Origin of the sequence: Streptomyces sp. NBC_00236 (assembly GCF_036195045.1) — a bacterium.
Classification (GTDB): domain Bacteria; phylum Actinomycetota; class Actinomycetes; order Streptomycetales; family Streptomycetaceae; genus Streptomyces.
This window is the reverse complement of record NZ_CP108100.1, coordinates 913,849-970,432: the sequence shown is the minus strand read 5'-3', so window position 1 is coordinate 970,432 and position 56,584 is coordinate 913,849. Positions and strand designations below refer to the sequence as shown.

53 protein-coding genes (2 of these 53 running past the window's edge) are annotated in these 56,584 nt (G+C 71.8%); 35 read left to right on the top strand and 18 right to left on the bottom strand.

The genetic code is table 11. The features are described from left to right. Window positions 1-2,204, top strand: partial view of an aminomethyl-transferring glycine dehydrogenase gene (gene gcvP, locus OG446_RS04255; RefSeq protein WP_328892771.1) — the 3' portion only. It extends 682 nt beyond the left edge of the window; the window shows 2,204 of its 2,886 coding nt (coding positions 683-2,886); its start codon lies off the left edge, out of view; its stop codon occupies window positions 2,202-2,204. Window positions 2,205-2,288: 84 nt separating this feature from the next. On the opposite strand, the gene OG446_RS04250 is transcribed toward gcvP, so the two are convergent. Both OG446_RS04250 and OG446_RS04245 read right to left on the bottom strand, forming a co-directional pair. Continuing rightward, window positions 2,289-2,495: a DUF5999 family protein gene (locus OG446_RS04250; protein ID WP_148015119.1), complete on the bottom strand. Its 207-nt coding sequence runs from the start codon at window positions 2,493-2,495 to the stop codon at window positions 2,289-2,291. 323 nt (window positions 2,496-2,818) lie between these two features. Further along, complete coding sequence (locus tag OG446_RS04245) at window positions 2,819-3,412, bottom strand: hypothetical protein (RefSeq protein ID WP_328892770.1); 594 nt, start codon at window positions 3,410-3,412, stop codon at window positions 2,819-2,821. Window positions 3,413-3,893: 481 nt separating this feature from the next. On the opposite strand from OG446_RS04245, the gene OG446_RS04240 reads away from it, so the two are divergent. Then, window positions 3,894-5,399: a glutamate-cysteine ligase family protein gene (locus tag OG446_RS04240; RefSeq protein WP_328892769.1), complete on the top strand. Its 1,506-nt coding sequence runs from the start codon at window positions 3,894-3,896 to the stop codon at window positions 5,397-5,399. 108 nt (window positions 5,400-5,507) lie between these two features. Here the strand turns inward: OG446_RS04240 and OG446_RS04235 are convergent, their stop codons facing one another. Next, a complete protein-coding gene (locus tag OG446_RS04235) occupies window positions 5,508-7,295 on the bottom strand; it encodes a substrate-binding and VWA domain-containing protein (protein ID WP_328892768.1) in 1,788 nt (595 codons plus the stop codon). A 184-nt stretch (window positions 7,296-7,479) separates the two neighbouring features. Between OG446_RS04235 and OG446_RS04230 the strand changes: the two genes are divergently transcribed. Then, a complete protein-coding gene (locus OG446_RS04230; RefSeq protein WP_328892767.1) occupies window positions 7,480-8,259 on the top strand; it encodes a CPBP family intramembrane glutamic endopeptidase in 780 nt (259 codons plus the stop codon). 68 nt (window positions 8,260-8,327) lie between these two features. On the opposite strand, the gene OG446_RS04225 is transcribed toward OG446_RS04230, so the two are convergent. After that, on the bottom strand, window positions 8,328-9,149 hold the full coding sequence (locus OG446_RS04225) for a PhzF family phenazine biosynthesis protein (protein WP_328892766.1): 822 nt from the start codon (window positions 9,147-9,149) through the stop codon (window positions 8,328-8,330). Window positions 9,150-9,333: 184 nt separating this feature from the next. Further along, window positions 9,334-10,395, bottom strand: coding sequence for a phosphotransferase (locus tag OG446_RS04220; protein WP_328892765.1), 1,062 nt, complete (start codon window positions 10,393-10,395; stop codon window positions 9,334-9,336). A 184-nt stretch (window positions 10,396-10,579) separates the two neighbouring features. Between OG446_RS04220 and OG446_RS04215 the strand changes: the two genes are divergently transcribed. Beyond that, window positions 10,580-11,218, top strand: coding sequence for a PadR family transcriptional regulator (locus OG446_RS04215; protein ID WP_328892764.1), 639 nt, complete (start codon window positions 10,580-10,582; stop codon window positions 11,216-11,218). Window positions 11,219-11,323: 105 nt separating this feature from the next. On the opposite strand, the gene OG446_RS04210 is transcribed toward OG446_RS04215, so the two are convergent. Further along, a complete protein-coding gene (locus tag OG446_RS04210) occupies window positions 11,324-11,755 on the bottom strand; it encodes a type II toxin-antitoxin system Rv0910 family toxin (RefSeq protein WP_328892763.1) in 432 nt (143 codons plus the stop codon). 61 nt (window positions 11,756-11,816) lie between these two features. Further along, window positions 11,817-12,029, bottom strand: coding sequence for a hypothetical protein (locus tag OG446_RS04205; RefSeq protein ID WP_328892762.1), 213 nt, complete (start codon window positions 12,027-12,029; stop codon window positions 11,817-11,819). Between the two features lie 243 nt (window positions 12,030-12,272). Between OG446_RS04205 and OG446_RS04200 the strand changes: the two genes are divergently transcribed. The 3 genes from OG446_RS04200 to OG446_RS04190 all read left to right on the top strand — a co-directional run bounded on the left by OG446_RS04200 (window position 12,273) and on the right by OG446_RS04190 (window position 15,025). Beyond that, complete coding sequence (locus OG446_RS04200; RefSeq protein ID WP_328892761.1) at window positions 12,273-12,806, top strand: Clp protease N-terminal domain-containing protein; 534 nt, start codon at window positions 12,273-12,275, stop codon at window positions 12,804-12,806. A 99-nt stretch (window positions 12,807-12,905) separates the two neighbouring features. Further along, on the top strand, window positions 12,906-13,910 hold the full coding sequence (locus tag OG446_RS04195; RefSeq protein WP_328892760.1) for an EamA family transporter: 1,005 nt from the start codon (window positions 12,906-12,908) through the stop codon (window positions 13,908-13,910). Between the two features lie 158 nt (window positions 13,911-14,068). Then, window positions 14,069-15,025: a DMT family transporter gene (locus OG446_RS04190; protein ID WP_328892759.1), complete on the top strand. Its 957-nt coding sequence runs from the start codon at window positions 14,069-14,071 to the stop codon at window positions 15,023-15,025. Between the two features lie 59 nt (window positions 15,026-15,084). Here the strand turns inward: OG446_RS04190 and OG446_RS04185 are convergent, their stop codons facing one another. After that, window positions 15,085-15,780, bottom strand: coding sequence for a pyridoxamine 5'-phosphate oxidase family protein (locus OG446_RS04185; protein WP_328892758.1), 696 nt, complete (start codon window positions 15,778-15,780; stop codon window positions 15,085-15,087). A 35-nt stretch (window positions 15,781-15,815) separates the two neighbouring features. Here OG446_RS04185 and OG446_RS04180 point away from each other — a divergent pair, with 35 nt between their 5' ends. Beyond that, window positions 15,816-17,147, top strand: a complete 1,332-nt coding sequence (locus OG446_RS04180; protein ID WP_328892757.1) for an aminotransferase class I/II-fold pyridoxal phosphate-dependent enzyme — start codon at window positions 15,816-15,818, stop codon at window positions 17,145-17,147. A gap of 126 nt (window positions 17,148-17,273) precedes the next feature. On the opposite strand, the gene OG446_RS04175 is transcribed toward OG446_RS04180, so the two are convergent. Beyond that, window positions 17,274-18,311: a DMT family transporter gene (locus OG446_RS04175; RefSeq protein WP_328892756.1), complete on the bottom strand. Its 1,038-nt coding sequence runs from the start codon at window positions 18,309-18,311 to the stop codon at window positions 17,274-17,276. Window positions 18,312-18,385: 74 nt separating this feature from the next. Between OG446_RS04175 and OG446_RS04170 the strand changes: the two genes are divergently transcribed. Next, entirely contained in the window at window positions 18,386-19,306 is a 921-nt protein-coding gene (locus OG446_RS04170) for a LysR family transcriptional regulator (RefSeq protein ID WP_328892755.1), read from the top strand. A gap of 66 nt (window positions 19,307-19,372) precedes the next feature. Here the strand turns inward: OG446_RS04170 and OG446_RS04165 are convergent, their stop codons facing one another. Continuing rightward, a complete protein-coding gene (locus OG446_RS04165) occupies window positions 19,373-19,840 on the bottom strand; it encodes a pyridoxamine 5'-phosphate oxidase family protein (RefSeq protein WP_328892754.1) in 468 nt (155 codons plus the stop codon). Between the two features lie 112 nt (window positions 19,841-19,952). Between OG446_RS04165 and OG446_RS04160 the strand changes: the two genes are divergently transcribed. Beyond that, complete coding sequence (locus OG446_RS04160) at window positions 19,953-20,603, top strand: cysteine hydrolase (protein ID WP_328892753.1); 651 nt, start codon at window positions 19,953-19,955, stop codon at window positions 20,601-20,603. Between the two features lie 21 nt (window positions 20,604-20,624). On the opposite strand, the gene OG446_RS04155 is transcribed toward OG446_RS04160, so the two are convergent. The 4 genes from OG446_RS04155 to OG446_RS04140 all read right to left on the bottom strand — a co-directional run bounded on the left by OG446_RS04155 (window position 20,625) and on the right by OG446_RS04140 (window position 25,808). Beyond that, window positions 20,625-21,080 (bottom strand): Rieske (2Fe-2S) protein, encoded by a 456-nt coding sequence (locus OG446_RS04155; protein WP_328892752.1) that lies wholly within the window; start codon window positions 21,078-21,080, stop codon window positions 20,625-20,627. Window positions 21,081-21,154: 74 nt separating this feature from the next. Continuing rightward, the gene (locus tag OG446_RS04150) at window positions 21,155-23,320 is read right to left on the bottom strand and encodes a S9 family peptidase (RefSeq protein WP_328892751.1); all 2,166 of its coding nucleotides are present in this window, start codon (window positions 23,318-23,320) and stop codon (window positions 21,155-21,157) included. 171 nt (window positions 23,321-23,491) lie between these two features. Further along, on the bottom strand, window positions 23,492-25,099 hold the full coding sequence (locus OG446_RS04145; protein ID WP_328892750.1) for an MDR family MFS transporter: 1,608 nt from the start codon (window positions 25,097-25,099) through the stop codon (window positions 23,492-23,494). A 100-nt stretch (window positions 25,100-25,199) separates the two neighbouring features. After that, on the bottom strand, window positions 25,200-25,808 hold the full coding sequence (locus OG446_RS04140; protein ID WP_328892749.1) for an acyl-CoA-like ligand-binding transcription factor: 609 nt from the start codon (window positions 25,806-25,808) through the stop codon (window positions 25,200-25,202). A gap of 250 nt (window positions 25,809-26,058) precedes the next feature. Between OG446_RS04140 and OG446_RS04135 the strand changes: the two genes are divergently transcribed. Continuing rightward, window positions 26,059-26,889 carry an IclR family transcriptional regulator gene (locus tag OG446_RS04135; protein WP_443050263.1) on the top strand — a complete coding sequence of 277 codons (831 nt, stop codon included), beginning with the start codon at window positions 26,059-26,061 and terminating at the stop codon, window positions 26,887-26,889. A 501-nt stretch (window positions 26,890-27,390) separates the two neighbouring features. Here the strand turns inward: OG446_RS04135 and OG446_RS04130 are convergent. Further along, on the bottom strand, window positions 27,391-27,954 hold the full coding sequence (locus OG446_RS04130; RefSeq protein ID WP_328892747.1) for a flavin reductase family protein: 564 nt from the start codon (window positions 27,952-27,954) through the stop codon (window positions 27,391-27,393). 308 nt (window positions 27,955-28,262) lie between these two features. On the opposite strand from OG446_RS04130, the gene OG446_RS04125 reads away from it, so the two are divergent. The 8 genes from OG446_RS04125 to OG446_RS04090 are packed head-to-tail and all read left to right on the top strand — an operon-like array spanning window position 28,263 to window position 37,528. Then, window positions 28,263-29,132 carry an alpha/beta fold hydrolase gene (locus OG446_RS04125; protein ID WP_328892746.1) on the top strand — a complete coding sequence of 290 codons (870 nt, stop codon included), beginning with the start codon at window positions 28,263-28,265 and terminating at the stop codon, window positions 29,130-29,132. After that, the gene (locus OG446_RS04120; RefSeq protein WP_328892745.1) at window positions 29,129-30,826 is read left to right on the top strand and encodes an FAD-binding protein; all 1,698 of its coding nucleotides are present in this window, start codon (window positions 29,129-29,131) and stop codon (window positions 30,824-30,826) included. The genes OG446_RS04125 and OG446_RS04120 overlap by 4 nt, the downstream gene beginning before the upstream one ends. Then, window positions 30,823-31,860 (top strand): ferredoxin--NADP reductase, encoded by a 1,038-nt coding sequence (locus OG446_RS04115; protein WP_328892744.1) that lies wholly within the window; start codon window positions 30,823-30,825, stop codon window positions 31,858-31,860. The genes OG446_RS04120 and OG446_RS04115 overlap by 4 nt, the downstream gene beginning before the upstream one ends. Window positions 31,861-31,917: 57 nt before the next feature. Further along, window positions 31,918-32,826, top strand: a complete 909-nt coding sequence (locus OG446_RS04110) for an acetaldehyde dehydrogenase (acetylating) (protein ID WP_328892743.1) — start codon at window positions 31,918-31,920, stop codon at window positions 32,824-32,826. A gap of 28 nt (window positions 32,827-32,854) precedes the next feature. Continuing rightward, on the top strand, window positions 32,855-33,910 hold the full coding sequence (gene dmpG, locus OG446_RS04105) for a 4-hydroxy-2-oxovalerate aldolase (protein ID WP_328892742.1): 1,056 nt from the start codon (window positions 32,855-32,857) through the stop codon (window positions 33,908-33,910). An 8-nt stretch (window positions 33,911-33,918) separates the two neighbouring features. Beyond that, window positions 33,919-35,103, top strand: a complete 1,185-nt coding sequence (locus tag OG446_RS04100) for an acyl-CoA dehydrogenase family protein (RefSeq protein WP_328892741.1) — start codon at window positions 33,919-33,921, stop codon at window positions 35,101-35,103. A gap of 29 nt (window positions 35,104-35,132) precedes the next feature. Beyond that, window positions 35,133-36,050, top strand: a complete 918-nt coding sequence (locus OG446_RS04095; RefSeq protein WP_328892740.1) for a VOC family protein — start codon at window positions 35,133-35,135, stop codon at window positions 36,048-36,050. Then, entirely contained in the window at window positions 36,047-37,528 is a 1,482-nt protein-coding gene (locus OG446_RS04090) for an FAD-dependent oxidoreductase (protein ID WP_328892739.1), read from the top strand. Before OG446_RS04095 ends, OG446_RS04090 begins: the two co-directional genes overlap by 4 nt. Window positions 37,529-37,588: 60 nt before the next feature. Here the strand turns inward: OG446_RS04090 and OG446_RS04085 are convergent, their stop codons facing one another. Both OG446_RS04085 and OG446_RS04080 read right to left on the bottom strand, forming a co-directional pair. Beyond that, window positions 37,589-37,861 (bottom strand): ferredoxin, encoded by a 273-nt coding sequence (locus OG446_RS04085; protein WP_328892738.1) that lies wholly within the window; start codon window positions 37,859-37,861, stop codon window positions 37,589-37,591. Then, on the bottom strand, window positions 37,861-39,027 hold the full coding sequence (locus OG446_RS04080) for a Rieske 2Fe-2S domain-containing protein (protein ID WP_328892737.1): 1,167 nt from the start codon (window positions 39,025-39,027) through the stop codon (window positions 37,861-37,863). Before OG446_RS04080 ends, OG446_RS04085 begins: the two co-directional genes overlap by 1 nt. Before the next feature lie 218 nt (window positions 39,028-39,245). Here OG446_RS04080 and OG446_RS04075 point away from each other — a divergent pair, with 218 nt between their 5' ends. From OG446_RS04075 to OG446_RS04005, 15 genes are all read left to right on the top strand, one after another. Then, on the top strand, window positions 39,246-39,992 hold the full coding sequence (locus OG446_RS04075; RefSeq protein WP_328892736.1) for an SDR family NAD(P)-dependent oxidoreductase: 747 nt from the start codon (window positions 39,246-39,248) through the stop codon (window positions 39,990-39,992). Between the two features lie 121 nt (window positions 39,993-40,113). Further along, window positions 40,114-41,274 (top strand): steroid 3-ketoacyl-CoA thiolase, encoded by a 1,161-nt coding sequence (locus OG446_RS04070; RefSeq protein ID WP_328892735.1) that lies wholly within the window; start codon window positions 40,114-40,116, stop codon window positions 41,272-41,274. Window positions 41,275-41,284: 10 nt separating this feature from the next. Further along, on the top strand, window positions 41,285-43,471 hold the full coding sequence (locus OG446_RS04065; protein ID WP_328892734.1) for an acyl-CoA dehydrogenase: 2,187 nt from the start codon (window positions 41,285-41,287) through the stop codon (window positions 43,469-43,471). 2 nt (window positions 43,472-43,473) lie between these two features. Continuing rightward, window positions 43,474-44,364 carry a MaoC/PaaZ C-terminal domain-containing protein gene (locus OG446_RS04060; RefSeq protein WP_328892733.1) on the top strand — a complete coding sequence of 297 codons (891 nt, stop codon included), beginning with the start codon at window positions 43,474-43,476 and terminating at the stop codon, window positions 44,362-44,364. Beyond that, window positions 44,361-45,008 (top strand): PaaI family thioesterase, encoded by a 648-nt coding sequence (locus OG446_RS04055; RefSeq protein WP_328892732.1) that lies wholly within the window; start codon window positions 44,361-44,363, stop codon window positions 45,006-45,008. The genes OG446_RS04060 and OG446_RS04055 overlap by 4 nt, the downstream gene beginning before the upstream one ends. A gap of 13 nt (window positions 45,009-45,021) precedes the next feature. Further along, window positions 45,022-45,783, top strand: a complete 762-nt coding sequence (locus OG446_RS04050) for an SDR family NAD(P)-dependent oxidoreductase (protein WP_328892731.1) — start codon at window positions 45,022-45,024, stop codon at window positions 45,781-45,783. A gap of 246 nt (window positions 45,784-46,029) precedes the next feature. Next, the gene (locus tag OG446_RS04045; RefSeq protein ID WP_328892730.1) at window positions 46,030-47,685 is read left to right on the top strand and encodes an AMP-binding protein; all 1,656 of its coding nucleotides are present in this window, start codon (window positions 46,030-46,032) and stop codon (window positions 47,683-47,685) included. Between the two features lie 43 nt (window positions 47,686-47,728). Continuing rightward, entirely contained in the window at window positions 47,729-48,895 is a 1,167-nt protein-coding gene (locus OG446_RS04040; protein WP_328892729.1) for an acyl-CoA dehydrogenase family protein, read from the top strand. Beyond that, window positions 48,892-49,908, top strand: a complete 1,017-nt coding sequence (locus OG446_RS04035) for a bifunctional MaoC family dehydratase N-terminal/OB-fold nucleic acid binding domain-containing protein (RefSeq protein WP_328892728.1) — start codon at window positions 48,892-48,894, stop codon at window positions 49,906-49,908. The genes OG446_RS04040 and OG446_RS04035 overlap by 4 nt, the downstream gene beginning before the upstream one ends. After that, the gene (locus OG446_RS04030; protein WP_328892727.1) at window positions 49,908-51,026 is read left to right on the top strand and encodes an acyl-CoA dehydrogenase family protein; all 1,119 of its coding nucleotides are present in this window, start codon (window positions 49,908-49,910) and stop codon (window positions 51,024-51,026) included. The genes OG446_RS04035 and OG446_RS04030 overlap by 1 nt, the downstream gene beginning before the upstream one ends. Beyond that, a complete protein-coding gene (locus OG446_RS04025; protein ID WP_328892726.1) occupies window positions 51,023-51,469 on the top strand; it encodes a MaoC family dehydratase in 447 nt (148 codons plus the stop codon). The genes OG446_RS04030 and OG446_RS04025 overlap by 4 nt, the downstream gene beginning before the upstream one ends. After that, window positions 51,466-52,647: a lipid-transfer protein gene (locus OG446_RS04020; RefSeq protein ID WP_328892725.1), complete on the top strand. Its 1,182-nt coding sequence runs from the start codon at window positions 51,466-51,468 to the stop codon at window positions 52,645-52,647. Before OG446_RS04025 ends, OG446_RS04020 begins: the two co-directional genes overlap by 4 nt. Next, window positions 52,644-53,501 carry a MaoC/PaaZ C-terminal domain-containing protein gene (locus OG446_RS04015; RefSeq protein WP_328892724.1) on the top strand — a complete coding sequence of 286 codons (858 nt, stop codon included), beginning with the start codon at window positions 52,644-52,646 and terminating at the stop codon, window positions 53,499-53,501. Before OG446_RS04020 ends, OG446_RS04015 begins: the two co-directional genes overlap by 4 nt. Further along, window positions 53,494-54,309, top strand: a complete 816-nt coding sequence (locus OG446_RS04010) for a 2-keto-4-pentenoate hydratase (RefSeq protein WP_328892723.1) — start codon at window positions 53,494-53,496, stop codon at window positions 54,307-54,309. Before OG446_RS04015 ends, OG446_RS04010 begins: the two co-directional genes overlap by 8 nt. Window positions 54,310-54,407: 98 nt before the next feature. Then, entirely contained in the window at window positions 54,408-55,349 is a 942-nt protein-coding gene (locus tag OG446_RS04005) for a 3-oxoacyl-ACP reductase (RefSeq protein ID WP_328892722.1), read from the top strand. Window positions 55,350-55,389: 40 nt separating this feature from the next. Here OG446_RS04005 and OG446_RS04000 read toward each other — a convergent pair whose 3' ends face one another. Next, window positions 55,390-56,001, bottom strand: a complete 612-nt coding sequence (locus OG446_RS04000; RefSeq protein WP_328892721.1) for a TetR family transcriptional regulator — start codon at window positions 55,999-56,001, stop codon at window positions 55,390-55,392. 220 nt (window positions 56,002-56,221) lie between these two features. Between OG446_RS04000 and OG446_RS03995 the strand changes: the two genes are divergently transcribed. Then, window positions 56,222-56,584 carry the beginning of an FAD-dependent oxidoreductase gene (locus OG446_RS03995; RefSeq protein ID WP_328892720.1) on the top strand. 1,194 nt of this gene lie beyond the right edge of the window, so 363 of the gene's 1,557 nt are visible here — the first part of the coding sequence; the start codon lies at window positions 56,222-56,224; its stop codon lies beyond the right edge, outside the window.

Here is a 56,584-nt window from a genome sequence, read left to right as displayed (position 1 = left end):
CCTCCGGAGCCGTACGGGACATCAAGCCCGTCATCGAGCAGGCCCACGAGCTCGGCGCCATCGTCACGGTGGCCGCCGACCTGCTCGCCCTCACCCTGCTCACGTCCCCCGGAGACCTGGGCGCGGACATCGCCGTCGGCACCACACAGCGCTTCGGCGTGCCGATGGGCTTCGGCGGACCGCACGCCGGCTTCATGGCGGTGCGCGAGAAGTTCGCGCGCAGCCTCCCGGGCCGTCTCGTCGGTGTCTCCGTGGACGCGGACGGCAACAAGGCGTACCGGCTGGCCCTGCAGACCCGCGAGCAGCACATCCGCCGCGAGAAGGCCACCAGCAACATCTGCACCGCACAGGTGCTGCTCGCCGTGATGGCCGGCATGTACGCCGTCTACCACGGCCCCGACGGGCTCCGGACGATCGCCCGGCGCACCCACCGCTACGCCGCCATCCTGGCCGAGGGCCTGCGGGCCGCCGGTGTCGACGTGGTGACCGGTGCCCACTTCGACACGCTCACCGTCCGGGTTCCGGGCAAGGCCTCCGCGGTCGTCGCCGACGCCCGTGACCGTGGGGTCAACCTGCGGCTCGTCGACGGCGACCTCGTCTCGCTCGCCTGCGACGAGACCACGACCCGCGCCCAGATCGCGGCCGTCTGGGCGGCCTTCGGCGCCGAGGGCGACATCGAGGCGCTGGACGCCACGACCGCCGACGCACTGCCCGAGGGGCTGCTGCGCACCGACGCGTACCTGACCCACCCGGTCTTCCACCAGCACCGTTCCGAGACCGCGATGCTGCGCTACCTGCGCAAGCTCGCCGACCGTGACTACGCGCTGGACCGCGGCATGATCCCGCTCGGTTCCTGCACCATGAAGCTGAACGCGACCGCCGAGATGGAGTCGATCACCTGGCCCGAGTTCGGCGCACTGCACCCCTTCGCGCCGGCCGAGCAGGCCGAGGGCTTCCTGACACTCATCCGTGAGCTGGAGGAGCGTCTGGCCGAGGTCACCGGCTACGACGCGGTGTCCATCCAGCCGAACGCCGGCTCGCAGGGCGAGTTCGCGGGGCTGCTGGCCGTGCGCGCGTACCACCGCGCCAATGGCGACGAGGGCCGCACTGTCTGTCTGATCCCGTCCTCCGCGCACGGGACCAACGCCGCGAGCGCCGTGATGGCCGGGATGAAGGTCGTCGTGGTGAAGACCGCCGACGACGGCGAGGTCGACATCGAGGACCTCCGCGCCAAGATCGCGCAGCACCGCGACGAGCTCGCCGTGCTCATGATCACCTACCCGTCCACGCACGGTGTCTTCGAGGAGCACGTCGCCGACATCTGCGGCGAGGTGCACGACGCCGGCGGGCAGGTGTACGTCGACGGAGCCAACCTCAACGCGCTGGTGGGCCTCGCCAAGCCGGGACACTTCGGCGGCGACGTCTCGCACCTGAACCTGCACAAGACCTTCTGCATCCCGCACGGCGGCGGCGGTCCCGGTGTCGGTCCCGTGGGTGTGCGCGCGCACCTGGCGCCGTACCTCCCGAACCACCCGCTGCAGCCCGCCGCCGGTCCGGAGACCGGTGTCGGACCGATCTCGGCCGCTCCGTGGGGCTCGGCCGGCATCCTCCCGATCTCGTGGGCCTACGTACGCCTGATGGGTGGCGAGGGGCTGAAGCGTGCGACGCAGGTCGCCGTCCTCGCGGCCAACTACATCGCCAAGCGGCTGGAGCCGCACTACCCGATCCTGTACAACGGCCCGGCGGGACTGGTCGCGCACGAGTGCATCGTGGATCTGCGGCCCATCTCGAAGGCGACCGGCGTCAGCATCGACGACGTCGCCAAGCGCCTCATCGACTACGGCTTCCACTCGCCGACCATGTCGTTCCCCGTCGCGGGCACGCTCATGATCGAGCCGACCGAGAGCGAGGACCTTGCTGAGCTGGACCGGTTCTGCGACACGATGATCGCCATTCGCGGCGAGATCGAGAAGGTCGCCTCGGGCGAGTGGAGTGCGGACGACAACCCGCTGGGCAACGCCCCGCACACCGCGGCCGCGCTGGGCGGGGAGTGGGAGCACGCCTACAGCCGCGAGGTGGCCGTCTTCCCGGCCGGGGTCTCGGCTGCCGACAAGTACTGGCCTCCGGTGCGCCGGATCGACGGCGCGTTCGGTGACCGCAACCTCGTCTGCTCCTGCCCGCCGCTGGAGGAGTACGACAACTGACGCCGAATCACAGGGCGTGACGCGGAGACGCGTGGGGGCCGGTGCGGAGAACTCTCCGGGCCGGCCCCTTTTCCGTACGGCCGTTCAGGCCGCCTTCACCACCCGGCCCGTTCCCAGCGGCCGGTGCGGGGCGATGATCTGCCCGTCCGGGAGCAGCTCACCGGTGTCCTCGAAGAGCAGGACGCCGTTGCACAGCAGGCTCCAGCCCTGTTCCGGGTGGTGCGCCACAAGGCGGGCGGCTTCCCGGTCGGCGGAGTCGGCTGTCGGGCAGGCTGGCTGGTGCTGACACATGGCTGGGTTCTTTCGCTGCGTTGAGTTGAGTGTCCTGCGGCTTGAAGAGGTGTTCATGGCCGCCCCCCGTATCGATCGGTCCGGTCCCAGTGTTGCCCCACGGACGTCGATCCGCAGGGATTTCGCAGCAGCGCTTCTTCTCCTCTCATGACGCATCACCCGCCCGGACGGTTCAACGCAACTGCACTGTCACTTCGGGTGGTTCGGGGTGGCCGGATGGGGCTAGTCCGGATGGGCAGGAGGGGCCCCCACTTGATGGCACTGTGCCCCGCCACCGGATCCGGTGGCGGGGCACAGTGCCATCAAGTGGGGGGAGCCGGGGCTCAGGCGGGGGAGCCGAGCAGGGGGCCGGGGCCGGGTGCGATACGGGTGGTGATCACGGGGAGCAGATCAGCGACCCGGTGCGGACGGTGTGCCGCGATGCCCGGTGGGGCGGGAGCCAGCGGTACCAGCAGATCGGCCGGGGCGGGGGACCCGCCGGACGCGTCGGCCCCGGTGTCCCCGTGCAGCCACAGCGCCAGCATGTAGAGCTCGGGGATGGACAGCAGCCTCGGCTGGTACGGCGTCGCCGCCGCTTCCGCGTGGCGCAGGGCGAGTTCGGTCGAGGCGATGTACGGGCCTTCGAAGAAGTGCGAGAAGGCCCAGCCGTCGGGGGTGAGCATCGTGTCCGCCGCCGCGACGGCCCGCTCCGTACTGCGGATCAGGAAGCGCCATCCGGTGAGCCTGGTCGTGGGCGCCGGCCCGTCCCGGCCGATGCGGTCCAGCACATGGACGGGGAGCGGGTGTTCGGGGCTCAGCGGTCCCTGGACGGCTCGCAGAGCGGGGGTGCGGGCCTCGCGGACCGCGGTCGGTGAACCGAGCGCCGCGAGAACGCTGCGCAGAGCGGGCGCGGGAGCCGGGGGTACATGCAGCGGCATAGTGGGTCGCCTCTCACTTCGGAGACACGGTGGAGCGTGGGCGGGTGCAGACGGCGCTGTCGGCGTGCGGGGCCAGAGGAGGCCGGTGACTGGGCCGGTGCGTCAACTCTCTGCCTCGTCCGCGGAGTTTATACGACACGTGTTCACGCGGTGTTTCCACTAGCCGCCACGGCTATTGCCGGCAAGGCGGTATCCGGACTTAATTATGCGGAGATTATGCTGATTCGGTGTGAGCGGCGCAGCCACCGCCTCGGGTTTTTCCCGCGCAGCGGTAGGCTGAAACGTGTCGCTGCTTTCCCTGCGTGCCGTCCAGGGAATCTGTGCACTGCTTCATGCCGAGTGAATGTGCCCCGGGCCTCAGCCGTCAGATTAGCGGGTGCGCGGCGCCCGTGGGGCGTTATGGATCTCGTTGCCTGGGCATTATCGACCGTGACGCGAGCGGCCTGGGCCGCGGGCTGCCCACTCGAGGAGGGATACTTCGATGGGGGAGAAGGTCGTTGCGGGCGCCTTTGACCTGTCCGACCGGCAGAAGTACCGGAGGAAACTCCATCAGTGCCTGGAGGGGCTGGGGAGGCTCCTGGCGGAGCGGAGGTTCGACCGGCCGCGCAACCTCATGGGCATGGAGATCGAACTGAATCTGGCGGGCGCCGACGGTATGCCGAAGATGTTGAATGGACAGGTTCTGGATCGCATCGCCAGCCGTGATTTCCAGACGGAACTGGGGATGTTCAATCTCGAAGTGAACATAGTTCCACATAATCTTTCAGGCCGTGTTCTCGATCAACTGGCCGAGGAGCTGAGAACGGGTCTCGGATATGCCGACCGGAAGGCTGCCGAGGTCGATGCCGGGATCATGATGATCGGAATACTTCCCACCCTCGGACGCGAGGACATGGTCCGGTCCAACCTCTCCGATGTCGACCGCTACGCGCTGCTGAACGATCAAATGGTGGCGGCGCGCGGCGAGGATTTCTCCCTGGATATCGAGGGCGTGGAGCGACTGGTCTGCACCTCGGGGTCGATCACACCGGAGGCCGCCTGCACCTCGGTACAGCTCCATCTGCAGGTGACCCCGGAACGCTTCGCCGACGTGTGGAACGCGGCCCAGGCCGTCGCCGCGGTCCAGGTGGCCCTGGGAGCCAACTCCCCCTTCCTGTTCGGCCGGGAGCTGTGGCGGGAGTCGCGGCCACCGCTCTTCCAGCAGGCGACGGACACCAGGCCGCCGGAACTGCAGAACCAAGGGGTGCGGCCGAGGACCTGGTTCGGTGAGCGGTGGGTCGACTCGGCCTACGAGCTCTTCGAGGAGAACCTCCGCTACTTTCCCCCGCTGCTGCCGATCTGTGACGAGGAGGATCCCCTGCGGGTCATCGACGAGGGAGGAGTGCCCGGGCTCCAGGAACTCGTCCTGCACAACGGCACGGTCTACCGGTGGAACCGTCCGGTCTACGGGCTGGCGGACGGCGTACCGCACCTGAGGGTGGAGAACCGGGTGCTTCCCGCGGGACCGACCGTCGCCGACGTGATCGCCAACACGGCGCTCTACTACGGGCTCGTACGGGCACTCGCGGAGGAATCCCGGCCGGTGTGGACCAGGATGCCCTTCACCGCCGCGGCCGAGAACTTCGAGACCGCCTGCCGCCAGGGCATCGATGCCGAGCTGCTCTGGCCCCGGCCCGGCCGCTCCGGCGGACTGACCCGGGTGCCGGCCGTCAAACTCGTGCGGGACGAGCTGCTGCCCCTGGCCGCCGCTGGCCTCGATGCCTGGAACATCGAGCCCGCGGACCGGGACCACTACCTGGGGATCATCGAGGAGCGCTGCAGGCGGCGGACGAACGGTGCGTCCTGGCAGGCCGACACCTATCACCGGGCGAGGGAGGTGGGGCTGGGGCGGGCCGAGGCGCTCGCCGCCATGACCCGGAGGTACGCCGAACTGATGCAGGCCGGCGAGCCCGTCCACACCTGGCCGGTGGACCTTCCCGCCCGGTGAGACGGGGCCGGCCGCGGCCGCCGGTCCGCCCGGGCCCGTGGAGGAACACGGGCCCGCGGCCCCGTCCGCCGCCCCGGCGCGTGACCTGGGCGGCGTGCGGTGCGAGCGCTACTCCCCGGCGCCGCCACCGCTCTGCCCCGCGGTCATGACGGCCTGCAGGATCACCGCCTGGATCTCCGCCGGGTCGCTGACCTGATAGCCGCCGCCACCGGTCACCTTCGCTATCTCATTGACCTCTTCGCGGTCCGCGTCGGGGCCGACCGCGATGGCGAGCAGCGGAACCGGGCGCTCCGGGTCGGTGATCTTCTTGAGTTCGGCGATCAGGGCGGACCGCGAGATGGAGCGGTCGTCCTGGTTCGAGCCGTCGGTGAGGATCACGACGGCGTTGAACTTGCCCTTCACGTACGTACGCTGCGCCTCCTTGTAAGCGGCCAGCGCGGTGTCGTAGAGGCCCGTGGCCCCGTCGGGCACGGGCTTCAGCGAGGAGAACGCCGCGGCGAGCTTGTCGCGGTGCGTGCCCCCGCCCTTGGCCGCGTCGCCGAGTCTGCTGGTCTCCACCAGACGGCGGTAGTCCTTGTCGCCGTCGAGCGTGGTGGCGAACTCCCAGAGACCGATCTCGTCGTTCGGCGTGAACTGGTTGAGAGCCTGGATCAGGGACGCCTTGGTGACGTCCATCCGCGACTGGTTGCGGCCCGGCACGATCGTGGCCATCGACCCCGAGGCGTCGACGACCGTGGTGAGCCGTGCGCTCTGGACGGTGATCGTCCACATGCCGAGCGTCTCCTGCAGCGTCTCGTCCGAGGGCGCGGCCCCCGGCGCTGTGGCGTACGGCTGGGGTGACCTGCCGCCGGCCGAGGCGACCAGGGTCTCGTCCGCCGTGCCGTCCACGGTCCGGAAGCCGTGCTCCTGCAGTGTGCGCTGGGAGGCGTCCTCGGACAGCAGCGTCATGAAGCGCAGGGCTGCCCGGCTCTCGTCCGTCGTCTGTTCCTCCTCGTTGACCAGGGTGAACGGGTAGTTGAGGAGCGGAGCGCCGTCCTTCGGGTAGAAGAGGTCGAGCTTGCTGCCGCCCGTCGACTCGGCGTTGTGGGCGAACGCGGCCTGCTCGGAGAGGAGCACCGCCTGGTTCCGGGCCGGATTTCCCTGTTCCGCGCCGGAACTGTCCTGGGGCAGGGTCTCCACGACCTGGGTATCGCCGTCCGACATCCGCTGGGCGAGCAGCTTGGCGGTGGCCGCGGCCCTCGTGTCGCTGTCCCCGCCCAGTTTGTCGGAGGAGATCCCGATGCTCGTGAGGGCCAGCAGGCCCGTGGCGCTGCGTGCGGGGTCGGCCGAGCCCAGACGTACCTTGTCGGACTCCATGGCCGCGGCCGTCAGTTCGGCCCAGGAGTACTTCTTCTCGGGCCAGCCGAGGCTCTTGGCCGCGGAGGGCACCATGGCGAGCGTGACGGGTGACGAGGCGACGGAGTCGCCCGGGGTGATCGGGATGGCGTCTCCGAGGCCCTTCGCCCGGTTCAGCCAGAGGTCGGAGTCGGGGAGCCACATCTGGTAGTCCGGCGCACTGGTGCCCCGGGCGAGGGCGTCCGCGACCTTGTACGAGTCGCGGGCCACCACGTCCACGTCCACGCAGTGGCCGTCGGATCTCAGATTGTCCTTGCGCGCCTTGTCGGCGACGGCACGCACGGCGGGGGCGATGTCCGGCGAGGTCATCATGGACAGGTGCACGGCGGTGTCCTCGCAGGACTTCGAGAACGACAGCAGGCCGCCCTGTGCCGCAACCGCCGTTCCCGCTGCCACGGCGAGAACGAGCATGGTGGCGATGGCTACGGTACGGCGGCGGCGCGGTGGACGGTCCCCGCTTCCATCCGTGGCGTAGTCGTCCGGCAAGCTGTGACGTCCCATGTCGGTGGTGCCCCTCCTTGAGGATGAACAAGGAAAAGGGGGACCACACCATCGGCAATGGTGCTCGTCCCCCGGCCTGTCGCGCATGATCTTCGTACCTGCATTCGAGACCCTAGCGGGGCCGGGGGCAGCATGGGACGTGAATGCACAACTGAGGGCAGGTGTACAGGTGGAGGCGGGGCGAGTGGCTGAATCTTTTCCCCAGGAGGCCGTGTCACGACGGATCTTGCGGTCCGAAACGGTGTTGGTTCTGGCCCTCTCACTGGGAGCCAGCGGAGTGTCTGCCCTGATCAGTTTTGTCGGATCCCTGACGAAACCAGGGGGTTTGAAGGATCAGGCGGCCACGCTCAACAGCTCCTACGCGCCGGGGCGCCCATGGCTGGATCTGGCCTGGCAGCTGTTCGGCATCACGACGGCACTGGTGCCGGTCGCCCTGGTGGCGCATCTGCTGATCAGGGAGGGGACGGGGCTGCGCGCCATCGGCTTCGACCGCACCAGGCCGTGGTCGGACATCGGGCGCGGGACGCTGGTGGCGGCGGGGATCGGCAGTGCGGGACTGGCCTTCTATCTGGTCGCCCGCACCGCCGGTTTCAACCTCACGGTCGTCCCCGAGTCGCTGCCCGACGTGTGGTGGAAGTTCCCCGTGCTCATCCTGTCGGCGATCCAGAACGCCGTGGTGGAGGAAGTGATCGTCGTCGGCTATCTGCTGCGCAGGCTGGGGCAGTTGGGGTGGACTCCCATGGCCGCGCTGGTGGCGAGTTCGGTCCTGCGCGGCTCGTACCACCTGTACCAGGGCATCGGCGGCTTCATCGGCAACATGGTGATGGGCGTCGTCTTCGTGCTGCTGTACCGCCGCTGGCAGCGCGTGGGGCCGCTGGTCGCCGCCCATGCCCTGCTCGACATCGGTGCGTTCGTCGGGTACGCGCTGCTCGCCGGGAAGGTGGGCTGGCTGCCGACCCCGTGAGGCCGGGGCAGGCGTGCGGGGGTGAGGGGTGCGCGGGACGGTCCGCGCACCCCTCGTGCCGTCCGTCGTTACAGGGTGACGAGCAGCTCGCCGTCCACGACCGTCACGGCACGGCCCGCCAGCAGGGTGCGGTCGCCGCGCAGGGACGTGCGGACCAGACCGGAACGGGCGGACGCCTGGAGGCCGGTCAGCTCGTCGCGGCCGAACCGGGCCGACCAGAACGGCGCCAGGGCGGTGTGGGCGCTGCCCGTCACCGGGTCCTCGTCGATGCCCACGGCGGGGAAGAAGCCGCGGGACACGAAGTCGTAGCCGCAGTCCGGTGAGGCGGCGGCAGCCGTCGCGATGACACCGCGCCGCGCATGGGCGGCCAGCGCGGCGAAGTCCGGCGAGAGGCCCCGTACGGCCGTTTCGTCGGCCAGTTCCACGAGGAGATCGCCGATGTGCGGGCCCGTGTCGTGCACGGATACGGGCTCCGCACCGAGGGCGGCGGCCAGTCCGGCCGGCGGGGCTTCGGGGGTCAGGGGGGCGGTCGGGAAATCGAGTGCGATCGAGCCGTCCGGGTCCACGGTCGAGGTGAGCACCCCGCACCGGGCGGCGAAGCGCACCGTGCCGCTCGCGGTCGAGGTGGTGTGCAGGGCGTGGGCCGTGGCGAGGGTGGCGTGGCCGCACATGTCGACCTCGGTGGACGGGGTGAACCAGCGCAGCGCCCAGTCGGCGTCGCCGCCCGGCGGAAGCGGATGGGCGAACGCGGTCTCGGACAGGTTCAGCTCCGAGGCGATCTGCTGGAGGCGGCTGTCATCGGGGAAGCCCTCCGGGCCCAGGAGCAGGACACCTGCGGGGTTGCCGGAGAAGGGGCGGTCGGTGAACGCGTCGACGATACGAATCCTCATGGTCCGACGGTAGGGGCGGGGCGTAGCCGTCGGCCAAGGCCAATTCCGGGTCGGCGGCCCGGAATGACGTGTCCCGGAGGCGGACGCTCTCTGTCGGGCCCTTGCGCCGGGACATGAGCCGACGGCCGCGGCGCGGGGGCCCGTCGTCACACTGCCGTCGCGCGGCAGACGGCAGTGTGACGCCCTAGTACCAAGGGCGGGCGTCATGTGCGGGCAGCGGGCGCAGCGTCGGCCAGCGTTCGAGCAGGCGGCCGGCCAGGGCGGAGCCGAGGCGGCCGAGGGCGTGCAGGTGATCGTGGTCGCGGGTCATGCCGGCGACCACGCCGAGGCGGTGGACGAGCCGCTCACGGGCGGAGATGTAGCCCCACTCGAAGTCCTCGGCGGCCACCCGGGCGAACTGGTCGGCCGTTCCGCGGTGGGCCCGCTCGACGAGCGCGTCGCCCTGGATCAGCCAGCCCGCACACGCGTCGGCGAGGTCGCCCGGCACATCCTTCCCGGTGAGGCCGCGCCAGGTGGTCCGGTAGACGCCCTCGACCTCCGCGAGCGGGGCCGCGGTGACCGACATGGCGCACCAACAGGTGGGGAAGCCGATGCGGAAGTAGGCGAGTTCGGTCAGGCCGTTGCCGAGCGAGGCGCGTTCGAAGTCGACGAATCGGACTCCGTCGGCGGTGCGCAGATCGTTGCCGGGGCAGGGGTCGCCGTGCAGCAGGGCATGGTGCGGGGTGGGGTCCAACCGCTCCAGGAGACCGGCGAGTTCATCGGGAACCCTGGACGGTACGGGCACGTCGAGCGCTCTGGCCAGGGTGAGGAAGGACTCCGCGTCGGTGGCCGTGGGCCCTGACGAGGCCGGTAGCGCGCCCGCGTCGGCGGGTCCGGTCACGGCGTGCAGCCGGGCGAGCGACTCGGCGTACCCCGGCATCCAGTCGTCCGTCCTGCCGAGGTCCTCCAGGTGCTCGAGGACCAGCACCCGCGAGGGCGGGTCGGTGGCGAGCACCGCGGGGGCCACGGCGGGCCGCCCGGCGGTCCGTCCCGCCAGGCGCAGCCCGGCGGCCTCCCGCGCGAAGCGCGTGTCCGCGTCGGCGCTCGCGTCCCCGGCGTCGGTGATCTGTTTGACGATCACCGGTCGCCCGTCGGTCAGCCGCACCCGCCAGACGCGTGAGCGCGGACTGCTGTCCAGGAGATCGGCCTGCTGAGGAGTGCCCACGCTCGCGAGCAGCGCCTCGTTGAACGGAACACGGTTCGGCATGCCGACGAGCGTAGCCGTAGCCGGCATGTGCGGGCGTCCTGGCTGCCGACCGCCGGGCACGGACCCGGGCGCCCGGAGCGAGTTCCGCACAGGGGGTTTGTCGGACGACCGGTTCCGATATATCGTTGACGCATCGCGACAGTACAGCGATAGATGGAAGATCAATGAGAGAAGGAGAACGGTCATGCGTTCACATGGACATGAGCACGGGCACGGTCGTGGGCACGGTCAGGGGCGCGGCCCCTTCGGCCCCGGTGAGTACGAGCGGGGCGACTTCGAGGGGCGTCGCGCCGCCTTCGGGCAGTTCGGCCCGCCGTTCGGGGGCGGCCCCTTCGGTGGCGGTCCGTTCGGCGGAGGGCGAGGCCGCGGTGGCGGCCGGGGGAGGGCGCGCCGTGGTGACGTGCGTGCGTCGATCCTCGCGCTGCTGAAGGACCGGCCGATGCACGGCTACGAGATGATCCAGGAGATCGGCGAGCGCAGCGGCGGGGCCTGGCGGCCCAGCCCGGGGTCGGTGTACCCGACCCTCCAGCTGCTGGAGGACGAGGGGCTGATCGTCAGCGCGAGCGAGGGTGGCAAGAAGCTGTTCACCCTCACCGACGCCGGTCGTACCGAGGCGGAGTCGGGGGCCGACGCGCCCTGGGAGGAAGCCGGCCGGGGTGTCGACTGGGACAGCCTCAACGAGGTCCGGCAGGCCGGTTTCGGCATGATGGAGGCGTTCGGCCAGGTCTGGAAGACCGGCTCGGCCGACCAGCGCGAGAAGGCGTTGGCGGTGATCAACGACGCCCGCAAGAAGCTCTACCTCATCCTCGCCGACGAGCACTGAGCCGCACGGTGAGTGAGGTGGCAAGAGGTGTGCCGAAGGACCCCGTGGTGCTGCCACGGGGTCCTTCGCTGTGTACGGGTGGGGCGGTGGCCGTGCCGGGCGGGGTCAGGCGACGATCAGCCCGTCCAGTTTGCGCAGTGACTCGATGAGGGCCGCGGTGGCCGAGTCCTTCAGCTTGCCGGCCATCAGCGAGACCGCCGCCCCGGTGAACTCGCCGTCGATCCGGATCGTGGTGGCGTCCCCGTCCGGAGTGAGCACATAACTCATCTTGAGGTTGACGCCCATCGGCCCCTTCCCCGTGGTGGTCAGCAGCCGGCCGTCCTCCAGCTCCGACACCGTCCAGGTCACCTCGGCGGGGAAGCCCATCAGCTTCATGTTCTCCTCGTACGTGCCCGCCAGTTCGAGGCCGGCCGGGCCGCCCTTGGGGAAGCTGGTGTGGGTGGCGTTCCACTCCCCGTACGTGCTGAAGTCGGTCAGCTGGGCCCAGACCTTGCCGGCCGGTGCTGCGATACGCGCTTCTGCACTGACTTCGGCCATGCGACCACCCCTTCTCGACGGGTTACGGTGTCGCGGAACGTAGCCGCAGCGGTGAGAACATTCAATACTGATGAAGCGTCAGATCTGCTGGATCGGTTCCGGTCCGCCAGATCAGGGCCGCGTCGAACCGGTCGCAGGCGCGTGGATGCGGTCCGTCGTCGTGGCAGTGGAACGCCGCCCAGAACAGATCCGCGCGCAGCGCGTCGGACGGCGCGTGCACCCGGTAGACGTACTCGCGCCCGTCGAGTGCCGGCAGCGAGACGAGCCAGCTCACCTCCGGCGCCCCCTCCCGTGGCCGTCATGGTGTTCGACCTGAGAGACGTGTACGGGGAGGCTTGCGGTTGCCCCGGGAGCGTGAGGCAAGGCGGCGCGCGCCGTTTGCGGGAATCCGGCCCCGGAAAGGCGCGATCTCATCCGCAAGGAGGAGGTCTCGCTCCTCTGTGCCCAACTCGGGTGGGATGCGGCAATGGGACTCTCCGGGGACGCCGCGGCCGATACGGGCTGATGGGGTGGAAGTGTGCAGAACCCGACCCCGCGGATCCCTCAGCAGCCCGCACCGAACCACCGTGCTGAGTACGACGCCGGACTCACCGACGAGCTGGCCGCCGTGGTGACGAGCGCGCGCAGGCGTGCCCTGCGTGACGGAGACCGGCAGATCGACACGGCTCATCTGCTGCATTCCCTCATCGAGTCGGACCAGACGGTCCGTTCAGCCTTCGACGGCGGCCCGCAGCTGGCCAGGGTGCTCGGCTACCTCGTGCAGCGCAGCATCGGATACGGGCTCCGCTGGCAGGGCGCGGTGGAGGACTCGGGTGCGGCCCACGTGGTGACGGACGCGGGCGCCGAAGGGTGGTCGCCCTCGGCGGCGTCGGCCATGGCGGACGCCGCCCGCAGGGCGCAGGCGCTCGGGCGCGGGCGGGCCGGCGGACTCGACCTGCTCGCCGCACTGGCCGCCGACCGGGAGAGCCGGGCGGTCAAGGTGCTGGAGCGGGCGGGGGTCGACCCGGCGCTGCTGGCGGACCGCATCGTGGAGGCGTCCGGCCAGGCGTGACCGGCCCCGCCATGTCAGGGTCGCCATTGACATCGGAGTGTTACCCAAGTCAGGCGTCACGGGGGTGACGCTCCTGACGCCGGCTGTCATGATGTGCCGATGCACGCGTCTCAGGGAAGAAGCGCCGGCCTGGGACTCGCCCTCGCCTCGGCCTTCGCGTTCGGTGGTTCAGGAGTGGCGGCCAAGCCGCTCATCGAGGCGGGCCTGGACCCGCTCCACGTGGTGTGGCTCAGGGTGGCGGGCGCCGCGCTCGTCATGCTGCCCGTGGCCTGGCGCCACCGGGATCTGGTCCGCAGCCGCCCCGTGCTGCTGCTGGGATTCGGCCTCCTCGCCGTCGCGGGCGTCCAGGCCTGCTATTTCGCCGCCATCTCCCGTATCCCGGTCGGTGTCGCACTGCTCGTCGAGTACCTGGCGCCGGCGCTGGTCCTCGGCTGGGTGCGCTTCGTCCAGCGCCGCCCGGTGACCCGGGCGGCCGCCGTCGGCGTCGTCCTCGCGGTCGGCGGTCTGGCCTGTGTGGTCGAGGTGTGGGCCGGGCTGAGCTTCGATGCCTTCGGACTGCTGCTCGCGCTGGGCGCGGCCTGCTGCCAGGTCGGCTACTTCGTCCTCTCCGACCAGGGGAGCGCGGACGCGGCGGACGGTGCCGAGCCGCCGCATCCGGTCGGAGTCATCGCCTATGGACTGCTGATCGGAGCCGCCGTCCTGACCGTGGTGGCGCGCCCATGGGGCATGGACTGGTCCGTGCTCGGCGGCGACACCGCGATGAACGGCACGGACGTCCCCGCCTGGCTGCTCCTCGTGTGGATCGTGCTGCTCGCCACCGTCATCGCGTACGTCACCGGCGTGATCTCGGTGCGGCTGCTGTCACCGGCGGTGGCGGGTGTCGTCGCCTGTCTGGAAGCCGTCATCGCCACCGTGCTGGCGTGGGTGCTGCTCGGGGAGCACCTGGCCGCGCCGCAGCTCATCGGCGGTGCGCTCGTACTGACCGGCGCCCTCATCGCGCAGTCGTCCACGCCCAAGGCGCCCTCCGGGCCCGTCGCCTCGGGGCCGGGCGGGGAGCGGTCGGCGGCCGAGGGGGAGTTGCCCGCCGGACGGGCCGCCTTCTAAGGTGTCGATCATGCGTTTGACCGTACTTCCGCCGCCTGCCGCCTAGCGCGGGCAGCCACTCCTGACGAAGACCGGGCTCGGGCAGTCCCCGAGCGGTTCGTCGCTGCCCGCGTGCGGAGCCGAGCGACCAACTCCCCGTCCTTCCTTGGAGAAGTCACGTGTCGAACCCTGCTTCCGGCCTGCCCGTCGGGCGGAGCCTGTGCTATCTGATCATCGCCGGAGTGGCCTGGGGCACGGCCGGTGCCGCCGCCTCGTTGCTCTTCGGGGCCAGTGACCTCGGCCCCCTCGCCCTGTCGTTCTGGCGCTGTGCGGGCGGGCTACTGTTCCTGCTCGCCGCGCTCGCGCTGCGGCCCGGCCGGGTCGCGGCCGTTGCCGAGTCCGGGCGCCGGCGACTGCTGCGCATCGTCGGTACCGGTATCGGCCTCACCGTGTTCCAGACCGCGTACTTCGCCGCCGTCCAGGTCACCGGCCTCGCGGTCGGCACCGTCGTCACGCTCGGAGCGGGCCCCGTCCTCATCGCGGTCGGTGCCCGGCTGACCATGGGGGAGCGGCTCGGCCTCGGCGGACTCGCCGCGGTCGCCGGAGCGCTGAGCGGTCTCGCCGTACTGGTACTCGGCGGAGATGCGGGCACGGTGCGGCCTGCCGGGATCGCGCTGGCCCTGCTCTCCGCAGCGGGCTACGCCGCGATCACCCTGCTCACCCGTCGGCTCGGGCGGGACGGTGGCGGCGGCGACGCGCTCGCCACCAGTGCCTGGGCGTTCGGGATCGCCGCCGTCGCGCTGCTGCCGATGGCGGCCGGCGAGGGCCTCGTCCCGCACACGGAGCACATGGCGCAGGTGGTGACCCTGCTCGTGTACATCGCGGCGATCCCGACCGCCCTCGCCTACGCGCTGTACTTCGCGGGCGCCGCGGTGGTGCGGGCCGCAACCGTGTCGGTGATCATGCTGCTCGAACCGGTCAGCGCGGCGGCCATCGCCGTCGTCGTGCTCCACGAGCGGCTCACGCAGGCCACGGTCGCCGGAACGCTGCTGCTGCTCACGGCGGTGGTCGGGCTGGCCGTCGCCGAGACGCGTGGCGCGGCGAATGCCCGCCGGGAGGCGGCCGTCCCCGTGTGAACCACCGGGGTGGCGGGGCCATGTGATGCCGTACGGCCCCGCCACCCGAAGGGGCTCCGTCAGAGTGCGTTCAGATACTCCGGGACGACGATCGAGGGGTCGAGATCGTCCGCGGGAACCGGTGTGGCGTAGCCGGGCGCGAGCGGGACGACGCCGGCCCAGTGGGGGAGCGCGAGATCGCGTGCGTCGTCGTTCGGGCCACCGGTCCGGATCTTGGCGGAGACCTCCCGCAGGTCCAGCCGGATCACGGCGGTCGCCGCCAGCTCCTTCGAGTCCGCGGGCCGGGAGTCCTTGGACCGCCCGGGCACGACCTGCTCGACGATCGCGTCGAGGGCGACGCGCCGCTCCTCGGGATCGGTCACCGTGTGCGCCGTGCCGTGGACGACCACGGAACGGTAGTTGAGCGAGTGGTGGAAGGCGGATCGGGCCAGCACCAGCCCGTCGACATGCGTCACCGTCAGACACACGGCCAGTCCCTCGTCGCTCCCGTCCGCCGCCCGCAGCGGACGGGAGCCGGTCGAGCCGTGTACGTAGAGGCGCTCGCCGACCCGGCCGAAGAGTGTGGGAAGGACGACGGGCGCGCCGTCCCGTACGAAGCCGAGGTGACAGACGTACGCCTCGTCGAGTATCGAGTGGACCTGTTCCCGGTCGTAGGAGGCCCGCTCCCGGGAACGGGTCGGGACCGTGCGTCCGGTCGCGTCGTAAGCGGTCGCGGGGTCCGGGGCCGTGGTCTGCTGGGGTGCGGTCTCCGGCATTGCGTACTCCATTGCACTAGTGCATACTGAATTTTGTGCTAGGAGAGTATCGGATCAGTGGGCGGCGTGCATCGGAAATTGCCGCCAGTGTGGAGCGGGCAGTCGGTTCGGGTGAGCTGAAGCCTGGGCAGGTGCTGCCTCCCATGCGGGAGTTGGCCGGTCAGCTGAGGGTGAACCCCAACACGGTGGCGGCCGCCTACCGCACCCTGCGGGAGCGCGGCGTGATCGAGACGGCCGGGCGCAGGGGCAGCAGGGTCCGGCCGCGGCCGGCGAGCACCGCACGCGGGTCGGTGCGGGTGGAGGCGCCGCCGGGTGTGCGGGACCTGGGGGAGGGCAACCCCGATCCGGCGCTGCTGCCCGCGCTGGGGGAGGCCTTCGCCTCGGTCGCCGAGGCGTACGCACGGGCGCCGGGGATGTATGCGCAGGAGTCCGTGGAGCCGGAGTTCGCCGCGCTCGCGCGCGCCGGGTTCGACGCGGACGGTGTTCCCGCCGGGCCGGTGATCGCCACCTCCGGCTCGCTGGACGCGATCGAAAGGGTGCTGGTCGCGCACCTCAGGCCCGGTGACGCGGTCGCGGTCGAGGACCCCGGCTGGGGTGGCCTGCTGGATCTCGTTCCGGCGCTGGGCATGCGCCCGGTCCCCGTGGCGGTCGACGACGACGGCCCGCTGCCGGACGCCCTGGACGCGGCGCTCGGGGCGGGTGCGCGTGCGGTCGTCATCACCGACCGGGCGCAGAATCCGACCGGAGCGGCGATCGGTGCCGGGCGCGCGGCCGAACTGCGGGCGGTCCTCGCCGGGTACCGCGGGGTGCTGCTCATCGAGGACGACCACGGGCACGCCATCGTCGACCTGCCGCTGCACCCCCTGGCCGGTGTCACGGACCGCTGGGCGTTCGTGCGGTCCGTCGCCAAGGCGTACGGGCCGGACCTGCGGGTCGCCGTGTTCACCGGGGACGCCGTGACCGCCGACCGGGTCTCGGGCCGGCAGCGGCTGGGGCCCGGCTGGGTCAGCCGGCTGCTGCAGCGGGCGGTGGTGCACCTGTGGACCACGGGTGCGGTCGACACCCGGGAGGTGGCCCTGTCGTACGCCCGCCGCCGGGACGCACTCGTCCGGGCCCTGGTGGACCGGGGCGTCGAGGCGCACGGGCGCAGCGGGATGAACGTGTGGGTCCCCGTCAGCGACGAGACGGGTGCCGTGGCGCGGCTGCTGCACGCAGGCTGGGCGGTGGCGCCGGGCGCCCGCTTCCGGATGACGGCGCCCCAAGGGATCCGGCTCACCGTGTCGCCGCTCACCGACGCCGACATCGCACCGCTCGCGGACGCGGTGGCCGCGGCGGCGAGCCCCGCTGACCCGCTGAGCTACGGATGAACTGCCGGACCCGCTGACCGCTGGCCCGTCAAGCCACGGATCAACTGCCGGGACCCGCTGACCCGCTGATCCGTTGAGCCACGGGTGAACTGCCGGGACCCGCTGCCGCGTTGAGCCACGGATGAACTACGACGGCTTCCGGCGTCGCGGCCCCGGAGCGCGGTCCGGCGGGGCCGGTGCCCGGGAGCCGCGGGGTCTGCTCTGGGTCAGCGCGGCGCCCGCCAGGACGACGAGGGCGCCGACCGGGGTGTTCCAGCTGAGCTGCTCGCCGAGCACGGCGACTCCGGCGGCGGTGGCGATCACCGGGATGAAGTAGGTGACCATCTGCGCGGTCGTCGGGCCGACCTCGGTGACCAGGCCGTACTGGAGAAGTACGGCGAGCCCCGTTCCCAGCGCCCCGAGCGCGACCACGGACAGGGTGGGCCACAGCGGGAGGCCGTCCGGCACCGAGGTGAACAACGGGGTCACCAGGGCGAGCTGAACCGTGCCGAGGAAGAGCTGGCTGCCGGTGAGGGAGAGGGCGGACGAACCGCTGCCCGCCAGCGTCCGGCGGACGTAGATCCAGCCGACGGGATAGCTCAGTGAGGCCAGGAGCGCCATCGCCGTACCGCCGAAGTCCAGACCGGAGAAGCCCTGCCACGCGCCCAGTACGGTCAGTACGCCGAGAAAGCCGAGCCCGAGACCCGCGACGCGGCGGCGGGTGGGCCGGTCCTCGGACAGTGCCACGAGGGAGAGCGCCATGCCCCACAGCGGTGAGGTCGCGTTGCAGATGCCGGCCAGGGTCGACGGGATGGTCAGTTCCGCGTAGGCGAACAGGGAGAACGGCAGGGCGTTGAGGAGGAAGGCGGCAACGGCCAGATGGCCCCAGGTTCGGGCGGTGCGCGGCAGTCGCTCCCGCTTCACCGCCATGGCCACGGCCAGGACCGCGGTCCCCGACAGGAGCCGGCCGAGCGTGACCTGGAACGGTGCGTAGCCATGGGTCCCGACCTTGATCAGGAGGAAGCTGAAGCCCCAGATGAGCGAGAGCGCCGCGAAGCGAAGCCGCCAGTCCAGCGCGGGCCGGACGGTGCGGCCGGCCGGATCGGGGAGGGGCGACGCCGGTGTGGTCTGCCGGATTCCAGGGGTCGCGGTGGCCGGGGTCCCCGGCGCGGGCGGTGCGCTCATGAGGTCAACGATGACGAAATCAATCTCGTAGCACAAGTGAGACTTTGTGCGGGTGTCCGCGTAGCATTGCTTACATGTTGAATTTGGAGCGCCTGCGCACGCTGGATGCCCTGGCCCGGCTCGGTTCGGTGAGCGGCGCCGCGGAGGGGCTGCACGTCACCACGTCCGCCGTCTCTCAGCAGATGGCGAAGCTGGAGCGGGAGGTGGGCCAGCAGCTGCTGGCCAGGAACGGGCGCGGGATCCGGCTCACCGACGCGGGGCAGCTGCTCGCCGACCACGCGGCCCGGATCCTCTCGCAGGTCGAACTCGCCCAGTCCGACATCGAGGCCCAGCGGGGCGAGGTGGTGGGCGAGATCCGGCTCGGCGCGTTCCCCACCGCCGCGCGCGGACTCTTCCCGGCGACGCTCCTCGCCCTGCGCGCAGACCATCCCGAACTGCGGGTCCGTACGCTGGAGCTGGAACCCGAGGACGGGATCCGCGCCGTACTCAGGGGTGACATCGATCTCGCCGTGGTGCTGGACTGGAGCAACAAGCGGCTGCCGGTTCCGGGTGGCCTCGCCCGTGAGCAACTGCTCGACGACGCACCGGACATCGCCATGCCGACCGGTCACCCGCTCGCGGAGCGCGACAAGGTCGACCTGGAGGACTTCGCCGACGACGACTGGGTGTCGTGGCCCGAGGGCGAGTTCTGTTACGACTGGCTGATGTTCACCCTCCGCTCCAAGGGGATCGAACCGCGCATCGCCCACCTCGCCGGTGAGCACCACACCCAACTCGCCCTGATCGCTGCGGGAATGGGGGTCTGTGTGGCGCCCCGGCTGGGCCGGGGGCCGGTGCCCGACGGGGTGCGGCTGGTTCCGGTGCGGCAGAAGATGCGACGGCATGTCCACGCGGTGTGGCGGGCGGACGCGGACCGGCGCCCGTCGATCAGGGCGGCGGTCGCGGCGCTGAGGGAGGCGGGGCGGGAGCTGGACGATCCGCTGGGGGACGTCTGAGCCCAGGGCCTTTCGTCGGGATCGGGGCGGCCCGGGGAGCGGGGGCCGAACGAAAGGCCCCGGTGCTCACAGACCGGCCAGCTTGCCGAAGTCCCAGGACGTGACGGCATCGGGTGTGAGACGCATCCAGGCGTGCCGGCCGTCGTGCGGCATCGTCTCCATGCCGAAGTACTTCGCCGCGAACAGCCGCTCCGGGACGGTGAGTTCCGGGCAGGGCTCGCCGGTGCGAGGCGCCTCGCCGACGAAGACGGCCTCGCCCGAGAGCTCTGTGCCGCGCAGCTCTCCGTACTCCACTCCGTCGTCGACGACCACGGAGAGCCTCGGGTCATGGCTCAGCTGCGACCAGCGCAGGCTCCGGGTGATGGAGTAGAGCCAGAGCGAGGTGCCGTCCCAGCAGAACCAGAGCGCGCCGACGTGCGGCCGGCCGTCCGCTCCGACGGTGGCGACCCGACAGGTGCGCTGGTCGGCGAGGTAGGCGTCGCGCTCCTCGTCCGTCATCATGATCCGGCGGCCCCGCCGCTGACTGACGGCCATGGGAAGCCCCCTCCTGTTAGCTGACTACGTGTCAGGAATCATGGGGCCTCTTCCTTCATCACGCAATGGAGGTTAGCCTCGCGCGCCCGTTCCGTCATCGAGAGGGGCAGCCGTGCCGAGCAGGGAACAGCTAGCCGAACAGACCGATCCCGCGACCACCGTGCTGCTGACGGTGGAGTGCCAGCAGGGCGTGGTGGGCCCCGGCAGCGCGCTGCCCGAACTGGCCAAGGAGGCCAGGTCGTCCGGGGCCCTGCACAACGTCGCCCGGCTGGTCTCCGCCGCCCATGAGGCGGGCGTCCAGGTCCTGCACGCGGTGGCCGAACGCCGGCCGGACGGGCGGGGCGCCAACACCAACGCCCGCCTCTTCCGTGCCGCGGGCCGGCTTCCGGTACAGCAGCACTCCGGCAGCACGGCGGTACGGATCGCCGAGCCGATCGAGGTGGCGGACCAGGACCTCGTCGTGCGCCGGCTGCACGGGCTGTCGCCGATCGCCGGCACCGACGTGGACGCCCTGCTCCGCAACCTCGGCTGCCGGACCCTGGTCGTCACCGGTGTGTCGGCGAACGTCGCCATTCCCAACGCGGTCTTCGACGCGGTGAACCTCGGCTACACCGCGGTGGTGCCGTCCGACGCCATCGCGGGGGTGCCCGCCGACTACACCCCCGCGCTGATCCGCAACACCCTCGCCCTGGTCGCCACCGTGACCACGACCGACGACCTCCTCGGCTGCTGGCTGGGCGGCCGTACCAGGGAACGGAAGTGAGGAGGCGCCAGGACGGCCCGGCTACGACGCCAGGCTGATCGAGTCGCCCTCGACCGTGATCTCGGCGGCGGGCAGCGGTGTGGTGGCGGGCCCCGCCTTCACGTCGCCCGTAGCCACGTCGAACTTGCTTCCGTGGCACGGGCAGTTGATGGTGCCGTCGGCGACGGTCGACACGGTGCATCCCGCGTGCGTGCACTTCGAGGAGAACGCCTTGAACTCGCCGGCCGCGGGCTGGGTGACCACGACCCCCTCGTCCTTGAAGATCGTGCCGCCGCCCTCCGGGATGTCGGTGGTCTTCGCGAGAACGGGGCCTGCGCCGGCGGAGGCGCTGCCGCCTGTCTGCTTGACGGCATCGGAACCGGACGACTCCTTCGAACTGCCGCACGCGGTCAGTACGGCGGCCACCGATACGGCGCCGGCCGCTGTGACGACGGTCCGGCGCCCGATACGGGCCTCGTGGTCCTGCGATGCGCTCATACGGGCGCTCCCTCTCTGCGGTGTTCGTGGATCCGACGCTTCGTCCAGGGGTACGGGCAGCCGGTGATCCGTGTTCAAAGACCCAGGGACTTCCTCAGGAAGTCCCGCTCCAGCAGCAACAGGTTGCTCGCGGTCTGCTCCTGGCCGACCAGATGGCCGGCGCCCGACAGCGGCAGGACCGTGTGCGGCCTGCCCGCCGCGAGCAGTGCCGCGGAGAGCCGCAGCGTGTGCGCCACGGCCACATTGTCATCGGCAAGACCGTGCACGAGCATGAGCGGCCGGGTCAGTGCCGCCGCCTCGTCCAGGAGCGAACTGCGTCTGTAGTTCTCGGGCAGCACGTCCGGGTGGCCCAGGAAGCGTTCCTCCCAATGGGTGTCGTAGAGCCGCCGGTCGGCAGGGGCCGCACCCGCGACCGCCGCGTGGAAGACCTCCGGGTGCCGCAGCACGGCCGCCGCCGCCAGGTACCCGGAGAACGACCACCCGCGCATCGCCACCCGGGTCAGGTCGAGGTCCGGGTATCGGGCGGCCGCCGCGTGCAAGGCGTCGATCTGGTCCTCCAGGACGGCCGTGAGGCGGTCGCCGTGCACCGACTTCTCCCACGCCTCACCACGCCCGGGGGTGCCCCGTCCGTCGGTGACCAGCACGGCGAACCCCTGCTCGGCGAACCACTGGGCGACCGCGACCCACCAGGCCCGCACCTCCAGGACGATCTGCATGCCGTGTCCCGCGTAGGGACTGAGCAGCACCGGCAGCGGACCGTCGCCCGGCCGGTGCCAGGAGGGCAGGTAGAGCCTGCTGCGCAGGTCCCGTTCGCCCAGGCTCAGGGCCAGCGGCCGCGGAGTGACGAGGGGTTCCTCGGCCAGGACCGCGACCGAGCCCGTCGGTTCACCGGCGCGCAGCACCGTCACCGTGTGGCCGTCCGGCGTCCTGCTGTCCAGGACCACCGTCGGGCCCCCGACGGCCGCCGTGTGCACGCCCGGTGCGCCGCTGACCCGTACGAACCCCTCATCGGGATCATCGGCGGCGTACGACCAGACATGGATCTCGGTCGGCTCCTCGCCCGCCGTGAAGAACACCCGCCCGTTCGCCGTGCCGATCACCTCGCGGACCTCCAGGCCCGGCGGTGTCGTGGCGCCGCCGATGTCCAGCCCCTGGGTGTCGCCGCCCGGCCGCGCGGGAACGACGAGCGCTCCGGAGCCGAGACGCAGCGGGGTGCCCGGGCGCAGGGCCACCCAGGCGGGGTCGTGCGCCCGGTGCGCGGTGCGGGTCGCGCCGGACGCCTCGTCCACCTCCAGGACGTGGACCGACCGCTGGTCCCGTGTCTGTACGGTGACGAGCGGCCCGTGGCCGTCCCAGCCCGCCGCCACGACGTACTCGAACGCCCGGTCCGTCCACACGTCTTCGGGGTGTCCGTCGCCGGCCTGCGCGGGCAGGCGGACGTCGGTCCGCTCGCCGGACACGCGCAGCAGATGCAGCGACACCTCGGCGTTCGCCGTGCCCGCGGCCGGATAGGCCACCACGCGGGGCGGTCGCTCCGGGTTCGAGGGATCGGCGATGTAGCGCTTGTGGACCTGTGCCGTGTCCACCCGGGCGACCAGGAGCGCATCGCCACGAGGCGACCACCAGTAGCCGCGCGAACGCCCGATCGACTCCTGCGCGACGTAGTCGGACAGCCCGTACGTCACGTGCTCGCCGTCCGGTCCGGCCAGCGGGCGGTCGTCGGTCCCGTCCGCCCGTACGGTCCGCAGCGCGCCCCGGGACACGTACGCGATCAGGGAGCCGTCGGGGGAGGGGCGCGGATCGACGACCGGTCCCGCCGTCGGGACGCGGAGCGGGGCGCCGCCCTCGGTACGCAGCACCCAGAGGACGCCCTGGAGGGCGAAGGCCACCAGGCGCGCGGAGGCGTCGGTGGCGTAGGACACGATTCCCGAGGACGTCTCACGGGCCCTTTCCCGCCGGGCCCGTTCCTCGGGCGGCGCCTCGCCCGGGGCGTCGTCCGCGAAGCCGGGCCCGAGCGGATCGGCCAGGAGCCGTTCCGCACCGCCCTCGTACAGCCAGAGCCTGCTCACGGGGTCGGTGCCCGAGGTGCCCCGGAGGAAGAGCACACGTTCGCCGTCGGGGGAGACGGTGAACTGCCGGGGCACGCCGAGCGAGAAGCGCCGGGTGCGGGCGAACTGGAGCGGGAAGCGTTCCGCGGCGGTCGCGGGCGCGTTGACGGTCGCGTCGAAGGGGGGATTCATGGCGACACCATGGCAGGTGGAAATGGGCTCGATCCATCCCGGTCCGCCCGCATATGGTGCGAGGTTCCGCTCGGGCGGGCCGGGAGCCTGCGGGATTGGGCCCCGTCGCGACTGAGCCCCGCACCGACACGCGGGGGGCGCGTGGCGGTGCGGGGCTCGGTGACCCGGCGATCAGTGCGTCGGGGCTGCGGCGGAACTGGCCGCTGCGGCGTTCTCCTCCGCGAGCCGCTCCATGCCGCTCTGCGTCTTGAGCGGCTTCTCCTTGATGAACAGCACGGCGACCAGCGCGAGGAGCGCGAAGGGGGCGCCGATCAGGAAGACGTCGGCGGTCGCGACGCCGTACGCGTGCTCGACCACCTGGCGGGCCGGTTCGGGAAGCGTGCTGAGGTCGGGAACGCCGTGTCCGGCACCCCCGTTGCCCGCGGCCCCGCCGAAGCCCTTCTCCATCTCCTGGGCCACACGGTGGCCGAGTACCGCGCCCAGCGCGCTCGTGCCGATCGCGCCGCCGAGGCTGCGGAAGAAGGAGAGCACCGAGGTGGCCGCACCGAGCTCCGAAGCGGGTACGTCGTTCTGCGCGGCCAGCACCAGGTTCTGCATCAGCATGCCGACGCCGACGCCGAGCACGACCATGTAGAGGCTGAGCAAGCCGAACGACGAGTCCGCGCCGATCGTGGACAGCAGGCCCATGCCCGCCGTCATGATGATGCCGCCCGCGATCAGGAAGCCCTTCCACTTGCCCCGGGCGGAGATGATCTGTCCGGCGACGGTCGTGGAGACCATCAGACCGAGGATCATCGGCAGGCTCATCAGGCCCGCGACGGTCGGCGTCTTGCCGAGCGAGATCTGGAAGTACTGCGAGAGGAACACCGTGCCGCCGAACATGGCGACGCCGACCAGGAGGCTCGCGACCGTCGTCAGTGCCACGGTGCGGTTGCGGAAGATGGCCAGCGGGATGATCGGGTCCTGGACCTTGGACTCGACCCAGACCGCGACGGCCAGCAGGACCACGCCGGCGCTGACGAGTGCGGCGGTCTGCCACGACGCCCAGTCGAACTGGTTGCCCGCGAGGGTCACCCACAGCAGCAGGGCGCTGACGCCGCTCATGATCAGGACGGCGCCGACGTAGTCGATCTTCACCTCTCGGCGGATCGTCGGCAGCTTCAGCGTCATCTGGAGCAATGCGATGGCGAGCAGCGCGAACGGTACGCCGATGAAGAAGCACCAGCGCCAGCCCAGCCAGGAGGTGTCCACGAGCACACCCCCGATGAGCGGTCCCGCGACGGTGCCGACGGCGAACACGGCACCGAAGATGCCGGAGTAGCGCCCGAGTTCACGCGGAGGGATGATCGCCGCCATGACGACCTGGGCGAGGGCGGTGAGCCCGCCCGCGCCGATGCCCTGAAGGATGCGGCTCACGATGAGCAGTCCGACGCTGTGCGAGAAGCCGGCGACGAGTGAACCGACGACGAACATCGACAGCGACAGCTGGATGAGCAGCTTCTTGTCGTAGAGGTCGGACAGTTTGCCCCAGATCGGGACGGTCGCCGTCATGGCGAGGAGCTCGGACGTGACGACCCAGGTGTACGCGGACTGGGTGCCGTTGAGGTCGGAGATGATCCGGGGCAGGGCGTTGGCGACCACGGTGGAGGCCAGGATGGCCACGAACATTCCGGCCATCAGGCCGGACATGGCCTGGAGTATCTGGCGGCGCGTCATGCCGGGCGCGGCCCCCTCGGGCGCACCGGCGGTACCGGCTTCGGGTGTGACGGCAGCGGTCATCGGCTGACGTTCCTCATTCTCTGGTGACAGGTTCTGCGGTGACAGGTTCTGTGGTGACTCGTCGGGTGGAGCGTTGATCCGTTGATCTGTGGGCCGTTCCTCAGGTCTTCAGGCCGTTCGCCAGTGAGGCGAACGCCTCGCGGTACAGGCTCTGGAAGGTGCGGGTGCGGCCGGAGGCCACCCACACCTCGACGGTGGCGCGCACGGCCGCGATGGCCACGTGCGCGAGCAGGCGGGGCTGCAGATCGGTCTCGGGATCCTGGCCCAGACGCTCCGCCAGGACGGCGACCAGGGCGCGCTCGTCGGCGCCCTGGGCGGCCAGGAATCCCGGGAGCAGGGAGGGGCTCGTCCTGAGCACCGCCATCTGGAGTTCCCAGCGTTCGTGGTCCTCCTCGACCTGGGCGAGCTCCTGGGCGAGCGCCTCACTCAGGGCTTCGAGTGCGGTGAGGTGCCCCGGTGCGTCCAGTACGGCCCGACGGGTCTGCTCGGCGCAGTCGTGCCCGGGGCGGGTGATCGCGTCCTCCAGGCAAGGGAAGTAGTTGAAGAACGTGCGCACGGAGACGCCGACCGCGTCGGTGACCGCTTCCACGGTCAGGTGCTCGATCCCACGGTCCGCGGCCATGCGCAGGGCCATGTCGGCAAGGGCGTCGCGTGTCGCGCGCTTCTTGCGTTCGCGCAGCCCGAGGGATGCGTCGTGGTCGGCACTCATGAAGGTGCATGCTATGCAATTTTGCGCCCTGGGCAAAATTCTTCCGGGCGCCCGGTCCGGGGCGGGTCGGCGGCCGCCGGGGTGAGTGCGGGCAAAAGAGACGGTGCGTATCTCTTCACTGGGCTCGGGGGGCGCTGTTACATTCCGGAAAACAAGAATTCATTTCAGTCTGTGGCTGGAGGCACCCATGACGGCTGTCCAAGACGCTCCCCATGTGCAGACACCGGTTCGTCGCGAGCTGCCACCGTCGATGGTCGAGCGCATGACGCTGATCATGGACGTCTTCGAGGGCAGGGCGGCCCGGCTCTCGCTGGAGGAGGTGGCTCGCTCCACGCAGCTGCCCAGGTCGACGGCGCACCGGATCCTCGACCAGCTGGTACGGCTGCGCTGGCTCGAGCACACCGCCCTCGGCTACGGACTCGGCCGCCGCGCTCTCGGCCTCGGCGGCGGGGACGGTGCCCACGGCAGGATCCGGGAGGCCGCGGCCGCCCGGCTGCACGACCTGCAGATCAAGACGGGCCTGGTGGTCCACCTGGCCGTCCTGGACGGGGCGGAGGTGCACTACCTCGACAAGGTGGGCGGGCGCTTCGCCGCTGCCGTGCCCTCCCGCGTGGGCGGCCGGGCGCCCGCCCACTCGACCGCGCTCGGCAAGGCCATGCTGGCCTGGCTCGAACCGGAGGACGTCGAGGCCAGGGCCGCCGAGTCCATCGGCCGTCTGACGCACCGCACCATCGCCGACATCGGCACCCTGCACCAGGAACTCAACCGCATCCGGCGCCGCCACGGCCTCGCCTTCGAACGCGGCGAGTGCTTCCCGGACATCGCCTGTGTCGCCGCCGCCGTTCGCGGGCCCGAGGGGCCGGTCGCCGCGATCTCGCTGGTGGGCGACGCCTGGTCCCCGCTGGAGAAGGTGGCGCCCCTGGTCGTGGACGCGGCGCGGCAGGTGTCGCGCGAGCTGTTCCCCGAGCCGGAGGCTCCGGTCAGGGCGGCACGCCGGACCGCCGCCGTGCCGGAGGAGACGTGGTCCCCGCAGGCCATGGACCGGCTGCTCGCGGTGGGACAGTACGGCGACTGGCAGTAGCCCGGGGTGAGGAACCTGTATACGGATTCGGCGCCGGTCGTGCGAGGAGCTGGCCGGACAGCTCCGCCGCGACGGCCTCACACCCGCCCTGGATGACGGACTGACCGCCTTCGCCCGCTCGGCGGGCGAGTCGGCCGCAGCGTCCGGCGGCCGCGCCGCACTGTTCGACGCCCGCCGCGCGGCGCTGGGCACCGGCCAACTCGACGACCGGGAGCACGCCCACATCGGCCTCCGGCGGAACGGGCTCGCCGGTGCCGCCGCCTTCGGTGTCCCGCTGCCGGCCGCCGCGGAGCGCGATCTGGCCGCGGCCGCGGCCGAACCGGCCGATCCGCTGCCCCACCTGGCGGGATGGTGCCGGTCCACGGCGGCCCTGCTGCGCCGCCGCCGGCCCGACAGCGACATCGCTGCCGCCACCATCGCCCCTTGCACCCGGCGTGAACGGCAGGGCGGTGCGAGCCGGTCGGTCGTCGCCGTGGAAGCCGGGGCCGGCCACCCCTCAGCTCACCCCCAGTGGTCGCCCCAGCCCCACGGGACGGGGGGCGCCGCCGGGCTTCCGACGCCGAAGCCGCCGCGGAAGAAGAGCATCGGCTGCCGTTCGGACACGGTCTCCAGGGCCAGGACCCGGCCCACCACCACGTCGTGGTCACCCGCGCCGTGCACGTCGTACACATCGGCGTGCACCCGGGTCAGGACGCCGGGCAGGGACGGCGTACCCCAGCGGGAGACCTCCCAGTCCAGCCCTTCGAACTTGCGGCCCTTGCTCGAACCGAACCGGCCGCAGAGATCGGTCTGCTCCTCGGTCAGGATGTTCACCGTGAACCGGCCCGTCTCCCGGATCCTCGGCCAGGCCCGCCCCCGGTGGTCCGCGCAGAACAGGACCAGGGCCGGTTCCAGCGACACCGACGCGAAGGACTGGCACGCGAAGCCGGCGGGGATTCCGTCCCGGCCGGTCCCCGTCACCACCGTGACCCCGGATGCGAAGGTGCCCATGGTGCGCCGCATCCGGGCAGGGGTCGGCTCGGTCTCCTCGCATGCCTCGGGCGCGGACAGGGGCTCTGCGGTCATCGGGTTCACCTCGACGGGGACGGTGCGGTGGTGTGCCCGGGACCGGGCAGGGGGCCGAAAGTAGGACAGCGGCCGAAGCGCCGGGGGGCGGTTCCCGATGAGTGGAACGGCCCCGGACCGCGGGCCGCCCGCACCCCGGCGGCCGTACGCATCCCGCTCACCGAGACGCCCGCCGCGTGGCCCGGCGGGCCGTGGCTACCGTCCAGGAACCGATCACCCGGCACCCATGGCCGCCCGGAGGGACCACCACCCCGGCCGGCCCACCGGGTCACCAGGTCCACCGGACACAGAGGTCAACCGAGGCAGGGATGATGACGGCGCTGAGCCATGACTCCACACTGCGTGAACTCGCCATCGATCAGGGCGTGTTGCGCTACCACGAGGCCGGGGACGGCCCGCCCCTGCTGTTGTTGCACGGATCCGGCCCCGGGGTCACCGGCTGGCGCAACTACCGGCACAACCTGGGGGCGTTCGCCGAGCACTTCCGCTGCCTGGTCCTCGAGTTCCCCGGCTTCGGGGTCAGCGACCCGGCCGACGGTCACCCCATGGCGACGGCTGCCTCGTCCGTGACCCGCTTCCTGGACGGGCTCGGCCTGGACCAGGTCGACATCATCGGCAACTCGATGGGCGGCATCGTCGGCACGCGCTTCGCGCTCGCCCACCCGGACCGGGTGCGCCGACTGGTGACCATCGGCGGCATCGGCCGCAGCATGTACAGCCCGAGCCCCGGTGAAGGCATCAGACTGCTCACCGAGTTCACCGACGAGCCGACCCGCGAGGGACTGGTCCGCTGGCTGAACTCCATGGTGTACGACCGGTCGCTGGTGACGGAGGAGCTCATCGAGGAGCGGTGGAACCACGCCACCGACCCGGAGACGCTCGCCAGTGCCCGCCGGATGTACGGGAGCGAGGCATTCGCGGCCGGAGCCGCCGCGGCCGCCGCGTCCGACGAGGCGCCCTACTGGGCCATGCTCCACCGGCTCCGCGCGAAGACCCTGCTCACCTGGGGCCGCGACGACCGGGTGAGTCCCCTCGATATGTCGATCGTGCCGATGCGTACCATCCCCGACGCGGAACTGCACGTGTTCCCGGACTGCGGGCACTGGGTGATGATCGAGCAGAAGGCTGCCTGGGAGAGCGCGGTCCTCGCCTTCCTCACCCGCAAGGACACGGCGTGAGCGCCGCGGCCCAGGGAGCCTGGGACGAGGAGTTCGACTTCGTCGTCGTCGGCAGCGGCGGAGGCGGCATGGCCGCAGCCCTGACCGCGGCCGACAGCGGACTGAGCACCGTCGTCGTCGAGAAGGGGGCGATGTACGGCGGAACGACCGGCATCTCCGGAGGCGGCATCTGGATCCCCAACAACCCCACGCTGAAGGCCAGGGGGCACGACGACAGCCGCGCGTCCGTGCGCCGCTACCTCGACCTGCTCACCGAGAACCGGGTCCCCGCCGCCCGCCTCGACGCCTTCGTCGACCAGGGCCCCGCCGCGATGGAGCTGCTGGAGAAGAGCCGCTGGTTGCGGTTCTTCTGGGTCAAGGGCTACGCCGACTACCACCCCGAGTACGACGGGGGCCGCCCGCTCGGCCGGTCCGTCGAGGCCCTGCCCTTCGACACCCGCAATCTCGGCGAGGACGAGAAGCACCAGCGGCCCAACAGCCTCAAGGGCCCCCTCGGACTCTGGATCACCGCCAAGGACTACCGCGACCTCGCCATGGTCAAGCGGACCTGGCGCGGACGCTGGGCCTCCGTGATCGCCGCCTGGCGCGTCTCGTCCAACATGGTCCGCCGGCGCCACATGGCGACCGGAGGCCGGGCGCTGGTGGCGCGGATGCGGATGGCGCTCAAGGAAGCCGGCGTACCGGTGTGGCTGCGCAGCCCGATGACCGAACTCGTCACCGACGCACAGGGCACGGTCACCGGCGTCGTCGTCACCCGCGACGGCCGGGCCGTACGGGTCGGAGCCCGGCGCGGCGTGCTCCTCGCCACCGGCGGGTTCGACCACAACCGGGAGATGCGCGAGAAGTACCTGCCCGAGGGCGGTCGCGACAACCACAGCGCCGGAGCCGTCGAGAACGTCGGCGACGGCATCCTGGCCGGCCAGGCACTCGGCGCCGCGCTCGACTTCATGGACGATGCCTGGTGGATGCCGTCCGTGCACCACCCCTCCGGAGCGACGATCCCGCTGGTCTCCGAGCGGTGCATCCCGCCGTCGGTCATCGTCTCCTCCGACGGAAGGCGGTTCACCAACGAGTCCTCCCCGTACGTCAACTTCGTCCACGACCAGCTCGAAGGCGGGCACACCACCGCCTGGTTCGTCATGGACGCCAAGGCCCGCGCCCGGTACCCGTTCGCGCAGATCCTCCCCGGCATGCCCTTCCCCAGGGCGTTCTACGAGAACGGCACCGTGCACCGCGCGGACACCATCGCCGGCCTCGCCCGGAGCATCGACGTCCCGGCGGACGCCCTCACCGAGACCGTCGAACGGTTCAACGGCTTCGCCCGTACCGGCAAGGACACCGACTTCGGCCGCGGCGACAGCGCCTACGACCGCTACTACGGCGACCCGACCATGAAGAACCCCAACCTCGACGAGCTCGACAAGGCCCCCTACTACGCGATCCGCATCGAGGTCGGCGACCTCGGCACCAAGGGCGGCCTCGTCTGCGACGAGAACAGCCGGGTGCTGCGCGAGGACGGCTCGGCCGTCACCGGGCTGTACGCCACCGGCAACACCTCCGCGGCCGTCATGGGCAACGAGTACGCCGGACCCGGCGCCACCATCGGCCCCGCCATCGTGTTCGGCTACCTCGCGGCCCGCCACGCGGCCGCCGTCACCCGCACGGGGGCCGGGGCCGCCGGAGGCGCCCCATGAGCCCGGCGTCGCTGACCGTGCGCGTGGTCAAGGTGATCCGGGAGACGGCCGACGCGCACTCACTGGTCCTGGAGCCGGCGGACGGCGAGCGGGCCCGGTTCACGTACCGGCCAGGACAGTTCCTCACCGTCCGGGTGCCCTCCGAGCGCCCGGGCGGGGCGGCCCGCTGCTATTCGCTGTGCAGCTCCCCGATGCGCGACGAGCATCTGAAGGTGACCGTCAAGCGCACACCGGGCGGGTACGCCTCCCACTGGATCTGCGACCACGTCACCGAGGGCGACACCCTGGAGGTGCTGCGGCCCGCGGGCACCTTCACCCCCGACTCGCTCGACGGCGACTTCCTGCTCCTGGCCGCGGGCAGCGGCATCACCCCCGTGATGTCGATCCTCGCCTCCGCCCTGCACGCGGGATCCGGCGCGGTCACCCTCCTCTACGCCAACCGCGACGAACAGTCCGTCATCTTCCGCGACGAACTGGCAGACCTGGCAAGGGAGTACGGGGACCGGCTCACCGTCCTGCACTGGCTGGAGTCCGTCCAGGGCCGGCCCACCGCATCCGGCCTGCGCGCGCTGGCCGGCCCGTACGCCGGGCGCCCCGCCTTCGTGTGCGGGCCGGGCCCCTTCATGGACCTGGCGGCCGGCGCGCTCACCGACCTGGGCATACCGCCCGACCGGATCACCGTGGAGCGCTTCACCTCACTGACCGGCGATCCGTTCGCGGAACGCGACCCCGTACCGGAGCCGGACACCGCCGGGCCCGTCAGCACGGCCGAGGTGGAGCTGGACGGGGTGAGCCACACCGTCGACTGGCCCCGGAACACGCCCTTGCTCGACGTACTGCTCGCCGCCGGACTGGACGCGCCGTACTCCTGCCGGGAGGGCAGTTGCAGCGCCTGCGCCTGTGTCCTGACCGATGGCGAGGTGGCCATGGAACGCAACGAGGTCCTGGACGCCGCCGACCTCGCCGACGGTCTGATCCTCGCCTGCCAGGCACGCCCGCTCAGCGACCGGCTGAAGGCCACCTACGACGGCTGAGCCGCCCCCTCCCGCACTCGTTCTCCGTTCCCACTCGACCCGGATGAGGTTCGAACCGTGACCAAGGCGACCGCCGCGATCGTCGGATCCGGCAATATCGGCACCGACCTGATGTACAAACTCCTGCGCTCGCCCGACATCGAGCCGCGCTGGATGATCGGCATCGACGAGCAGAGCCCCGGCCTCAAGCGCGCCGCCGACCACGGCCTGCACGCGAGCGCCGACGGCGTCGACGCGCTGCTGGCCGGCGCCGAGCGTCCGGACCTGGTCTTCGAGGCCACGTCCGCGTACGTCCACCGGGCCAACGCCCCCACGTACGCCGAACTCGGCATCCAGGCCATCGACCTGACCCCCGCCGCGATCGGCCCGGCGGTCGTGCCCGCCGTCAACCTCGGCGACCACCTCGACGCACCGAATGTCTCGCTCATCACCTGCGGCGGCCAGGCCACCATCCCGATCGTGCACGCCGTCTCCCGGGTCACCGAGGTCGCGTACGCGGAGATCGTCGCCAGCGTCGCCTCGCCGTCCGCCGGGCCCGGCACCCGCGCCAACATCGACGAGTTCACGCTCACCACCAGCCGGGGCATCGAGACGATCGGCGGCGCCGCCAGGGGCAAGGCCATCATCATCCTCAACCCGGCCGAACCGCCGATGCTGATGCAGGACACGGTCTTCTGCGCGATCCCCGCCGATGTGGACCGGGACGCGGTCACCGCGTCGATCCACGAGACCGTCGCCAAGGTCGCCGCGTACGTCCCCGGCTACCGGCTGCGCACCGAGCCGCAGTTCGACGGGGAGACCGCGGTCAGCGGCGGACTCGCCCGCGTCGCGGTCTTCATCGAGGTGGAGGGCGCGGGTGACTTCCTGCCGCCGTACTCCGGAAACCTCGACATCATGACCGCCGCCGCCACCAGGGTCGGCGAGGGCTTCGCCCAGCGGATCACCGCCCGCCGCGCCGGCGCCTGACCGCCGCTCACCGAGGAGTACACGAGCCATGCCCTACAGCTCCGACCTGGACATCCGGGTCACCGACTCGTCCCTCAGGGACGGATCGCACGCCAAGCAGCACCAGTTCAGCGTCGACCACGTCACCTCCATCGTCGGCGCACTCGACGACGCCGGGGTCCCCGTCATCGAGGTCACGCACGGCGACGGCCTCGGCGGGTCCTCCTTCAACTACGGCTTCAGCCACACGCCGGAGCAGGAGCTCATCAAGGCCGCGGTGAAGACCGCCCGCCGGGCGAAGATCGCCTTCCTGATGCTGCCCGGCCTCGGCCTCCAGGACGACATCCGCGAGGCGGCCGACAACGGCGCGTCGATCTGCCGGATCGCCACCCACTGCACCGAGGCGGACATCTCCGTCCAGCACTTCGGACTCGCCCGCGAACTGGGCCTGGAGACCGTCGGGTTCCTGATGATGTCGCACAGCCAGCCACCCGAGGTGCTGGCCCGGCAGGCCCGCATCATGGCCGACGCCGGCTGCCAGTGCGTCTACGTCGTCGACTCCGCAGGCGCCCTGATCATGGAGCAGACGAGCGACCGCATCGCCGCCCTGGTCGCCGAGCTGGGCGACGACGCGCAGGTCGGTTTCCACGGCCACGAGAACCTCGGCCTCGGCGTCGCCAACTCGGTCCTCGCCGTCCGAGCCGGGGCCAGGCAGATCGACGGGTCGACCCGCCGCTTCGGGGCGGGCGCGGGCAACACCCCCGTCGAGGGATTCGCCGCCGTCGCCGAGAAGCTGGGGATCCGTACCGGCATCGACGTACTGAAGATCATCGACGCGGCCGAGGACGTGGTCCGGCCGGTCATGGACGGCGAGTGCCTGCTCGACCGGCTGTCGCTGACGATGGGTTACGCCGGTGTCTACTCCAGCTTCCTGAAGCACGCCGCCCGCCAGGCCGCCACCTACCAGGTGTCCGGCGCCGAGATCCTCATGGAGGCGGGCCGCCGCAAGCTCGTCGGGGGCCAGGAGGACCAGCTCATCGAGATCGCGGTCGCCCTCGCCGCGAAGAACCGGTCCGGGGCCACACCGAACTCCTCCGGGAAGTGAGAACAGCCATGTCCAATCCCGTACTCGAAGCGGTCGAGGCACGCGCCGACGAGATCCGCGCGCTCGGACCCGCCAATGAGGCGCTCGGCCGGCTCGACGACCAGGCGGCGAAGATCCTCCGGGACGTCGGGGCGATGCGCATGCTCCAGCCGAAGACGTACGGCGGTCTCGAACTGCATCCGCGCGAGTTCGCCGAGACCGTCATGAGGATCGCCTCCCTGGACGGGGCCACGGGTTGGGTGACCGGTGTCGTCGGCGTCCACCCGTGGGAGATGGCGATGGCCGACCCCCGGGTCCAGGAGGAGATCTGGGGCGAGGACCCCGACACCTGGATCGCCTCCCCGTACGCGCCGATGGGCCTGCTGCGGCCCGTCGACGGCGGCTACGTCTTCAACGGCCGCTGGCAGTTCTCCTCCGGAACCGACCACTGTTGCTGGATCTTCCTCGGCGGCTTCCTCGCCGACGCCGACGGCAACCGGACCAACCCCCCGCAGTCCGTGCACGTCATCCTGCCCCGTGCCGACTACGAGATCGTCGAGGACTCCTGGGACGTCGTCGGGCTGCGCGGCACCGGCAGCAAGGACGTCGTCGTCAAGGACGCCTTCGTACCCGACTACCGCGTCATCGAGTACAACAAGGTCGTGGACGGTTCGCTGGCCGCCGAGTCCGGGCTGACCAACCCCGCCTACCGGCTGCCGTTCTCGGCCGCGTTCCCGCTCGGCATCACCGCCGCCGTGATCGGTATCTGCGAGGGCGCTCTCGCCCACCACCTCGACTACCAGCGAGGCAGGGTGCAGATCACCGGCCAGGCCGTGAAGGACGACCCGTACGTCCTGTACGCCATCAGCGAGGCGGCGGCCGAGATCGCGGCGGCGCGCTCGGCGCTGCTGGACAACATCTGCCGGATCTACGACGCGGTCGCGGCCGGCCAGGAGATCAGTTTCGAGCGCCGCGCCGTCGGCCGGCGCACCCAGGCGGCCGCCGCCTGGCGGGCCGTCCGCGCCGTCGACGAGATCGTCGCCCGTTCCGGCGGCAACGCGATGCGGCTGGACAACCCGATCCAGCGCTTCTGGCGCGACGCGCACGTGGGTCTCACGCACGCCATCCATGTGCCGGGATCCGTCTTCCACGCCTCGGCGCTCACCGAGATCGGCATCGAGCCGCCGCACGGCCCGATGCGCTCCATGATCTGACGCCGCAGACCGACCGAGAGGAACCCCTCATGACACAGATCCGCGGACTCGGCTACCTCCGGGTCCAGTCCGGCGACATCGGGCGCTGGCGCGAACTCGCCGTGGACGCCCTGGGCTTCGCCGAGGGCTCCGGGCCGCACCCCGACGGCCTGTACCTGCGCATGGACGAGCGCCGCTCACGGCTCGTCGTGCTGCCCGGCGACACCGACCGGGTGCTGTCGATCGGCTGGGAGGTGCGGGACCAGTTCGCGCTCGCCGCCGTCGGCCGCGCAGTCGAGGCGTCCGGTACGGGAGTGAAGCCGCTCAGCCGTGAGGAGGCGGACGACCGGGGCGTCGAGCAGGGCATCACCTTCGAGGACCCGGCGGGTGTGCCCGTCGAGGTGTTCTTCGCCCCGGTCCTCGACCACAGTCCCGTGGTGACCAAGCTCGGCCAGCGGTTCGTCACCGGCGGCCAGGGCATGGGGCACATCGTCCTGCCCACCACCAGCCCGGACGAGACGATCGCCTTCTACACCGAAGTCCTCGGGTTCCTGCCCCGCGGCTCGATGCGGCTCGGGGGCGGGTCGCCGCGCCGGGTGCGCTTCATGGGTGTCAACGAGCGCCACCACAGCCTCGCCGTCTGCCCCGCCCCGCACGGCGAGGCGCCCGGCCTGGTGCACCTGATGGTCGAGGTCGACAGCCTGGACGCGGTCGGCCGCGCCCTCGACAACGTGGGCAAGCAGGGCTTCTCGCTCTCCTCGACGCTCGGCCGGCACACCAACGACAAGATGGTGTCGTTCTACGTGCGCGCGCCGGGCGGCTGGGACCTGGAGTACGGATACGACGGGATGCGCGTCGACGAGGCGCACTACACCGCCGAGGAGATCACCGCCGACAGCTACTGGGGCCACGACTGGTCCGGCTCCGAACCCCTGGCGGCGTTCACCCCGCCCGGGACGGCCACATGAGAGCGGCCCGGCCGGTGACACCGGTGCCCGCCGGGACCGTCGACCACTACGACGCGGAGACCGACGTGCTGGTCGTCGGCTTCGGATGCGCCGGGGCCGCCGCGGCGTACGAGGCCGCGGCGGCGGGCGCCGATGTCCTCGTACTGGAACGGGCCGGTGGCCCCGGCGGGTCCTCCGCGCTGTCCGGCGGTGAGCTCTATCTCGGTGGCGGGACCCCGGTGCAGCGGGCGTGCGGTTTCGAGGACAGCGCGGACGACATGTTCGCCTATCTCGACGCCGCGCTCGGGCCGCACGCCGACCAGGAGAAGCTGCGCCTGTACTGCGAGGGCAGCGCCGCGCACTTCCAGTGGTTCGTCGACCGCGGGCTGACCTTCGAGCCGACCCTGTGGGACGCGCCGACGTGGATGCCCACCACCAAGGACGGGCTGATGTGGCTGGGCGAGAACGCCTGGCCGTACAACGAGATCGCCCGCCCGGCGCCGCGCGGCCACCGCTGCGCGACCGATGCCTTCGGCGGCTGGCTGGTGATGGAGAAGCTGGTCGCCGCCGCCGAGGACGCGGGGGCCGCCGTGCAGGCCGACACCCTGGCCACGGCACTGATCGTGGACGACAGCGGCCGGGTCGTCGGGGTCACCGCCCGCCGGCACGGCCGGGACCTCGCCTTCCGGGCCCGCAAGGGGGTCGTCCTGACCACCGGCGGGTTCGCCGACAACGAGGAGATGCTCGCCGACCACGCCCCGCACCTCATCGGCCACGACAAGGTCAGTGACGGGCTCGACGACGGCAGCGGCATCCGGATGGCCGCCGCGCTCGGCGCCGCGACCCGGCGGATGGCCGTGGTCGAGCTGGCCCTGACCGCGCTGCCGGCGATGGTCACCCGCGGCATGCTGGTCAACGCCCACGGGCAGCGCTTCATCAACGAGGACGTGTATCCCGGCCTGTTCAGCGTGGCCGCCGTGCTGACGCAGCCCGCACCCTACTGGGTGATCATCGACGAGGAGGGCTACGAGTCGATTCCGGAGACGGAGCGCTGGGGCGTGGTGCCCCGGTTCGTCACCGAGACCCTGGCGGAGCTGGAGGCCGAACTCGGAATGCCGCAGGGAGCCCTGGAGTCCACGGTCGCTACGTACAACACACATGCGGCGAAGGCCCTGGACCCGTACTTCCACAAGGACCCGCGCTGGCTCAGGCCGTTGAAGGGCCCGTTCGCGGCGGTCGACCCGAGGGCCGGTTTCCACCGGGGAGGGCGGCCCGGCGCGGGCGCCGGGACGGGCGCCGCGGGGTTCACCCTGGGCGGGCTGCGCACCACCGCGGACGGGGAGGTGCTCGACGTGTCCGGCGATCCGGTCCCCGGGCTGTACGCCGCGGGACGGGCCGCCTCCGGCATTCACGGCGAGGGGTACATCAGCGGCACCTCGCTCGGTGACGGCACGTTCTTCGGACGGCGGGCGGGTGTGGCCGCTGCCGGCGGCGCCTGAACGCGAGCACGAAGAAGGCCGGGTAGGCGTACCCGGCCTTCTTCGATGTGCCTTCGGGGATCAGCTGCCGAGTGCGGGCCCGTCCCCTTCGGCGTCCACGACTTCGATCGTGCCCCGCAACGTGGCCTCACGGATCGTGTCACGCAGTGACCCGCAGCCCTCGAAGGCCGCTCCGGCCCTCTCGCGTTCCGCGCAGAGGGCCATCGCGCCGCCGTTCCACTGCACGCTCGTCTGCTGCGGGCTGCTCTTGCGTACGAGTACCCGCGCGGCGCACCTGTCGCATGCCAGGGGCCGCATCGGCGCGCCGTCGGCGAGGCGGTTGTCGACCCGCATCAGACCGGCCGGCCCTCGGCGGCAGGGGCGGCGGCCTTGCGGGCGAGGTTCGCCTCGACCTCCTTCTGCCACGCCTCGACGGGCCGGGTGGTGTCCAGCTCGAACTCGAACCGGTCGGTCATCTCCGGCTTCACGTCGGCCACGTCCACGTAGAACTGCTCGTACCAGCGGCGCAGTTGGTACACGGGCCCGTCCTCCTCGCAGAGCAGCGGGTTGTCGATCCGGGCCTTGTTCTGCCAGATCTGGATGTCCTGCTCGAATCCGAGCTTGATGAACTGCGCCATACCCGCCGCGAGTTCGTCGGCCGCGCTGCCCGGCATCGACGGCGAGCGCTTCACGATGATTCCGTACTGCAGGACGAACCGGTCGGCGTCGACCGGGTAGTGACAGTTGATCAGCACCGACTGCTGGTCGCCGGTGTCGTAGTGGTAGGTCAGGTCGTCGATCATGAACGACGGGCCGTGGTACGCGGCCAGCGAGTCGCTGCCGGTGGTCTTCGGCTTGCCGTCCTGCTCCTGGGGGCGGGCGTCGGGGCGGCCCGTCGCCCGCATGTGCTGGGTGGCGGTGTGCCCCTCGAAGACGTTCTTGAAGAACGTCGGGAAGGAGTAGTGGACGTAGAAGAAGTGGGCCATGTCCACCACGTTGTCCACGACTTCGCGGCAGTTGGCGTCGATGGTCGTCTCGTACCAGAGCCAGTCGGTCCACTCGTCGCTCGTCGCGCCCTCGATCCTGGGGATGACCACATCGGCGGGCGGGGGATTGCCCTCGGGGTCGTTCCAGACGAAGAGCATGCCGTCCTGGTCCAGCGTGGGCCAGGACGCCGTGCGGGCCCGCAGCGGCACCCGCTTGGAGTACGGGATCTGCTTGCAGCGGCCGTCACCGCCCCAGCGCCAGTCGTGGAACGGGCAGGCGACCTCGTCGCCCTTGACGGTGCCCTGCGAGAGGTCTCCGCCCATGTGCCGGCAGTAGGCGTCCAGCACGCTGAGTGTGCCGTCGCCCGCCCGGAACACCACGAGCTTCTGGCCGAACGCCTGGACCGCGTGCGGCTTTCCGTCCCGGTACTTCTCCGAGAGGCCGAGGCAGTGCCAGCCGCGCGCGAAGCGCGTGGGTGCCGCTGCGGCTTCGATGGCCCTGACGTCGTCGGGTGCTGACTCGACTGCGCTCACGTTCTCTCATCCCCTTAAGGACGCATGGTTTCCAGGTTCCCGGACGGTAGGCCCGCTCGCCGGTGCCCGGCCGGAGGAGTCCCACTGACCGGAACCGGCGCTCCGGGGCCGGCCGCCGGGCCCGTCCCGGTCGGTGGGACCGGGGCGTCGCGGTGCCGCCGGCCGCCTGTACCGTCCCCCGCCCTGTCCACCGGCAGCCATCAGCGAAGGAGCCCGTGATGAACCGATTCGACGGCGTGAAGGTCCTGCTCACCGGAGCGGGTTCGGGGATCGGGCGGGCGACCGCCCTCCGCCTCGTTTCCGAGGGGGCGGCCGTGTTCGCCGTGGACATCGCGCGTGACGGCCTGGCGGACACGGCCGCCGCCGCGGACGGGCCGGGGCGGATCGTGACCCGGGTCGCCGACGTCGCCGACGAGGACGCGGTGGTCGGGAGCGTACGGGCCGCGGCCGAGGACCTCGGCTCCATCGACGTCCTGGTCAATGTGGCGGGGATCCACCGGACGACCCCGATCGACCGGCTGACGGTGGCGGACATGGAGCGGCTCTTCGCGGTCAACACGGTGGGCACGGCCCTGTTCTGCCGGGAGGCGTTGCGCCATCTGCCGGACGGCTCCGGTGTCATCGTCAACGTGGCGTCGTCGGCGGCGGCGCACGGGAACCCGTACATGAGCGCGTACGCCGCGTCCAAGGGTGCGGTCCTCGGCTTCTCGCTGTCCCTGGCCGCCGAGGTCGCCCACCGCGGCATCCGGGTCGTGCCCGTGTCGCCCGGCACCGTCGCCACGCCGCTGGTCGGTCCGCACGTGCTGCCGCCGGACCTCGACACCTCGTACTACGCGCGGATCCGCGCACCGTTCGGCGCCGCGCGGCCCGAGCAGATCGCCGGGGTGATCGCCTTCGCCGCCTCGCGGGACGCGGCCTACCTCACCGGGGCGGAGCTGCGGGCCGACGGCGGCTCCCACATCTGACGCCCGGGGAAGTGCCGGGCCACTGAGCGGGACTGGCTCTTGCCTGTTTCGAGAATGAATTCTAGTTTTCGATTCATCAGTCTCCCGGCCCACCGGGCCCCTCACACCCTTATGGAGAGCCATGACCGAGGCCGTCATCGTCGAAGCCGCGCGGACACCGGTCGGCCGGCGCCGCGGCGTCCTGTCCGGACTGCACCCGGCGGAGCTCCTCGGGCTCGCCCAGAAGGGGCTGCTGGAGCGGGCGGGCGTCGCCCCCGGCACCGTGGAGCAGGTCATCGGCGGCTGTGTCACCCAGGCCGGTGAGCAGTCCAACAACGTCACCCGCAACGCCTGGCTGCACGCCGGACTCCCGTACACCACCGCCTGCACCTCGATCGACTGCGCCTGCGGCTCGTCCCAGCAGGCCGTCCACCTGGTCGCGGGCCTGATCGCGTTCGGCGCCATCGAGGCCGGCATCGGCTGCGGTGTCGAGTCCATGAGCCGGGTCTTCCTCGGCGCCGCGCTCACCCCGGACAACGGCTCCCCGGCCCCGGAGGGCTGGACACTGGACATGCCCGACCAGTTCACCGCCGCCGAGCGCATCGCCCGCAACCGGGGCATCACCCGGGCCGACGCGGACGCCCTCGGCCTCGCCTCCCAGCACAAGGCCGCCCGCGCCTGGGCCGAAGGCCGCTTCGACGGGCAGATCATCGACATCCAGGCCCCCGTCACGGGCCCCGGGGGACCCACCGGCGAGACCGCTTCCGTCAGCCGGGACCAGGGGCTGCGCGACACCACCCCCGAGGCGCTGGCCGCCCTGCGGCCCGTACTTCCCGACGGCATCCACACCGCGGGGAACTCCTCCCAGATCAGCGACGGAGCCGCCGCCGTCCTGATGATGAGCCGGGAGCGCGCCGCCCGCGAAGGGCTGCGCCCCCGTGCCCGGATCGTGGCCTCCGCCATGGTCGGCTCCGACCCGTACTACCACCTCGACGGACCCGTCGCCGCGACCGAGAAGGTCCTGCGCACCGCCGGGATGAGTCTCTCCGACATCGACCTTGTCGAGATCAACGAGGCCTTCGCCTCCGTCGTCCTGTCCTGGGCCCAGGTCCACAAGGCGGACATGGACAAGGTCAACGTCAACGGCGGCGCCATCGCGCTCGGTCACGCCGTCGGCTCCACCGGGGCCCGGCTCATCACCCAGGCCCTGTACGAACTGGAGCGGACCGGGAAGTCCACCGCGCTGATCACCATGTGCGCCGGTGGGGCGCACGCGACCGCCACCGTCATCGAACGCATCTGAGGGGCGCGCCATGACCATCGGACTCACCCAGGAGCACCTCGACCTGCGCGACGCCGTACGCGCGTTCGCGAACCGGCACATCGCCGAGGACACCCTCCGCGCGGCGGCCGACGCCGAGAAGGAGACCCTCCCCGCCCACTGGAGCGGCCTGGCCGGGCAGGGGCTGCTCGGGCTGCACCTGCCGGAGGAGGACGGCGGCGCCGGGTACGGGCTCGTCGAACTCGCCGTCGTCACCGAGGAGCTGGGCCGGGCGACGGCCCCCGGGCCCTTCCTCCCGACGACACTCGCCTCGGCCGTCCTGCACGCCGCCGGACACCGGACGCACCTCGCCGCGCTCGCCGCCGGCAGCACCCTCGGCGCGGTGGGACTCGCCCCCGGCACCCTCGTCCTGACCCGCGCCGCCGACGGGACCGTCACCGTCACCGGAACCTCGGAGCTCGTCATCGGCGGACAGCTCGCCGACGTGTTCGTGCTGCCCGCTTCCGACGAGGGCCGGACCACCTGGCTGGTACTGCCCCGCGCCGCCGTGGAAACCACCGACGTCCGCAGTCACGACCTCACCCGCCGCTCGTCCCGGGTGACCGTACGGTCGGTACCGGTCCCCGCCGTCGACCTGCTGGACGTCGACCCGCGGGTGCCGCGGGACCTCGCCGCGACGCTGTTCGCCGCGGAAGCCGCCGGCCTCGCCGACCGCTGCGTGACCACGGCCGCGCAATACGCGGGCGTACGGGAGCAGTTCGGCCGGCGCATCGGCCAGTTCCAGGGCGTCAAGCACCGCTGCGCCCGCATGCTCGCCCAGGCCGAACAGGCCCGCGCCTGCGCCTGGGACGCCGCCCGCGCGCACGACGTCGTGGACCGGACGGAAGCCTCGCTGGCCGCAGCGGTCGCCGCGGCGATCGGTGTCGACGCGGGATTCTCCGTCGCCAAGGACTGCATCCAGGTGCTCGGCGGCATCGGCTTCACCTGGGAGCACGACGCCCACCTCGCACTGCGCCGCGCCCAGACCCTCCGGATCGCGCTGGGCCCGGCCGCCGCCTGGCGCCGCCGCGTCGCCCGCCTCACCCTGGACGGCACCCGCCGCACCCTGAGCGTGGAACTGCCGGCCGAGGCCGAAGCCGTACGCGAGGACATCCGCGCCGAACTGCGGCACGCCGCGGCCCTGGACGGCAAGGACCGGCTCACCCACCTCGCCGACCACGGCTACACCGCACCCCATCTGCCGGCCCCCTGGGGCAAGGGCGCAGGTCCGGTGGACCAGCTCGTCATCGCCGAGGAGCTCCAGGCCGCCGCCCTCACCCCCGTCGACATGATCATCGGCGGCTGGGTGGTGCCCACGATCATCGCCCACGGAGACACGGCTCAGCAGGAACGCTTTCTCGCACCGAGCCTGCGCGGCGACATCGTCTGGTGCCAGCTGTTCAGCGAACCGGGCGCGGGTTCCGACCTCGCCGGACTCACCACCCGTGCCGAGAAGGTGGACGGCGGCTGGCGGATCACCGGGCAGAAGGTGTGGTCGTCCATGGCCCACCTCGCCGACTGGGGTGTCCTGCTCGCCCGTACCGACGCCGACGTGCCCAAGCACAAGGGCATCTCCTACTTCCTCCTCGACATGACGAGCCCCGGGATCGACATCCGGCCGCTGCGGCAGATCACCGGCGACGCCGAGTTCAACGAGGTCTTCCTCGACGGGGTGTTCATCCCCGACGAACTGCTCGTCGGCGCCCCGGGCGCCGGCTGGAAGCTCGCCCGGACCACGCTCGCCAACGAGCGCGTCGCCCTCTCCCACGACTCGGTCGGCTCCGGCGCCGAGGCCCTGCTGGAGATCGCCGCCGCATCGGACCGTCTCGACGACGAACAGCTCACCACGCTCGGCGGCCACCTCTGCGACGCCCAGACCGGTGGCGTCCTCGCGCTGCGCACCACCCTGCGCACCGTCTCCGGGCAGCAGCCCGGCGCCGAGGCGTCCGTCGCCAAACTGCTCGGCGTCGAACACCAGCAGCGGGTCTGGGAGACCTGCATGGAGTGGCAGGGCGCCGCCGCGCTCACCGGCGAGGGCGAACGCCTGGACGCCACCTGGCAGTTCCTCAACGCCCGATGCCTGTCCATCGCCGGCGGTACGACGGAGATCCAGCTGAACATCATCGGCGAGCGCATGCTCGGCCTGCCCCGTGACCCCGAGCCCACCGAGAAAGGCTGACCATGTCCATCGACCGCGACAAGGCGCTGACCGCGGACCCGTCCGTCCGCGAGATCCACTGGACCACCCGTGATGTGCTCCTGTACCACCTGAGCCTGGGCGCCGGTGCCGACGCGGCCACCGGGCCCGAACTGCACCTCACCTACGAGAACGGTCTCGGCGTGCTGCCCACCTTCGCGATGGTGGCAGGCTCCGGCATCTCGTCCGGTGAGGCGGACCCGCCGGGCCTCCACCTGCCCGGCATCGACATCGACCTGAGGGCCGTGCTCCACGCCGGCCAGGGCCTGGAGGTCCACCGGCCGCTGCCGGCCTCGGGCGCCGCCACGCTCACCTCGCGTGTCGCCGAGCTGTGGGACAAGGGCAAGGCCGCCCTCATCGTCCTGGAGTCCGCCGCCACGGGCGCCGGTGGCGAGCCGCTGTGGACGTCCACCACCCGCATCTGGGCGCGCGGCGAAGGCGGCTTCGGCGGAGAGCCGGGCCCGGCCGAGGAGTGGGCGGCCCCGGACCGCCCCGCCGACACCGTGCTCACCTCCACCACGACTCCCCAGCAGGCCCTGTGGTACCGGCTCAACGGTGACCTCAACCCGCTCCACGCCGACCCGGAATTCGCGCGGGCGGCCGGCTTCGACCGGCCGATCCTGCACGGGCTCGCCTCGTACGGCCTCGTCTGCAAGGCCCTCGTCGACGGTCTCCTCGACGGCGACGTCAGCCGACTCACCGGCCTCACCGTGCGCTTCGCCGGCCCCCTCGTCCCCGGCGAGTCCCTCGCCACCTCGGTGTGGCGCGAAGGACCGGCCGCCGACGGTACGGAACGACTCCTGCTCCACACGGGCTGCCCCGAGCGCGACGCCGCGCCCGTGCTCACCCACGCCACGGCGACGGTGACGGCATGAGCGGCCCCCGCGACGAGGCCACCGCACCGGTCGCCGGCCCCCGACTGGTCGCCGAACCGCACAAGGACGGCGTCGACATGGCGGTCGCGGCGGCCCGCCGGGTGGTCACCGCCCTGTTGCGCGCGGGCGACGGCACCGGCGCCGACTTGGACGAGATCGCCGCCCGCCTCGACGCCGTCGCCGACGGCCTCACCGCGAAGGCGCCCTCCGTGGAGGACCGCCTCGCCGAGATGTGGCGCGGCGAGGGCGTCACCCGGCACGACCCCGTCACCGGCCCGGAGAACGCCCTCGCGCCCCCGCTGCACCTGCACGGCAAGGAGGACGGCTCCGTCGAAGGCGTCGTCACGCTCGACCTGCCCTACCAGGGCCCGCCCGGCCATGTGCACGGCGGGATCTCGGCGCTGCTCCTCGACCACACGCTGGGGGTGGCCAACCACTGGGGCGGACCGTCCGGGATGACCGCGGAACTGACCCTGCGCTATCTGCGGCCCACCCCGCTGTTCGAGCCGCTGACGGTCATCGGGCGCCAGGTCTCGGTGGAGGGTTCGCGGATCCGAACGGTCGGCGAGATCCGGGCCGGCGGGCGTACCTGTGTCACCGCGGAAGGTCTGTTCATCAACAAGCAACTGCCCAGGCCGAGTTGAGGAGTGCTGGGTCATGGGAGACCTCGAAGGCAAGGTCGCGGTCATCACCGGGGCCGGACAGGGTGTCGGTCAGGGCATCGCCCTGGCCCTCGCCTCCGAAGGAGCCTCGGTGGCCGTCCTCGGGCGGACCGCGGCGAAGCTGGAAACAACCTGTGAGCTGCTGCGCGAACGGGGGGTGAGGGCCGAGCCGTTCGTCCTCGACGTACTCGACACGGACCGGATCCCGTCCGTGGTGGAGGACGTCGCCGAGTGCTTCGGCTCCCTCGACATCCTGGTCAACAACGCCTACTCCGGCTGCTACGGACCGCTCCTCTCGCTGAGCGACGAGGAGTTCCAACGAGGCTTCAACAGCGCCCCGTTCGCCGCGTTCGCCTTCATGAAGGCCGCGCATCCGCATCTGAAGCGCGACGGCGGCGGCTCGGTCATCAACGTCGTCACCTCCGCCATGGTCCGCTGGGACCTGAGCACGTACGGGGCCTACGCGGCGGCCAAGTCCGCGCTGCGCTCGCTGACCAGGACCGCCGCCAACGAATGGGGCCGCGACGGCATCCGGGTCAACGCGATCGCCCCGCACGCCGTCTCGCCCGCCTACGCGGGCTGGCAGGCCGCCCACCCGGAGGAGGCCGCGGAGTTCTGCGCGTCCATCCCGCTCGGGTACGTGGGCGACTGCGAACGGGACATCGGCCGGGCCGTGGCGATGCTGTGCGGCCCGGCCGCCCGCTATCTGACGGGCGCCACGGTGCCCCTGGACGGGGGCCAGGCCAACTTCGGCTGACCGGGCGCGGACGGCCCCTCCCGGTCAGCGGGACGGCCCGGACCGGGCCGTCCCGCCCGCGGCTAGCGTCGCCACGCCGGGCGCCACGATCACCAGGAAACGCGCCGCGGCCACCACGGGACGCGCCGTCACCACGAAACGCGCCGCGGCCACCACAGGACGCGCCGTCACCACCACGGGACGCGCCGCGCGACCCGCCCCGTACCGACACCGGCAGACCCGGCCACCGGGTGAGAGGGACCGACGTTGCCACACGAGACGATTGCCGACCTGCTGCTCGCCAGGGCCGGGGACGACCACCCGGGACTGCTGACCCGTGAACGGTCCTGGACCTGGGGAGAGGTCGTCGAGGAGAGCGCGGCCCGCGCCGCCTGGGCCCGGAAACTGCGGACCGACGGACCGTTCCACATCGGCGTACTCCTGGAGAACGAACCCGAGTACGTCTTCTGGCTGGGCGCCGCGGCCCTCGCGGGCGCGGCCGTCGTCGGCATCAACCCCACCCGCCGCGGCGCCGAACTGGAGCGGGAGGTACGGCACACCGACTGCCAGGTGATCATCACCGACCGGGCGGGCGCGGCCCTGCTGGACGGACTGGACATCGGCGTCGACCAGGACCGCTTCCTCGTCGTCGACGCACCGGACTACGGGGACCGCCTCGCCGCGCACCCCCGCCTGCCCGCCCCGGCCCCCGAGGTCACCGCCACCACGCGGATGCTGCTGCTCCTGACCTCCGGCACGACCGGCACGTCCAAGGCGGCGCTCTGCTCACAGGGCCGGCTCGCCGCGCTCGGCGCCTCCAACAGCGCCAAGTACGACATCACCCGCGAGGACACCTGCTACTGCCCGATGCCGCTCTTCCACGGCAACGCGCTGATGGCGCTGTGGGCCCCCGCACTCAGTGCCGGCGCCACGATCGCCCTCACCCGCAAGTTCTCCGCCTCCGGGTTCCTGCCCGACGTGACCCACTTCGGGGCCACCTTCTTCACGTACGTCGGCAAGGCGATCGGCTACATCCTGGCCCGCCCCGAGACCCCGGCCGACGCCGACAACCGGCTCACCCACGCCTTCGGCACCGAGGCCTCGCCGGAGGACGCCGCCCGCTTCCTGGACCGCTTCGGCTGCCGCCTCGTCGAGGGCTACGGCTCCAGCGAGGGCGCCGGCATGCTCAAGCGGGTCCCCGACGCGCCCGCGGGTGCGCTCGGCATGCCTGCCCGGGACGGCGTCCGGATCGTGCACCCCACCGACCGGACCGTCTGCCCGCCCGCCGTACTCGACGCCTACGGCCGGGTGCGCAACCCGGAGGAGGCCATCGGGGAGATCGTCGACACCGAGGGCGCCGCCCGCTTCGAGGGCTACTACAACAACGAGGCCGCGAACGCCGAACGGGTCCGGCACGGCTGGTACTGGACCGGCGACCTCGGATACGTGGACGAGGCCGGCTACTTCTACTTCGCCGGACGCTCCGGTGACTGGATCCGCGTCGACGGTGAGAACATCTCCGCCCTGCTCACCGAACGCATCCTGCGCAGGCACCCCGGTGTCATGGCCGCCGGAGTGTTCGGCGTGCCCGACCCGCGCTCCGGCGACCAGGTCATGGCCGCCGTCGAGATCGCCGAGGGCGCCCGTTTCGAGGACCTGGACCTGCCCGGCTTCCTGGAGCGCCAGGAGGACCTGGGCACCAAGGGCGCCCCGCGCTTCGTCCGTGTCTCCCACGCGCTGCCGACCACCGGCTCCAACAAGCTGCGCAAGAAGGAGATGCAGCTCGACGGCTGGCGCACCGACGACCCGGTGTACCGCTGGGCGGGCCGGGGCCGGCCCGGGTACGCGCCGATGACCGACGAGGACAAGGCCGCACTGCGCGCGGAGTTCCTGGCCAACGGACGTGCGCGTTTCCTTCCCTGACGTGGCATCAGATCTTAGTGGCAGCGATCGAGGAGAACCACACATGCAACTGCGCGAGAGCGCCGCGCACCAGGAGCTGCGGCGGGAACTGCGGGCGTACTTCGCGGGCCTGATGCCCGAGGACGAACGCCGTCGCGTCGGCGAGGAGGGCGTGGGCGGCGACCGCTTCCGGGAGGTCGTCAAGAGGCTCGGTTCCGACGGCTGGCTGGGCATCGGCTGGCCCACCGAGTACGGCGGCCAGGGCCGGTCGGTGGAGGACCAGTACGTCTTCTTCGACGAGGTCCAACGGGCCGGTCTGCCCTTCCCGTTCGTCACGGTCAACACCGTCGGCCCGACCCTGATGGCGTACGGCTCCGAGGAACACCGCAAGCGGTTCCTGCCCGGCATCCTCTCCGGCGACATCGTCTTCGCGATCGGCTACACCGAGCCCGGGGCGGGCACCGACCTCGCCTCGCTGACCACCCGCGCCGTCCGGGACGGCGACGCGTACGTCGTCGACGGCAGCAAGATCTTCACCAGCGGCGCCAACACCGCCGACTACGTGTGGCTCGCCGCCCGCACCGACCCGGACGCCCTCAAGCACAAGGGCATCTCCATCCTGATCGTGCCCACCGCCGACGACGGCTTCTCCTGGAGCCCCATCCGGACCGTCGGCGGCATGGTCGTCACCGCGACGTACTACAGCGGGGTGCGTGTCCCCGCCGCCGACGTGGTCGGCGACGTGGACGGCGGCTGGCGGCTGATCACCGCGCAGCTGAACCACGAACGCATCGGCCTCGCCGCCCTCGGCGGCCGCATGATCCAGCTGTGGGAACGGGTCCTCGAATGGGCGCGGGAGAACGGCACGGCCGACATCCCCTGGGTGCGGCAGGAGTTCGCGCGTACGTACGCCCGGCTGGAGGCGATGCGGCTGATGAACTGGAAGATGACGTCGGCCGTCGCCCGCAACGCCCTCACCGGAGCCGACGCGGGAGCCGCCAAGGCCTACGGAACCGAGACCCATATCGCCGTACAGCGCGGGCTGACCCAGATCCTCGGCGCCGCCGGCCGCATCCGGCCCGAGTCGCCGGGCGCCGCCCTCGCCGGGCAGGTCGAGCAGCTCTCCCGGCAGGGCATCGTGAACACCTTCGGCGGCGGCGTCAACGAGATCCTGCGCGACATGGTCGCGACGCAGGGACTCGGGCTGCCGCGCAAGGGGCGTGGCGCATGACCGGGTACGGCGGGCAGCCGGGATACGAGGAGTGTCTGCGGGCCTTCGCCGGGCGCGAACTGCGGTCTCTCACACCGGCGCAGGACCCGGTCAACCAGCCGATGATCCGGCACTGGGCCGAGGCGATGGGCGACACCAACCCGGTGTACACCGACGGTGGAGCGGCGCGTGCCACCGGCCGCGAGGGGGTCGTCGCACCCGCGTCGATGGTCCAGGCGTGGACGATGCGCGGGTACGCGGCCACGGTGGCCCCGCAGCCCGGGGGCCCGGACGGATTCGACGAGCTCGTCGCCCTCCTCGACGAGGGCGGCTACACCTCCGTGGTGGCCACCGACTCCGAGTTCACCTTCCTGCGGGAGCTGGCGCCGGGGGACCACATCGGCGTCCGCGAGACCGTCGAGTCGGTGTCGGCGGAGAAGAGGACCGGGCTCGGTACCGGGCGGTTCGTCACCACCCTGAAGACCTACACCGATCAGCACGGCGAGACGGTCGCCACCCAGCGCTGGCGCACCCTGAGATTCCGGCCCGCCCCCGCAGCGGCCCCCGCCGCCGCAGCGCTCCCCGCCCCCGCTGAGACAGCGGCCCCCGCGCCCGCAGCGGCCCCCGCCCTGCGTCCGCGCCCCGCCGTCAACCGGGACAACGCCTTCTTCTTCGAGGGCGCACAGCAGCACCGGCTGCTCATCCAGCGCTGCACCGCCTGCGCCGTACCGCGTCACCCTCCGGGGCCGTGCTGCCCCGCGTGCGGCTCCCTGGAGTGGGACGCCGTCGAGGCCGGCGGGCACGGTCACGTCTACAGCTTCGTGGTGAACCACCATCCGCTGCACCCCGCGTTCGACTCGCCGTACCTCGTCGCCGTCGTCGAACTCGCCGAAGGCACCCGGCTCATCACCAACCTGACCGGCATCGCCCCCGACGAGGTCACCATCGGCATGCCCGTCGTCCTCGACTGGCTCGACGCCGACCCCGAACTGACCCTGCCGGTGTTCCGGCCCGCCCCGACGGAGGCGCCCTGATGGATTTCTCCCTGGGAGAAGAGCTCGAAGCGGTCCGTGACCTGGCCCGCGAGATCTTCGCCGACCGCGTCACGCCCGAGCGGCTGCGCGAGGTGGAGACCTCGGCGAGCCGCGTCGACGAACCGCTGTGGGCGGAGCTCGTCACGGCCGGTCTGCTCGCGGCGGTCCTGCCCGAAGAGGACGGCGGAGCCGGCCTCGGGACGGCCGGGCTCTGCGTCCTCCTGGAGGAACAGGGCCGCTGCGTGGCCCCGTTGCCGCTGTGGCCCGCGCTGTCCGGTGCGCTCACCGTCGCGGCGTACGGCACCGGGGAGCAGCGTTCGCGCCTGTTGCCGGACCTCATGAACGGCACCGGCCGGCTGACCGTCGCCCTGGAGGAGTTCGGTGGAGGCGAGCCGCTGACGCCCCGCACGGAAGCGGTCGCCGACGGACCGGGGTGGCGCCTGACCGGGGTCAAGGCCGTGGTCCCCGCTCCCGCCGGTGCGCGCCATGTCCTGGTGACCGCCTCGGCGGAGGCCGGGCCGGGCGTCTTCCTCGTCGCCTCGGACGCCGAGGGCGCCGGCTGGGAGTCCGCGGAGACCACCAGCCACGACATGAGCGCCCACCTCACGCTGCACGACACCCCGGCGGAGCTCGTCGGCACGCCGGGTGACGGGGCCGCCGCGCACCTCGTGCGGATCGCCTCCGTCGCCCTGGCCGCAGTCCAGACCGGCGTGGCCGAAGGGGCGCTGGGCCACGCGGCCGGGCATCTGCGCGAACGGGAGCAGTTCGGCCGTCCGCTCGCCACGTTCCAGGCCGTTCAGCACCAGCTCGCCGACTGCTACATCGACATAGAGGCGATGCGGGTCACTCTCTGGCAGGCCGTCGACGCGACTGCCGAACCCTTCGACGCGGCCGTCGCCGACCGGGCCGCCCTGGTCGCCAAGTGGTGGGCCACCGAAGGAGGCCTGAACACCGTGCACCGGGTCCAGCACGTGCACGGAGGCATCGGCGTCGACACCGACTACCCGGTGCACCGGCACTTCCTGTGGGGCAAGCAGATCTCCACCACGCTGGGCGGCGCGGGCGCCGACCTGGAACGTCTCGGATCCCTCCTCGCCGACACGGCGGTGAGCTCGTGACCGCGGCCCCGGGCACCCTCCCGCCCTCCCGTGCCTACGCGTCCGTGGCCGTCGGCGACGTACTCCCCGAGCTGTCGGTCCCGGTCACCCGCACCCTGATCGTCGCCACCGCCCTGGCGAGCCGCGACTACCAGGACGTCCACCACGACCCCGAACGTGCGCGGGAACGCGGTTCCAAGGACATCTTCATGAACATCCTGACCAGCAACGGACTCGTCGACCGGTACGTCACCGGCTGGGCCGGCCCCGCCGCGGTCGTCAAGGCCATCCGGATCAGGCTCGGCGCCCCCAACCACCCCGGCGACACGATGGTGCTCACCGGAACCGTGACCGCGAAGTCGGACGCCGACCGCCGCGTAGAGATCGCCGTCACGGGCGCCAACAGCCTGGGCGCCCATGTCACCGGGAGCGTCTCGGTGCAGCTTCCGGGGGAGGACCGATGAGCGCCGTACCGCTGTCGGGTGCCGCGGCCGTGGCCGGAATCGGCGCCACCGAGTTCTCCAAGGACTCCGGCCGCAGTGAACTCCAGCTCGCCTGCGAGGCGGTGCTCGCCGCTGTCGCCGACGCGGGCCTGAAACCGTCCGACGTGGACGGTCTTGTCACCTTCACGGCGGAGACCAACGCCGAGAACCACGTGGCCCGCAACACCGGCATGGGCGACCTGACGTTCTTCTCCCGCATCGGATACGGCGGCGGAGCCGGCTGCGCCACCGTGCAGCAGGCGGCCATGGCCGTGGCCACCGGGGTCGCCGACGTGGTGGTCTGCTACCGGGCGTTCAACGAACGCTCCGGCGAGCGCTACGGGCTCGGGCAGGCAGCCCGCCCCATGGACACCACCGCCGACCGGGCGGCGTACGCCTGGATGACCCCCTTCGGGCTGAGCACCCCGGCCCAGTGGGTGGCGATGTTCGCCCGCCGCTATCTGCACGAATACGGCGCCACCACGGACGACTTCGGCCGGGTCGCCGTGGTGGACCGCAAGCACGCGGCCAACAACCCGGCCGCCTGGTTCCACGGCCGCCCCATCACCCTCCAGGACCACCGCGACTCCCGCTGGATCGCCGAACCGCTGCGGCTGCTGGACTGCTGCCAGGAGACCGACGGCGGCCAGGCCCTGGTGATCGTCTCCGCGGAACGCGCCCGCGACCTTCCGCACCCGCCCGCGATGATCCGCTCCGCGGCCCAGGGACTCGGCGCCGACCAGCACATGATGACCAGCTACTACCGGCCGACGATCACCGGGATTCCCGAAATGGGTCTGGTCGGACGGCAGTTGTACGCGCAGAGCGGCCTCGGTCCGGACGACATCGACGCGGCCGTGCTCTACGACCACTTCACCCCGCTGGTCCTTCCGCAACTGGAGGAACTGGGCTTCTGCAAGCCCGGCGAGGCGAAGGACTTCATCGCCGACGGCCACCTGGAACTCGGCGGCCGGCTGCCGTTCAACACCCACGGCGGGCAGCTCGGCGAGGCGTATCTGCACGGCATGAACGGCATCGCCGAAGGGGTCAGGCTGGTCCGCGGGACCTCGGTGAACCAGCCGGACAAGGCCGACCACGTCATGGTCACCGCCGGCACCGGAGTGCCCACCAGCGGTCTGATCCTGGGAGCCGACCGATGACCGCGTCCCCGTGGGAGGGCCGTGAACTCGGCACCCGTACCGTCTCCTGGACCGAACGGGACGCGATCCTGTACGCGCTCGCGGTCGGCGCCCCCGCCGACCGGCTCGACCTCGTGTACGAGGAGCGGCTGAGGGTCCTGCCCACCTTCGCGCTGACCCTGGCCCAGTGGGCGCCCGACGCGCTCGGTGCGCTGGGCGCCTTCGATGTCACCACTGCCGTGCACGGCAGCCAACGCCTCCTCGTGCACGGCCCGTTGGAGCCGGTCGGCGAGCTGACCACGACGGCGCGGGTCGCCGCCGTCCGGGACAAGGGTGCCGCGGCCGTCTTCGATGTCGAGGTGTCCTGCGAACGTTTCACGGCCACCTGGTCCATCTTCGCGCCGGGCTGTGGAGGCTTCGGCGGAGAACGCGGCCCGTCCGCCCCGCGCCGCCCGGACCGTCCGGCCGAACACGCACTCACCGTGACCACGCACGCCCGGCAGGCGGCCCTCTACCGGCTGCTCGGTGACCGGCACGCCATGCACATCGACCCCGAGGCGGCGAAGGCGGCCGGGATGGACCGGCCGTTCCTGCACGGGCTGTGCACGCTCGCCGCGAGCCTGCTGCCGCTGGCCGGCACCCTCGGCGCGCACCCGGCCGAACTGGTGGAACTGGAAGCCCGGTTCGCCGCACCGGCCTTCCCCGGCGATCGGCTCGCTCTGACCGGCTGGGCCGACGCCCCGGGCGACGAAGGTCCGGGCCGCCGTGCCGTGCGCTTCGAGGCGTCGGCCGATGACGGCCGTGCGGTGCTCACCGGCGGCCGGGCCCGATTCCGTACCACCACCCCCGACCCGACGGAGAACCCCGATGCTTGATCCCGCGCAGCGCGCCGAGGCCGCCGCGGTGCTGTGGGCCGCCCAGTGCGACCGCAGCCCGGTGGAGCCGCTCACCACCCTCTGGCCGGGCATCGAGGCGAGCGACGCCTACGAGATCCAGCTGATCAACATCCGCCGCCAACTGGCCGGCGGCCGCACCGTCCACGGACACAAGGTCGGCCTGTCCTCGAAGGTCATGCAGCAGATGATGGGCGTCGACGAGCCGGACTACGGCCATCTGCTCTCCGACATGGTGCTGGCCGAGGGCACACCCGTCGAGGCGGACCGCTACTGCTGCCCCCGGATCGAGGTCGAGATCGGCTACGTACTCGGCCGGAGCCTGCCGGGGGAGGGCTGTACCACCGAGGACGTCCTCGCGGCCACCGAGTACATCGTCCCGAGCCTCGAACTCATCGACAGCCGGATCAAGGACTGGCGGATCGGGCTCGCCGACACCATCGCCGACAACGCGTCGTCCGCCGGCGTGATCCTCGGCTCGGCCCGGGTGCGGCCGGCCGACCTGAACCCGGCCGACATCGAGGCGGTCCTCCACCGGGACGGTGCGGAGATCGCCCGGGGCAACACCAGTGCGGTGCTCGGCGACCCCACCGAGGCCGTCGCCTGGCTGGCCCGCAAGGTCGCGTCCTTCGGGGTGCGGCTGGAGGCAGGTCACGTGATCCTGCCGGGTTCGTGCACCAAGGCCGTCGACGTGAAGCCGGGGGAGACCTACCGGGCCGACTTCGAGGGGCTCGGGTCCGTCTCCGTCGGCTTCGTCCACTCAACGGGACACCACCCGGCCAAGAACTGAAATCAATACTAGTTTTCTGTGTGTGGCGCACCCCGGTGGCAGTTCACCGGGGTGCGCTCGCGTATCCAGCGGATCGACGGAACACGGAATGAGGCAGCATGAGCGCGACGCACACCCCCTCGGCGAAGACCCTGGAGGGGCGCACCGCCGTCGTCACCGGTGCAGGCGCGGGGCTCGGCCGCGCCGAGGCGCTGGCACTCGCGGCGCTCGGCGCCAACGTGGTGGTGAATGACATCGGCCCGGCCGCCGACGACGTCGCCGCGGAGATCAAGTCGCTCGCCACCGGGGCCGTGGCGGTGACCGGCGACGTGGGCGACTGGTCCATGGGTGACCGGCTGGTGCAGGCCGCCGTGGAGAGCTTCGGCAGCCTCGACATCGTCGTCAACAACGCGGGCGTCCTCCGCGACAAGATGCTGTTCAACCTCACCGAGTCCGACTGGGACGACGTGCTGCGGATCCACCTCAAGGGGCACGCCGCGGTCTCCCGCGCCGCGGCCGTCCACTGGCGCGCGGCGAGCAAGGCCTCCGGCGCCCCCGTCTACGGCCGCGTGATCAACACCTCGTCCGAGGCCTTCCTGTTCGGGGCCCCCGGCCAGCCGAACTACTCCGCGGCCAAGGCCGGCATCACCGCGCTGACCCTCGCCACCTCCCAGGGCATGGCCCGCTACGGCGTACGCGCCAACGCGATCTGCCCTCGGGCCCGCACCGCCATGACGGCCGAGGCCTTCGGCGAGGGCTCGACCGCACCGGGAGGCCTCGACATCATGGCGCCCGAGCGCGTCGCCACTCTCGTCGGGCACCTTGCCTCACCGGCCGCCGACGAGATCAACGGGCAGGTCTTCGTCGTCTACGGCGACATGGTCGCGCTGCTCGCCCCGCCCACCGTGGAGCGGAAGTTCACCGCCGCGGACGGCACCTTCACGCCGGCCGAACTCGACGAGCAGCTGACGGGGTACTTCCGCGGCCGTGACCCGCACCGGACCTACGCCGCCTACAGCGTCGCCGGACTCGACACGACGGGGACGCAGCAGACCCGCTGAACCGCCGGGCGCGCCCGGCCGGCCCCGCCGCGAACCGGGGTCAGCCGGCGCCCGTCCCCGGGGCGAGCAGCAGGTGGCAGGCCATCCGCAGATCGGCGTCGGCCTCCTCCGGGGTGAGCCGCTCGTTGAGCCGCGACTGCAGCACTCCGTACCAGAGCAGGATCAGCAGCCGCAGACGGGTGATGTGGTGGTCCGTGGGCTCCTCCACACCCCAGGCCCGCACCAGCAGATCGATGAACCCCGAGTCGATCCGTGCCAGGTCCGGGACCGTCGAGGCACGGGCCGCGTTCGCCGACTGGATCATCGCCGTGGCGAGGGCCGGCCTGCGCAGCAGATTGCGGGTCGCGCTGCCCAGCGTCTCGAAGACGGCGTCCTCGGGCGAGGTGCCTGCCGGGCGCTCGGGCACCCGGGCCGCGAAGCCTTCGATCTGGTCGGCCATCAGCGCGGTGAACAGGTGGGTCTTCGACGGGAAGTACCGGTACAGGGTGGCGATGGCGACACCGGCCGACTTGGCGACCTCCTGCATCTGCACCCGTTCGAGACCCGTCGTGGCGGCGATGTCCGCCGCCACCCTCAGGATGCTCTGACGGCGTGCGCGCTGCCGGGGCGAAGTGGGCTCGGCCCCGGCCCTGGCCTCGGCGATTCTGGGCACGCGCTCTCTCCCGGAGCTCGGTGGTGTCTACAGCTGCACAGACAATACGCCGGGCCCGGCCACGCGTCAGGTGCGCTCGCCCCGGGACACCAGCCGGCGAGGCCGGTGCCCCGGTTGCCGCTCGCCCCGCCGTACCGCTCAGCGGGACCGGACCCGCGGACCCCGGCCCGAACGGGTCTGCTGAGGGTGCACACCACCGAGCGGCAGGAAGGGTCATCCCATGCAGGACGGCCGGCAGGACTGGGACGCCACCCACGACGTGATCGTCGTCGGATCCGGCGCGGGAGCGATGACCGGGGCCCTGGTGGCCGCGGGCGACGGCTTCGACACCGTCGTACTGGAACGGACTGCGCTGCTCGGCGGCACCTCCGCCTACTCCGGAGCCGCCTGCTGGCTGCCCGGGACCCAGGTGCAGGAACGTGCCGGGCTCGGTGACTCCACCGAAGCGGCCGAGACCTATCTGCGAGCCCTCACCGGCGATGCCGAAGCGCCCCGCAGGACCGCCTTCCTGCGCCACGCCCCCGAACTCGTGAGCCGGCTCGAACGCGATCCGGCGATGGCGTTCGAGTGGCGCGCCTTCCCC

Bases quoted from the DNA above. Each gene is read 5' to 3' on its own strand.
- OG446_RS04040 (WP_328892729.1), top strand. From the start codon at position 47,729: ATGCAACTGCGCGAGAGCGCCGCGCACCAGGAGCTGCGGCGGGAACTG.
- OG446_RS04150 (WP_328892751.1), bottom strand. From the start codon at position 23,320: ATGAATCCCCCCTTCGACGCGACCGTCAACGCGCCCGCGACCGCCGCG.
- OG446_RS04075 (WP_328892736.1), top strand. From the start codon at position 39,246: ATGAACCGATTCGACGGCGTGAAGGTCCTGCTCACCGGAGCGGGTTCG.
- OG446_RS04130 (WP_328892747.1), bottom strand. From the start codon at position 27,954: ATGACCGCAGAGCCCCTGTCCGCGCCCGAGGCATGCGAGGAGACCGAG.
- OG446_RS04095 (WP_328892740.1), top strand. From the start codon at position 35,133: ATGACACAGATCCGCGGACTCGGCTACCTCCGGGTCCAGTCCGGCGAC.
- OG446_RS04140 (WP_328892749.1), bottom strand. From the start codon at position 25,808: ATGAGTGCCGACCACGACGCATCCCTCGGGCTGCGCGAACGCAAGAAG.
- OG446_RS04220 (WP_328892765.1), bottom strand. From the start codon at position 10,395: ATGCCGAACCGTGTTCCGTTCAACGAGGCGCTGCTCGCGAGCGTGGGC.
- OG446_RS04135 (WP_443050263.1), top strand. From the start codon at position 26,059: ATGGTCGAGCGCATGACGCTGATCATGGACGTCTTCGAGGGCAGGGCG.
- OG446_RS04065 (WP_328892734.1), top strand. From the start codon at position 41,285: ATGACCATCGGACTCACCCAGGAGCACCTCGACCTGCGCGACGCCGTA.
- OG446_RS04020 (WP_328892725.1), top strand. From the start codon at position 51,466: ATGAGCGCCGTACCGCTGTCGGGTGCCGCGGCCGTGGCCGGAATCGGC.
- OG446_RS04100 (WP_328892741.1), top strand. From the start codon at position 33,919: ATGTCCAATCCCGTACTCGAAGCGGTCGAGGCACGCGCCGACGAGATC.
- OG446_RS04215 (WP_328892764.1), top strand. From the start codon at position 10,580: ATGCGTTCACATGGACATGAGCACGGGCACGGTCGTGGGCACGGTCAG.
- OG446_RS04250 (WP_148015119.1), bottom strand. From the start codon at position 2,495: ATGTGTCAGCACCAGCCAGCCTGCCCGACAGCCGACTCCGCCGACCGG.
- OG446_RS04210 (WP_328892763.1), bottom strand. From the start codon at position 11,755: ATGGCCGAAGTCAGTGCAGAAGCGCGTATCGCAGCACCGGCCGGCAAG.
- OG446_RS04050 (WP_328892731.1), top strand. From the start codon at position 45,022: ATGGGAGACCTCGAAGGCAAGGTCGCGGTCATCACCGGGGCCGGACAG.
- OG446_RS04240 (WP_328892769.1), top strand. From the start codon at position 3,894: ATGGGGGAGAAGGTCGTTGCGGGCGCCTTTGACCTGTCCGACCGGCAG.
- dmpG (WP_328892742.1), top strand. From the start codon at position 32,855: ATGCCCTACAGCTCCGACCTGGACATCCGGGTCACCGACTCGTCCCTC.
- OG446_RS04195 (WP_328892760.1), top strand. From the start codon at position 12,906: ATGCACGCGTCTCAGGGAAGAAGCGCCGGCCTGGGACTCGCCCTCGCC.
- OG446_RS04055 (WP_328892732.1), top strand. From the start codon at position 44,361: ATGAGCGGCCCCCGCGACGAGGCCACCGCACCGGTCGCCGGCCCCCGA.
- OG446_RS04245 (WP_328892770.1), bottom strand. From the start codon at position 3,412: ATGCCGCTGCATGTACCCCCGGCTCCCGCGCCCGCTCTGCGCAGCGTT.
- OG446_RS04145 (WP_328892750.1), bottom strand. From the start codon at position 25,099: ATGACCGCTGCCGTCACACCCGAAGCCGGTACCGCCGGTGCGCCCGAG.
- OG446_RS04115 (WP_328892744.1), top strand. From the start codon at position 30,823: ATGAGCCCGGCGTCGCTGACCGTGCGCGTGGTCAAGGTGATCCGGGAG.
- OG446_RS04085 (WP_328892738.1), bottom strand. From the start codon at position 37,861: ATGCGGGTCGACAACCGCCTCGCCGACGGCGCGCCGATGCGGCCCCTG.
- OG446_RS04125 (WP_328892746.1), top strand. From the start codon at position 28,263: ATGATGACGGCGCTGAGCCATGACTCCACACTGCGTGAACTCGCCATC.
- OG446_RS04225 (WP_328892766.1), bottom strand. From the start codon at position 9,149: ATGAGGATTCGTATCGTCGACGCGTTCACCGACCGCCCCTTCTCCGGC.
- OG446_RS04185 (WP_328892758.1), bottom strand. From the start codon at position 15,780: ATGCCGGAGACCGCACCCCAGCAGACCACGGCCCCGGACCCCGCGACC.
- OG446_RS04155 (WP_328892752.1), bottom strand. From the start codon at position 21,080: ATGAGCGCATCGCAGGACCACGAGGCCCGTATCGGGCGCCGGACCGTC.
- OG446_RS04070 (WP_328892735.1), top strand. From the start codon at position 40,114: ATGACCGAGGCCGTCATCGTCGAAGCCGCGCGGACACCGGTCGGCCGG.
- OG446_RS04165 (WP_328892754.1), bottom strand. From the start codon at position 19,840: ATGGCCGTCAGTCAGCGGCGGGGCCGCCGGATCATGATGACGGACGAG.
- OG446_RS04030 (WP_328892727.1), top strand. From the start codon at position 49,908: ATGGATTTCTCCCTGGGAGAAGAGCTCGAAGCGGTCCGTGACCTGGCC.
- OG446_RS04010 (WP_328892723.1), top strand. From the start codon at position 53,494: ATGCTTGATCCCGCGCAGCGCGCCGAGGCCGCCGCGGTGCTGTGGGCC.
- OG446_RS04015 (WP_328892724.1), top strand. From the start codon at position 52,644: ATGACCGCGTCCCCGTGGGAGGGCCGTGAACTCGGCACCCGTACCGTC.
- OG446_RS04090 (WP_328892739.1), top strand. From the start codon at position 36,047: ATGAGAGCGGCCCGGCCGGTGACACCGGTGCCCGCCGGGACCGTCGAC.
- OG446_RS04060 (WP_328892733.1), top strand. From the start codon at position 43,474: ATGTCCATCGACCGCGACAAGGCGCTGACCGCGGACCCGTCCGTCCGC.
- OG446_RS04235 (WP_328892768.1), bottom strand. From the start codon at position 7,295: ATGGGACGTCACAGCTTGCCGGACGACTACGCCACGGATGGAAGCGGG.
- OG446_RS04005 (WP_328892722.1), top strand. From the start codon at position 54,408: ATGAGCGCGACGCACACCCCCTCGGCGAAGACCCTGGAGGGGCGCACC.
- OG446_RS04035 (WP_328892728.1), top strand. From the start codon at position 48,892: ATGACCGGGTACGGCGGGCAGCCGGGATACGAGGAGTGTCTGCGGGCC.
- OG446_RS04170 (WP_328892755.1), top strand. From the start codon at position 18,386: ATGTTGAATTTGGAGCGCCTGCGCACGCTGGATGCCCTGGCCCGGCTC.
- OG446_RS04175 (WP_328892756.1), bottom strand. From the start codon at position 18,311: ATGAGCGCACCGCCCGCGCCGGGGACCCCGGCCACCGCGACCCCTGGA.